The organism is Kitasatospora sp. GAS204B, from assembly GCF_029892155.1.
Taxonomy (GTDB): Bacteria; Actinomycetota; Actinomycetes; order Streptomycetales; family Streptomycetaceae; genus Kitasatospora.
This window is the reverse complement of sequence record NZ_JARZAG010000013.1, coordinates 56,739-112,802: the sequence shown is the minus strand read 5'-3', so window position 1 is coordinate 112,802 and position 56,064 is coordinate 56,739. Positions and strand designations below refer to the sequence as shown.

The window sequence follows — 56,064 nt, the reverse complement described above, 5'->3', positions numbered from 1 at the left end:
CGCGACTGCGCTGCGGACGGGCGGTGCGGGCGGCGCCTCGACGGTGCGGACGCCGGTCACGCCCACCCGGCGGCGCCGCGAGCCCTTGCCGCCCTCCGCCACGCCGAAGCCGACCAGCGGCCGCTCGTTCTCGGCGGTGCCCGGGTCGGGGACGTCCGTCCCCGGCTCCGGCGCGACGGCCACGGTGACCAGCGGCTGCCCCACCGCCCGCTCCTCGCCGACCTCGCCGTACCGCGCGGTGACCACCCCGCCGTACGGGCAGGGCACCTCCACCATCGCCTTGGCGGTCTCCACCTCGACCACCGGCTGGTCGACGGCGATCACGTCGCCGACCTCCACCAGCCAGCGCACCACCTCGGCCCCGGTCAGTCCCTCGCCGAGGTCGGGCAGGGTGAACTCGCGCACGATGGGCATCACGCTCAGTCCTCCCACTGCAGCTTGGCGACCGCGTCCAGGATCCGGTCCACCCCGGGCAGGTGGTGGTGCTCCAGCATCGGCGGCGGGAACGGGATGTCGAAGCCGGTCACCCGCAGCACGGGCGCGGCCAGGTGGTGGAAGCAGCGCTCGGTGACCCGGGCGGCGATCTCGGCGCCGACCCCGCCGAAGCCGGTCGACTCGTGCACCACCACCGCGCGGCCCACCGAGCGGACCACCTGGGCGACCGTGGCGTCGTCGAACGGCACCAGGCTGCGCAGGTCGAGCACCGCGAGGTCCCAGCCCTCGGCCTTCGCGGCCTCGGCGGCCTCCAGGCAGACGGGTAGCGAGGGACCGTAGGTGATCAGCACTGCCGAGCCGCCCTGGCGGCGCAGCACCGCCCGCCCGATCGGCTCGGTGGCGGCGGCGGTGTTCAGCTCGGCCTTGGACCAGTAGAGCCGCTTGGGCTCCAGGAAGATCACCGGGTCGTCGGAGGCGATCGAGGCGCGCAGCAGCCCGTAGGCGTCGTCCACGGTGGCCGGGGTGACCACGTGCAGGCCCGGGGTGCTCGCGTAGTACGACTCGGAGGAGTCGCTGTGGTGCTCGACCCCGCCGATCCCGCCGCCGTAGGGGATCCGGACGGTGATCGGCAGCGCCAGCTTGCCGGCCGTGCGGTTGCGCATCTTGGCGACGTGCGAGACGAGTTGCTCCATCGCCGGGTAGGCGAAGGCGTCGAACTGCATCTCCACCACCGGCCGCAGCCCGTACATCGCCATGCCGACCGCGGTGCCCAGGATGCCCGCCTCGGCGAGCGGGGTGTCCAGGCAGCGGTCCGCGCCGAACTCGGCCGCCAGGCCGTCGGTGATCCGGAAGACGCCGCCCAGCGTGCCGACGTCCTCGCCCAGCAGATGGACCGTCGGATCGGCCCGCATCTCGTCGCGCAGCGCGGCGTTGAGCGCCTGCGCCATGGTGCTGGTGCGCACCGACGGCTCGGTGGTCACTGTGCTCACGCTCCCGCCTCCGCAGCCAGCTCGGCGGCCAACTGGTCGGCCTGCTCGCGCAGTTGCGGCGTAGGCTCGGCGTAGACGTGCTGGAACAGACTGTGCGGGTCGAGCTGCGGCTCGGCGTGGAACTCGGCGCGCATGGTGGCCGCCAGCGCCTCGGCCTGCTCGGCCGCCCGCGCGACCAGCGCGTCGTCCAGCACCCCGGCCTCGCGCAGGTGACGCTCCATCAGGGTCACCGGGTCGTGCTCGCGCCAGGCCTCCACCTCCGCCGAGACCCGGTAGCGGGTCGCGTCGTCGGCGTTGGTGTGCGCGTCGAGCCGGTAGGTCAGCGCCTCCACCAGCGTCGGACCGCCGCCGTTCCTGGCCCGGTCGAACGCCTCGGAGAGCACCTCGTGCACCGCCACCACGTCGTTGCCGTCCACCAGCCGCCCCGGCAGGCCGTAGCCGACCGCCTTGTGCGCCAGGCTCGGCGCCGCGGACTGCTTGGTCAGCGGGACCGAGATGGCGTACCCGTTGTTCTGCACCAGGAAGACCACCGGGGCGTTCAGCACGGCCGCGAAGTTCAGCGCCTCGTGGAAGTCGCCCTCGCTGGTGCCGCCGTCGCCGAGCATCGCCAGCGCGATCACGTCCTCGCCGCGCAGCCGGGCGGCGTGCGCCAGGCCCACCGCGTGCGGGGCCTGGGTGGCGAGCGGGGTGCAGAGCGGGGCGGTGCGGGTGGCGACCGGGTCGTACCCGGTGTGCGCGCTGCCGCGCAGCAGGGTGAGCGCGGCCAGCGGGTCGACGCCGCGGCCGACCACGGCCAGCGTGTCCCGGTAGCTGGGGAAGAGCCAGTCCTGGGGCCGCAACACGGTGGCGGCGGCCACCTCGCAGGCCTCCTGGCCGGTGGAGGAGGGGTAGACGGCGAGCCGGCCCTGCTTGGTGAGCGTGGTCGCCTGCTGGTTGTAGCGGCGGCCGATCACCAGCCGGCGGTAGAGGTCGCGGAGCAGCTCGGGGTCGTGCTTGGCCAGCTCGGGGGTGCCGAGCACGCGGACCGGGGTGTGGTCCGGCAGGAGGGGCGCGGGGTCGGTCCGGGGGTCGGTCGCGCCGGGCAGCCACGGGGGCACGGGCGCGGTGGGCCGGTGGTCGAGGACGGTCATCAGGCACCTCCAAGGGGTGGGGAGGGCGGGGCCGCGCTGTCGGGGGCAGGGCAGCGGCAGGTGGGGTGTTGCCTCCCAACCGATTGTTCGGTTGTCTACTCATTGTGGCCACAGCCGAGCGAAGGTGCTGGACAATCGGCCGCTACGGCAGTCTGCTGAAAGCAGCACGTCCATCTTGGGAGGGCTCGGGGCCATGGGCGCTGAACAAATGGCCGGGTCGGGCGGGAGCAGACCTCAGCCCACTCCGGCCGGTGTGGTGAACGGCGGTCCCGACCGGGGGCTGGACCGGGTGGACCGCTCGATCCTGCGGCTGCTCCAGCAGGACGGCCGGGCCTCGATCCGCTCGGTCGCCGAGCGGGTGCACGTCTCGCGCGCCAACGCCTACGCCCGGATCGCCCGGATGATGGAGGACGGTGTGATCCGCGGTTTCACCGCCCGGGTCGACCACGAACGGGCCGGGCAGGGCGCCTGCGCGTACGTCACGCTGAAGATCGTGCAGAACTCCTGGCGGACCGTGCGCGAGCAGCTGCTCGACCTGCCGGGAGTGGCGCACATCGCGCTGGTGGGCGGCGAGTTCGACGTGCTGCTGCTGGTGCACACGGCCGACAACCGGGCGCTGCGGGAGCTGGTGCTGGGCAGCATCCAGAGCATCCCCGACGTGCTGTCGACGCAGACGCTGCTGGTCTTCGAGGAGACCGACCGGGTGCCGCCGGCCTGAGCTCCCGGCGCTCGCCCCGCAGCCGGATCAGGCGCGCAGGCCGTCGAAGGCCAGGTGGACCACGGCGTCCGGCACGCCGTCGGCGTTCGGGCCGCCGGCGCCGGTCGGGCGGTACCACTCCACGATTGAGTTGATCATGCCGAAGAGCAGCCGGGTGGCCAGCCGCGGCTCCACGTCGGCCCGCAGCTCGCCGGCCGTCACCGCCTCCCGGACCAGTTCCGCCACCCGGTGGTCGAAGTCCCGCCGCCGCTCCAGCGCCCACAGCTCGGTCCCGGTGTTGCCGCGCACCCGCAGCAGCAGCGTCACGTAGGGCAGCTCGGCCAGCAGCACCTCGGTGGTGCGTCGCACCACGTGCTCCAGGCGGTCCACCGGGCGCCCCGCCAGCGCGGCCGGCTCGTCCAGGATCCCGAACAGCCCGTCCAGCGCCCGCCCGACCGCCAGCCGCAGCAGTTCCTCCTTGCCGCGCACGTGGTGGTAGATCGAGGACTTGGAGATCCCGGCCGCCCGCGACAGGTCCTCCATCGAGGTGCCGTCGTAGCCGCGGGTGTTGAAGACCTCGACGGTGACGGCGAGCAGGGAGTCGACGGTGTAGGTGGTGCGCAGCGGGTTCTCGGCCATGCTCCGAGTATCCCGGTCGAGCCGATCCGGCCGAGCCCGGGGCGGCCGGCTCTGTTCCCCCGACCGATCGTTCGGTTACGCTGAGGAGCGTCAGCCCAGTCCTCTCCCCGCGAGGAGCGCCGTATGGCCGCCGTCGACGAACTGATCGAGCGTCACCAGGAGACCCTGAACCGGGCGCTCACCGCGCTCACCGAGCGGGACTACTGGTCCCCGTACCCCGAGATCGCCAAGGCCTACGGCGAGAGCGCCCCGGCCGAGGGCAAGGCCGCCTTCGAGGCACTGCTCGGCGCCACCTTCGCGCTACCGGGCCACCCGGCGGCCGGCGACCTGGTCGGCACCGAGGTCTCGCCCTACGGCATCGAGCTGGACATCGTCTACCCGCGCGCCGAGTTGGATGCGCTGCTCGCCGCCGCCAAGGAGGCCGGCACCGGCTGGGCCGCCGCCTCCCCGGCGGCTCGCGCCGCCGTCTGCCTGGAGATCCTGGCCCGGATCAACGCCCGCTCGCACGAGATGGCCCAGGCCGTCATGCACACCACCGGGCAGGCCTACGCGATGGCCTTCCAGGCCGGCGGCCCGCACGCCCAGGACCGGGGCCTGGAGGCCGTCGCCTACGCCTACGCCGAGCAGGCCAAGCTGCCCGCCGAGGCCGGCTGGACCAAGCCGCAGGGCAAGCGCGACCCGCTGGTGCTGCGCAAGGAGTTCATCACCGTCCCGCGCGGCACCGCGCTGGTGATCGGCTGCAACACCTTCCCGACCTGGAACGGCTACCCGGGACTCTTCGCCTCCCTGGCCACCGGCAACCCGGTGGTGGTCAAGCCGCACCCGCGCGCCGTGCTGCCGCTCGCGCTCACCGTGCGGATCGCCCGCGAGGTGCTCGTCGAGGCCGGGTTCGACGCCAACCTGGTCACCCTGGCCGCCGAGCGCGACCGCGAGGGCATCGCCAAGACGCTGGCGCTGCACCCGGACGTCCGGATCATCGACTACACCGGGTCGACCGAGTTCGGCGACTGGCTGGAGCAGAACGCCAAGCAGGCCCTGGTCTACACCGAGAAGGCCGGCGTCAACACCGTGGTGATCGACTCCACGGACGATTACAAGGGGATGCTGGGCAACCTCGCCTTCGCCCTCTCGCTCTACACCGGCCAGATGTGCACCACCCCGCAGAACCTGCTGATCCCCCGCACCGGCATCGGGACCGACCAGGGCCCGAAGTCCTACGACGAGGTGGTGGCCGACCTGGCCCGCTCGATCGAGGGCCTGCTCGGCGACGACGCCCGGGCCGCCGCGATCCTGGGTGCCGTGGTCAACCCCGCCGTGCTGCAGCGCAGTGCCGCCGCCGCGAGCGGCGAGTACGGCGACCTGGCGCTGGCTCCCCGGGTGGTGGAGTCGGCCGAGTTCCCGGGCGCCACGATCCGCACCCCCGCGCTGGTCAAGGTGGAGGCGCACAAGCCGGACGACCGTGCGGTCTTCCTCGACGAGTGCTTCGGCCCGGTCTTCTTCGCCGTCGCCGTCGACTCCACCGCCGACGCCGTGGAACTGCTGCGCCAGACCGTCACCGAGCAGGGCGCGATGACCGCCACCGGCTACACCACCGCCCCCGAGGTCGAGCAGCAGCTGGTCCGGGCCTGCCTGGACACCGGCGTCTGCCTCTCGCTCAACCTCACCGGCGGCGTCTACCCGAACCAGACCGCCGCCTTCTCCGACCTGCACGGCACCGGCGCCAACCCGGCCGCCAACGCCGCCTACACGGACGCGGCCTTCGTCGCCAACCGCTTCCGCACGGTGGAGATCCGCCGCCAGGCCTGAGCACCGGCCGGTCGGCCGCGGGTCGGCCGGCCGTAAGGTGGTGCGCCATGGAGCTGATCGTCTGTGATGTGACGCCTGACCAGGTGGAGTTGGAACGCGACGTCGCCCCGCTGATCCGGCTGCTGCGGCCGGGTCTCGGGCGGGCCGAGTTCGCCACCTTCGCCGCCGAGGCGCACGCCCAGGGCCTGGTCTTCACGGCCGCCTACGACCCGCGCGGGCGCTGCCGGGCGGTGGCGGCGCACCGGATGCTGGCCACCAGCCGGGGCCGGCTGCTCCTGGTGGACGACCTGGTCACCGACCCCGACGCGCGCTCCGGCGGGGTCGGCACCCGGCTGCTCGCCGAGCTGGAGGAGCGGGCCCGGCGGGCCGGCTGCGTGCGGGTCGAGCTGGACTCCGGGGTCGCCAACCACGGCGCGCACCGGTTCTACCACGCCCGCCGGATGGCGATCGTGGCCCTGCACTTCGCCCGCGAGCTCTGAACCCGCGAGCTCTGAACCGCCGCACTACCGCTTCACGAAGCCCCAGCTCTGCCCGATCACCTCGAAGCCGCGCCGGGCGTACCACTCGCGCGGCCAGTCCTCGGCGTCCGCGACCAGGAAGAGCGTTCCGCAGCCTGCCTCGCCGGCCCGGGCCAGCGCGGTGCTCAGCAGCGTGTTCCCGTGGCCGCGCCCGGTGTGGTCGTCGGCCGTGACCAGGTCCTCCAACTGGGCCAGCCCGGCGGGCTCGTCGAGGTAGAGGTCGGCCCAGGCGGCCACCTCCCCGTCCGCTGCCGGCACGGCGAGGAACCGTACGTCGTCCGCCCCGCGCAGCCGTACCGGTCGCCGGTCGGCCAGCTGGCGCACCAGCTCGGCCTGGCCGGGATCGGGCATCCAGCGCCGTAGCTGCCGGAGCAGCGCGTCCCGGAGGTCGGCCGGTCCGACTTCCCGTGCCGGTGCCTCGGGCAGTGCTTGAGCGGCGGTCGAGCGGGCCATCACCAGCTCCCGCCCCGCCTGGTAGCCGGCCGTCACCAGCGCGGGTGCCAGCGCGGCTCCGAGCCGCCCGTCCAGCACGCTGATCCGCTGCCGGCCGAGCCTGGTGAGCGCCTGAACGTCGGCCTCGGCACCCAGCACCAGCAGCTGGTTGTGCTCGTGGGAGGCGGGGAAATCCGGGTCGCGGACGGCGACGGCGCCGGGGTACTCCACCGTCTCGGCGGCCTGCCGGCGGGCGAAGTCGGCCCGGAACGTGGTCACTCGGGAGAGGAGATCCGGCATCGAGTCAGACTCCAGCGGAACTCTCGTCCGGGCAAGCGGATTTCCCGTAGGGTGCGGGCCATGTCGACCAATGGCCTGCGGGCCTTGAACGATGTCCTGGCCTTCTTCCTGGAGTTGGCCGCGCTCGGCTTCCTCGCCTGGTGGGGGTACCGGACCGGCCCGAACACCGCCGTCCACCTGCTGTTCGCGATCGGCCTGCCGCTGCTGGCCGCCGTCCTGTGGGGTCGGTACGCCGCCCCCAAGGCGTCGGTGAAGCTGCCGGTGTCGGGCGTGATCCTGGTCAAGGCGGTGGTCTTCGGCACCGCCGCGCTGGCGCTCGGCGGCGTCAAGGGTCCGGCCTGGGCCCTGGTCTTCGCGGTGGTCGTGGTGCTGAACACGGCCTACATCACGGTCGCCCGAGCCCGGGACTGATCCGCCGCCCCGCTAGTCCACCGGCAGCCGGGCCACCAGCAGCCGGCCCTCCATCGTCACGCCACCGTCCATCGCCACCGCCAGCTCGTCCGCGTAGATGTACGGGCCCGGTACGTACGGGCGCTCGCCGCTCTCGTTGTTCGCCTCACCGGTGAGGTACGGGATCGGGCTGTGCCCGTGCACCACCCGGTGCCCGCCGTAGGTGGCCAGCAGCTCGCCGGCCGCCATCGGGCCGCCCTCGCCGCGGAAGGCGAAGCGCTTGGTGAACCGGCGGAAGGCGTCCCACCAGTCGTCGGCGCCCTCGTCGGCCAGCAGGTTGTGGACCGCGTCGTTGACCTCGTCGATGGAGTCGCCGAACTCCAGGTAGGCGGTGGTGTCGGAGTGCAGCAGCAGGTGGCCGTCCTCCAGCGCGATCGCGGGCAGCCGCTTGAGCCAGCTGATGTGGTGGCCCTGCAGCCGCTCCAGGTCGTGCTGCTGGCCGCCGTTGAGCAGCCAGGCGGCGCGGAAGGAGGCGGTCCCGGCGGTGGACTGCACCGGCTCGTCGCCGTACCGGTGGGCGCCGAGGAAGAGCAGCTCGTGATTGCCCATCAGGGCCCGGCAGTAGCCGCCGGCCGCCGCCGCCTCGGCCGCCAGCTGCATCACCAGGTCGATCACGCCGATCCCGTCCGGACCGCGGTCGGTGAAGTCGCCCAGGAACCAGATCCGCGAGCGCCCGGCCGACCAGTGCCCCTCGCCGTCGACCAGGCCCTGCTCGTGCAGCGCGGCGAGCAACTCGTCCAGGTAGCCGTGCACGTCGCCGACCACGTAGAGCGGGCCCACCGGGCCCGGGTCGCCGCCCGGCTGCGGGTACGGCGTCGCGTACGGGTTGTCCTCGGTGATCGGCGGGCCCAGCTCGATGGTCGGCGGGTCGTCCTGCGCGGGTGCCTGCGGGGTGCGTTCGGTGGCGAGGAAGGTGGGGTAGGCCGCCGCCTGCGGAGTGGGGTGACCGGCCACCGGCCAGTGCTGCTCCAGGTAGCGTGCCCCGCCGTAGGCGCTGAACGTGGGCTCCTGCCCGCCGGCCTGCTCGCCGGGTGAATCCTGGTACTCGGTAGGGGGATTGGGCTCGAAGTACGAGCCGTACGGCAGCACGTCGAGGTCCTGCTGCGGGCGGGGGCCTGACTGGGGCAGCTCAGGCCCGGGGAAGCGGTCCTCGGGTGTCATCCGCCCATCATAGGAAGAGCCCTCTCCCGTCGTCCTCACCCGGTGGGTATCCAATCCGCGCGGTGCACCGATCCCGGGTCCCCGAGCGGTTCAGACCTCGCCCGGGGTGCGCGGCGCACTGACGGTGGTTCGGGGGCTGCGGCGCAGCGAGGAGGCCCGCACGATCAGCTCGGTGGGCATCAGCGTGCCCGGCGGCGGACCGGTGCCGGCGGTGCGGTAGCGGGGCGGGAAGAGCCGGGCGCCGGCGGTGGGGGCGTCGGCCGTCAGCCCGGTGCCGGAGTCGACCCCCTCGATCGCGTCGATCAGCAGGTTGACGACGGTGGTCCCGATCCGGCGCGGCTTGAGCGAGAGGGTGGTGATCGGCGGCTCGGTGCCCGCGTACACGTCGCTCTCGCTGCAGCAGACCAGCAGCAGGTCGTCCGGCACCCGCAGGCCGTAGCGGCGGGCGGCGGCCAGCAGGTCGGTCCCGTTCGGGTCGAAGAGCCCGTAGACCGCGTCCGGGCGGTCCGGGCGGGCCAGCAGCCGGTCAGCGGCGACCGCCCCGGCGGCAGGGTCGTGCGCGGGGTAGGCCTCGTAGACCGGCTCCTGGCCGACCCGCTCGCACCAGCCGAGGTAGGCGTCGGTGGAGAGCCGGGTGTAGGTGTCGGTGCTGGTGCCGGTGAGCAGGCCGATCCGGCGGGCGCCGGCCTCGCTCAGGTGGTCCAGGATGCCCAGCACGGCGGCCTCGTGGTCGTTGTCCACCCAGGCGGTGACCGGGCAGTTGCCCGGCTTGCCGTCGCTGACCACCGGCACGCCGGACCGGTACAGCTCGCTGACCAGCGGGTCCTGGTCGGCCGGGTCGATCACCACGGTGCCGTCCAGTGCCACGTTGCTCCACACGTCGTGCCGCGAGGAGGCGGGCAGCACCACCAGGGCGTAGCCGCGGCCGAGCGCCGCGCTGGTGGCGGCCCTGGCCATCTCGGCGAAGTAGGCGAACTCGGTGAAGGTGAAGGGTTCCTCGCCGTAGGTGGTGACGGTCAGTCCGATCAGCCCGGACCGGCCGGTGCGCAGCGTCCGGGCGGCCGCGGACGGCCGGTAGCCGAGGCGCTCGGCGACCTCGCGCACCCGGCTGCGGGTTTCGTCGGGCAGGCGGCCCTTCCCGTTCAGGGCGTCCGAGACGGTGGTGATCGACACTCCGGCGGCTGCTGCCACATCCCGGATGCCGGCCCGTTCCAGACGTCGTGAGGTGGGGGGTCGCCGACCGCTCTGATTGGCTGCTGCTGTCATGGCGGACCGATCGTATGGTGCGTCAGCGCATCGCTGAACCACGTGTGCGAGGCCCCGGGCGATCCGTCGCAGATACGTTTCTCCATGTCCACCACTCGTCTCAGTCCTTGGATCCGGGGTCTGATTTCGGCCGATTACCTCTGACATGTGCCATCGGAACGAGGCACAATGGCTGATCCGCATTGGTGTCCTGGCCGGACATCTCACCCGCACGGGTGAGCGCGCTGGGTATCGTTCTGGGCACCCGACCGGAGACAGGCGGCCGCGCATGCGACCGGCGCGCAACCGAGCGCCGGGGGCGCACGCCGGCATCGGGCCGCCCTACCGGGCCAGGCCCGGACAGTGACGAAGGAGAACAGCACCGTGAGCGGTACGGCAGCGCAGGGCCCGCGGCTTCGGCCGAGCCTGGACGGTATCCCCACCTACAAGCCCGGCAAGCCCGCCGGCGCCGACGCCTTCAAGCTCTCCTCCAACGAGAACCCCTACGAGCCGCTGCCCGGCGTGCTGGACGCCGTGGTGGCCACCGCCGGCTCGTTCAACCGCTACCCCGACATGGCGGTCACCGAGCTCACCGCCGAGCTGGCCCAGCACTTCGGCGTCCCCGCCGAGCACATCGCCACCGGCCCCGGCTCGGTGGGCGTGGCCCAGTCGCTGGTGCTCTCCACGGCCGGCCCGGGCGACGAGGTGATCTTCGCCTGGCGCTCGTTCGAGGCCTACCCGATCATCACCCAGATCGCCGGGGCCACCCCGGTGCCGGTGCCGCTGACCGCCGCCGAGGAACACGACCTCGACGCGATGCTCGCCGCGATCACCCCGCGCACCCGGCTGATCTTCGTCTGCAACCCGAACAACCCGACCGGCGTCGCGATCCACGGCCCCGAGCTGGAGCGCTTCCTGGACGCGGTGCCCGGCGACATCCTGGTCGTGGTCGACGAGGCCTACCGCGAGTTCATCCGCGACGAGCGGGTGCCGGACGGCGTCGAGCTGTACCGGGACCGGCCCAACGTCTGCGTGCTGCGCACCTTCTCCAAGGCGTACGGCCTGGCCGGCCTGCGGGTCGGCTTCGCCATCGCGCACGAGCCGGTGGCCACCGCGCTGCGCAAGACCGCGATCCCGTTCGGCGTCAGCCAGCTGGCCCAGGACGCGGCGGTCGCCTCGCTGCGCGCCGAGGACGCGCTGCTGGTCCGGGTCGAGGCGCTGGTCGCCGAGCGCACCCGGGTCGCTGCGGCGCTGGCCGCCCAGGGCTGGACCGTGGTCGACTCGCAGGCCAACTTCGTCTGGCTGCGGCTGGGCGAGCGGACCATGGACTTCGCGGCGGCCTGTGCGGCCGCCGGCGTGATCGTGCGCCCGTTCGCCGGCGAGGGCGCCCGGGTGACGATCGGCGAAGTGGCCGGCAACGACCTGTTCCTCGCGGCGGCGGAGGCGTTCCGCAAGGAACTCTGAGCAGCTCCGAGGTACTGAGTCGGTGAAGCGGACCTGCCATGGCCTCGGCGGGTCCGCTTTCGCATGTGCGCGGCCGCCTGCTCAGCCCCCGGTCGCCGCCCGCTCCGCCGCGCTGCGTTCCACGCAGAACTCGTTGCCCTCGGGGTCCAGCAGGGTGACCCAACCCGTGCCGTCGGGGCGCCGGTGGTCCTCGTGCAGCGTGGCGCCGAGCCCGATCAACCGCTCGACCTCCTCGTCCCGGCTCCGGTCCTGGGGCTGGAGGTCCAGGTGCCCCCGGTTCTTGACGGTCTTGCCCTCCGGCACCGCGATGAACAGCAGGCGGCTCGCCCCGCTGTCGGCAGGCGGCAGGACCACGGCCTCGGGATCGCCGGGGTGGTCGTCCTCCCCCATCGGCCAGCCGGTCACCTGGGACCAGAACTTCGCGAGGACGTAGGTGTCCTTGCAATCGAACGTGACGCTGTGGACGCGGGAGGTCACGGGGACTCCTGGGGGTGCGGAGAGTGTCTGACGCGACGTCATCATCGCACTGGGGGCGGGAAGTCGGAAGAGATCGGTGACTGACGGTCAGTAGATACCGAGTGTTGACTCCCACTAGATACTGAGTGTAGATACTCAGGTATGACAGTTCCTCTCGCCCTCCTCGGGTTACTCGAACGCGAGCCGAGCCACGGCTACGACCTCAAACGCGACTACGACACCTACTTCGGACGGGGCAAGCCGCTGCCGCCCGGGCAGGTCTACTCGACCCTCAGCCGGCTGGCCCGGGACGGAAAGGTGGTGGTCGGCGAGGTCGAGGCCGGGACCGGGCCGGACCGCAAGCGGTACGTGATCACCGACCTCGGCGCCACCGAGCTGGAGACCTGGCTCGGCGCACCGGCCGATGCCGAACCGCACCTGCAGACGGTGCTCTTCACGAAGGTCGTGCTGGCGCTGATGCTGGGCCGCGACGCCGCGGGCTACCTCGACATCCAGCGCGCGGCGCACCTGCAGCGGATGCGCGAGCTGACCGAGATCCGGCGCGGCGGTTCGCTGGTGGACCGGCTGCTCGCCGACCACGGGCTGTTCCACCTGGAAGCCGACCTGCGCTGGATCGAGCAGACCGCCGCCCGGCTCGGCGCGCTCGCCGATGAGGTGAACTCATGAGCGAGCGCGACGACTTCATCATCGAGGCCCGCGACGTGGCGCTCTCCTTCGGCGAGACGCCCGCGCTGCGCGGCGCGAACCTGGCGGTGGCGGCCGGCGAGATCGTCGCCATCATGGGCCCGAGCGGCTCGGGCAAGTCGACCCTGCTGCACTGCCTGGCCGGGATCCTCACCCCCGACTCCGGGGAGGTCCGGTTCGACGGGCGCCGGGTCGACACCATGCGCGAGACCGAACGCAGCACGCTGCGCCGGGACCGCTTCGGGTTCGTCTTCCAGTTCGGCCAGCTGGTGCCGGAGTTGACCGCCGCGGAGAACGTCGCGCTGCCGCTGCTGCTCGGCGGCGCCCGGCGGGCCGAGGCGCTGGTCCGGGCCGGGCAGTGGTTCGGGCGGCTCGGCCTGGACGGCCTTCAGGGGCGCAGGTCGGGAGAGTTGTCGGGCGGTCAGGCCCAACGGGTCGCGCTGGCAAGGGCGCTGGTCGCCGAGCCCGGCGTGCTCTTCGCCGACGAGCCGACCGGCTCGCTCGACTCGCTGACCGGTGAGCAGGTGATGGACCTGCTGGTCGCCTCGGCGCGCGAGCAGGGCACCACCGTGGTGATCGTCACCCACGAGCCCCGGGTGGCCGCCTGCGCGGACCGTGAGGTCGTGGTGCGTGACGGCAAGGTGACCTCGCTGACGACGGAGAGGCTGGCCTCGTGATCCGGCTCGGACTGCGGCTCACCCTGGCGGCCGGTCGGGAGGCGGTCGGCAGGTTGGCCGTCATCGCGGGCGCGGTCGGGGTGGGTGTCGCCCTGCTGCTGAGCGTGCTGGCGACGATCAACGCGACCACCACCCAGAACGACCGCAACGCCTGGCTGAACACCGGACTGGGCGCGCCGCCCGCCACGGCGAAGCAGGCGGCGGACCCGGCCTGGTGGATGATCAAGGGCGAGTACTTCCAGGGCAAGCAGATCGGGCGGGTCGACGTCGCGGTGACCGGGCCGGACTCGCCCGTCCCGCCGGGCATTTCGCACCTGCCGGGGCCCGGGGAGTACGACGTCTCGCCCGCGCTCGGCAAGCTGCTGGCCGGCACCCCGGCCGACGAACTCGGCGCCCGCTACCCCGGCCACCAGGTCGGCACCATCGGCAACGCGGCGCTGCCGGGCCCGGATTCGCTGATCATCATCATCGGCCACACCCCGGACCAGCTCGCCGACAATCCCGAGGCTCACCGGATCACCGCGATCTCGTCCCTGTCGCCGAGCGACTGCGGTGCCTGCCTGGTCGGCGCGAACCCCGACAGCATGAAGCTGATCCTCTCGGTGTCGGCGGTCGCGCTGATCTTCCCGGTGCTGATCTTCATCGGCACCGCGACCCGGCTGGCGGCGGCCCGCCGGGAGCAGCGCTTCGCCGCGATGCGCCTGGTCGGTGCCACGCCACGGCAGATCTCGGCGATCGCCACGGTCGAGTCCACGGTCGCCGCGGTGCTCGGCACCGCCGCCGGCTTCCTGCTCTTCTTCCTCATCCGGCCCGTCGTCGCGGGGATGAACTTCACCAAGACGCCGTTCTTCACCAGCGACCTCTCGCTGACCGCGGTGAACGTGCTGCTGGTGGTGCTCGGCGTACCGGTGGCGGCGGCGGTTGCGGCCAGGCTCGCGCTGCGCCGGGTGCAGATCTCCCCGCTCGGCGTCACCCGGCGGGTCACCCCGCGCCCGCCGCGGGTGTACCGGGTGATCCCGCTGGCCGCGGGTGTCGCCGAGCTCGGCTACTTCGTCGGCCGGCGACCGCCGACCACCAACGGACAGATCCAGGCCTTCGTGCCGGGCATCCTGCTGATCCTGGGCGGGCTGGTGGTCGCCGGACCATGGCTGACCATGGCCGGCGCCCGACTGATGGCCCGGCGGGCCCAGCGGCCCGCGGTGCTGGTCGCCGCGCGGCGACTCGCCGACGACCCGAGGGTCGCCTTCCGCGCGGTCAGCGGACTGGTGCTGGCGCTCTGCGTCACCACCGGAGCCGTCGGCATCATGACCGCGATGACCGCTGAGCGCGGCATCCCGAAGGGCAGCCCGACCATCCGGGCCACGGTGATCGACGGCTTCTTCCACGGGCAGGGCGAGTCCGGGCACTTCACCGATCCGGAAACCCCGCTGCCGGCCGCGGTGCTGGCGCAGCTGCGCGCGATACCGGGCGTCCAGGGCGTGACGGTGCTGCACACGAACCCGCTCGGTGTGGGCGATCCGCTCATCGACGGATCCCGGGCCCCGGGGCCGATGCCGCCCTCCGCGCTGGCCTCGTGCGCGCAGTTGGCCAGCACGCCGGCCTTCAGCACCTGCCCGGCCGGCGCCGAAGCGGCCTCGGTGACACCGTTCTTCAGCGAGTTGGGGCTGGACTTCATCAAGAGCTGGCCGGCCCGCTGGCCGGCCGCCGCGTTCCCTGCCGACCAGATCGACGGCCTGCCGGTGCTGAGCGTCGTGGTGACGACGGACGGATCGCGGGCGGCGGTCGAGCAGGCCAGGACGCTGCTCGCGCTCACCTACCCCAGCGAAGCCGTTCCCTACACCATCGCTGAGGACCGCGCCGAGATGACCAAGCAGTTGTCGGGCTTCCAGCAACTGGCCGACGTGGTGATCCTGGTCAGCCTGCCGATCGCAGGCTGCAGCCTCGCGGTGAGCATCGTCGGCGGGCTGACCGACCGCAAGCGCCCGTTCAGCCTGCTGCGGCTGACCGGCGTGCAACTCGGGGTGCTGCGCCGGGTGGTGCTGCTGGAGAGCGCGCTTCCGCTGCTGGTGGTCGCGGTGGTGGCGATCGGGATGGGGTTCCTGGCCGCGCAGCTCTTCCTGAAGGCCCAGTTGGGCTACTCGCTGCATGCGCCGGACCCGTCCTACTACCTGCTGGTGTTGCTGGGGCTGGCCGCCTCGCTCGGGGTGATCGGCTCCACCCTGCCGCTGCTGCGGCGGATCACCGGGCCGCAGACGGCACGGAACGATTGACCTCGATCTTGCATGACGGCTCGTCAGCTCGGCTGGCGGGCCGTTTCTGCCTGTCCGGGCTGGGCTTTGTGCGGAGAACAACCGCAGCCGCGTGCGCTTGGGCTCCCACGGGCGGGCGTCGCCGGTCAGGGCGAGCATGGGCATCCAGGCGAGCAGGTCGAGCGCGGCGCGGCCGCGGTCCTCAGCGCGGGCGCGCCGGCGGTGCCGCAGCTCCAACCACGCGATCGGGGTGCCCGTGGTGTTGGTGGCGAAGCAGGTCAGCCGCATGCCGTCGGCGTCGGTGAAGCTCAACTGCGCGCCAGGGTGCGGCCGTTCCTTACGGACGATCAGCCGCATCCCCTTCGGCCAGCCCGTGGGGACGTCGCCTGCGAGTTCGGCGACCCAGGCGCCGTCGCGGACCTCGCCTTGTGACTCCGCGGCCGGCGTCCAGGCCGAGTTCGGCCGCTGGGCCAGCGCCGTTCGGGCCGCCTCGATGTGGTCGGCGGCTGTGTTGCTGCCCGCGTTCCCCGGCCGGAGCAGGCCCGCCACCGGTTCCCCGGACCCCTCACGGCCGTGGTCGACGACGAACGCGAACAGCGGGTGATGGCCGAAGGCCTTCTTCCAGGTCTTGGCCGCGTCCTGCTTCTCCGAGTGCGCGAGGACCAGCACACCGTCGATGTCCACGGCCACCTCGCCGCCCGCGTCCGGGGCCGCCTCGCCGGCCAACCGCCAGACCCACTCGCGGACTTCGGCCCGCGCCCGCCGGATCGCCGCGAGTGCGACATCCAGAAGGATCTTGCCGGGGTCATGGACCGCACGCGCCTTGCGCCACGGCGCCAGAGCCGCCGATATCGACGCGTCCAGCCCTGTCTGGCGGGAGGTCTCTACCAGCAGCACGGCGCCGGACTGCGAGACCACCCCGCGACGCACCGCCCCATTACGGCTGGTAGATCGACTTGAACTTGACGTTGCTCCCGAGCTTCTGGCCGGCCTCCACCTTCGTCTTCACGCCCAAGCACTCTTCCTCCGTGAAGACGTAGAGGTAGCTCGCGGTGTGGTTGCTGGGTGCCCAGGCGAACTGCAGAGGCTTGTTCTCGACCTCGGGGATTTCGATGCACACCGCCTCCGGCATCGTGAGGTTGTCCGGGTACGTTCCGTTCTTCGCCTGCTTCGGAAAGAGCGGGTCGCCGTACTTGTAGGCGAGGTAGCCGTTATCCGCGTGGGCCGGCATAGGAAGAGCGGCCGTGAGGGCGAGAGCGCCGAGAGCAGCGCCGAGAGAGTGCCGAAGACGCACGAGGGAACTCCTTGATACTTGCGGGATGAAACCCTTCTAGCGTGACGCGCACAGACCCAGAAAGCCCCTTGAGCATGAGCCGAACCACCCGTACAGACGTATAGGAACGATATTCCTATACGGCCAAGTGGGTTATAGCGGGCGGCCCGACCGATGGGAGGTGAGCCGCCGTGGCCTTTCCACTCTTCTGACCACCCGTCGGAGGGCCCGCTTCATGAAAGGGCGGGGTTGAGGGAGCCGGTGCCGGACCGGCTGGGAGCGCCGGCGACCCGCGCCTCCCAGTCGATCCGGTAGTCGAACATCCAGGTCATCTTCTCCGGCTTCACCAGCCTGCTGAAGACCCGCAGCGCCCAGGCGTTGAGCACCCGGCCGACCGGCCCGGCCGCCTTGGCGCTGTTCTTGCGGGTGGTCTCCTTGATGATCTTCTCCACGCGCGGCCGGCGCTCCGCCTCGTAGGCGGCGAACCCCTCCTCACGGGGCAGGTCGCGCAGGCAGCGGGCCAGCTGGATCGCGCTCTCGATGGCGAGCGAGGCGCCCTGCCCGGAGCTGGAGGAGGGCGCGTGCGCCGAGTCCCCGACCAGGACCAGCCGGCCGCGGCTCCAGGTGGGTACCTGCGGCATGTTCTCCACCGGGCCGACGATCAGCAGCTGGTCCGGGGTGGTCGCCGCGATCAGCCGGGCGGCCGGGGTGCGGTCCTCGGCGAAGGCCTGGCGCAGCCGCGGCAGCCACTGCTCGGCCGGGGTCCGCTGGACCTCGGCCGCCGTCATCGGCTCGCGGTTCGGCAGGTTGACGAACCAGACGGCCGAGGCGTCGTCGAAGACCTGGTAGCCGAAGAAGGCCCGCTTGCCGAAGCTCATGTTCATCTTGCCGCCGGTGTCCGGCAGTTCGGCGCGGTCCACCCGGGCGCCGAAGCTGATCAGCCCGGCGTACTCGGGACCGGGTGCGGCCCGGTCGATCAGCGTGCGGACGGTGGAGCGGATGCCGTCCGCCCCGATCAGCACGTCGGCGGTGGCCCGCGTCCCGTCGGCGAAGTGCGCCGTCACGCCCAGCTCGCTCTCCTCGGCGCCGACCAGCCGCTTGCCGTGCTCGATCCGGATGCCCCGGCGCTCGGCCTCCTGGTACAGCGCCCGGTAGAGGTCGGCGCGCCAGAAGAACTGCATGGGGGGCACTCCGGGCGGATTGCCGAACTCGCCGAGCCGGCGGCCTGCCCAGTCCTGGAGGACGATGCCGGTCATCGGCCGGCCGAGCGGCCGCACCAGCTCGCCCAGGCCGATCGCGTCCAGCGCGTCGAGGCCGTTGGGGGCCAGGCTCAGGCCGGCGCCGGCGTTGTCGGCGGAGTGCGGGTAGGCCTCGTAGACGGCGGCCTCGATGCCGGCCTGCCGCAGGGCCATCGCGGTGACGGGGCCGGCGATGCCGCCGCCGATCACCAGGGCGGTGCGGGTCTGGGTACTCATTGGCTTCTCCGTGTCCGTGTCTGCATCTGTGTCTGCGTCTGTGTCCGTGGCTGGGGTCCGACGCCGCGCCGGGTCCCGATGAATCGATAGTTGCACTGAAACTAGTTTCAGGTCAACTAGTTCTTTCGAAGCTAGGATCGAGGCATGACCACCCACCGCAGCTCCCCCCTCGCGCTGACCGTGCTGGCCCTGCTCCACTACAAGCCGCTGCATCCCTACGGTCTGCAGCGGTTGGTCAAGGCCTGGGGCAAGGACCAGGTGGTCAACGTGGGCCAGCGCGCGAGCCTCTACCGCACGATCGACCGGCTGCAGGAGGCCGGCCTGGTCGCGGTCCGGGAGACCGAGCGGGACCAGGCGTATCCGGAGCGGACCGTCTACGAGGTCACCGACGCCGGGCGGGTGGTCGCCCGGGAGTGGCTGATCGAAATGCTCGCCGTGCCGAAGCAGGAGTTCCCGCAGTTCCCGGCCGCGCTCTCGAACCTGGTGATGCTGGACCCGCAGGAGATCCCCGAGGTGCTGGAGCGGCGGCTGCGCGCGACCGAGGAGCAGCTGGCCGGCCTGGCGGCGACGCTGGCCGGCGGCGGACAGGACGGGCTGCCCCGGGCGGTCCTGCTGGAGACCGAATACCTGCACGCCGTGACCCGGGCGGAGGTCGAGTGGCTGCGCGCGGTGATCGACGACCTGCGCTCGGGGCGGCTCACCTGGTCGGTCGAGCAGCTGATGGCGCTCGGAGCGGCGGATTAGCCGACCGGCCGTGAAGACGGCGCCCGAGATGCCTGGGAACTTCCTGTGATTTGCGTGATCGGCGTTTTGAAGGGCGCTGATCCGCTGGCTGTTTGTCCGTATTTGGGGCGATAGTCCGGAGCGCGAACCTCAGCGTTCGTCCAGATTGCGCCCAGAACTTCGCAAGAGCACCGGGCGACTCTTGTGCGCTATGAAGGTCCTCCCGCGACGGCGTGGCGTCGTCATCCTCAACTCAGTGCTCGGCGTGGCCCTCCTCGCGGGGGGCGCGCTGGCATACACCACTGTGAACAGCACCAGCAGCTCCGCCGCCAGCAAGACGCAGGCCCGCACCGCGACCGTGACCAAGGGAACGGTCCTGGCCACGGTGTCCGGATCCGGCTCGCTCAGCTCGCCCACCGATGCCGGGGACAACTTCCTCACCGGTGGCAAGCTGACGGCGGTCAAGGTCTCGGTCGGTGACACGGTGACCCAGGGCGAGGTGCTGGCCACCGTCGACACCACCGCCGCTCAGCAGGCGCTGGACGCCGCGAACGGCGCGCTGACCCTGGCGCAGGCCGCAGTGACCACGGCGCAGGCCGGAGTCACCACGGCGCAGGCCAACTTGACGAAGGCTCAGGCGGGGACGACCACGACCAGCAGCGTCCCGGTCGGCGGCAGCGGAGGCGTCGTCCAGTCCTCCTTCACCCACCCGAACCCGAGCGGCGCCCCGACCGGCACCGCTGTTCCGACGGCCGCCTCCTCGACGGCCAGCCCGTCGGCGGGCGGCGCCGGCGGTGGCGGCAACAGCGGTGGCGGCAACAGCGGTGGCGGCAACAGTGCCCCCGCCCCGCAGATGACCACCATCACCACCACCAAGGTCGACCCGGCCGCCGTCGCCCAGGCGCAGCAGCAGGTGAACCAGGCGCAGCAGCAGCTCACCCAGGCCCAGCAGCAGGTCACCACCGCGCAGACCAACGTCACCAACGCGCAGACGGCGCTGGCCGGCACCACGCTGACCGCCTCGATCGGCGGCACCGTCGCCTCGATCTCCAACAAGGTCGGCGACACCGTCTCCGGCACCGGCAGCGACCCGAGCTCGGGCGGCTCCGGCAGCGGCGCCGGCTCCAGCTCGAGCTCCAGCAGCAAGGCCGGCAGCTCCTCGACCTCCACCAGCCCCTCGGGCTTCATCGTCATCACCAACCCGACCGGGATGGAGGTCACCGCCGACTTCTCCGAGCTCGACTCGCTCAAGCTGAAGAAGGGCGAGGGCGCCACCGTCACGCTCAACGCGCAGTCCTCGACCACGCTCAACGCCTCGGTGCTGTCCGTCAGTTCGCTGCCGGTGTCGAGCGGTGGCAGCGGCAGCGCGGCGGGCAGCGCGGTGCAGTACGCGGCGACGCTGCAGATCAACGGCGACACCAGCCAGCTGCGCACCGGCCTGAGCGCGACCGTCTCGGTGGTCACCGGCGAGGCCGACAACGCCCTCTCGGTGCCGTCGGCGGCGCTCTCCGGCACCGGCACCACCCGCACCGCGACGCTGGTGAAGGCGGACGGCACCACCTCCCGGGTCTCGGTCACGGTCGGCGTGGTGGGTGACTCCACCGTGCAGGTGGTCTCGGGCCTGAACGAGGGCGACAAGGTCCAGCTGGCCTCGGCCACCAGCGGTGGCAGCAACGGCTTCCCGAGCGGTTCCTTCCCCGGCGGCTTCGGCGGCGGCGGTGGCACCCGTGGCGGTGGCGGCGGCTTGGGCGGCGGCGGTGGCGGGTTCGGTGGCGGCGGCGGTGGCGGCGCCAAGGGCGGTGCCTGATGGCCCGCCGCGCCCGCGCGAAGCGCTCCGCCGGCTCGGCGGTGGCCGAAGCCGCCGAGCCCGCCGTCCAGCAGGTGCCACCGCCCGTCATCCAGGTCCGCCGGCTCACCAAGTCGTACGGGCACGGCGACGCGACGGTGCACGCCCTGTGCGGTCCGTGGGACCCGCAGACCGATGAGCCGCTGGGCGTCAGCCTGGACATCGAGCCGGGCGACTTCGTTGCCGTGATGGGGAGTTCGGGCTCCGGCAAGTCCACCCTGATGAACATCCTGGGCTGCCTGGACGTCCCGACCGCGGGGCGCTACCTGCTGGACGGGATCGACGTGGGGCATCTGGACGAGAGCCAGCTCTCGCTGGTCCGCAACCGCAAGATCGGGTTCATCTTCCAGTCGTTCAACCTGGTCCCGCGCACCTCCGCGCTGGCCCAGGTCGAACTCCCGCTCGCCTACGCGGGAGTCCGGGCCGCCGAACGCCGAAAGCGCGCGCTCGCGGCGCTGGCCCTGGTGGGCCTGTCCGAGCGCGCCGACCACAAGCCCAACGAGCTGTCCGGCGGGCAGCAGCAGCGGGTGGCGGTGGCCCGTGCGCTGGTCACCGCGCCGGCGATGCTGCTGGCCGACGAGCCGACCGGCAACCTGGACAGCCGCTCCACCGAAGAGGTACTGGCGATCATCGACGGACTGAACGCGACCGGACGAACGGTCGTGCTGATCACCCACGAGGACGAGGTGGCCGCCCACGCCAAGCGGGTCATCCGCCTGGTGGACGGTCAGGTCACCTCCGACGTCCGGCAGGGCCCGGCCGGCGGTCCGCCGCCGGTGCTGGCCCGCCAGCTCGCGGCTGCGCAGGCCCAGCAGGCCCAGCAGACCGGCGCGTTGATCGGGGGTCGATCGTGATCCTCTGGCAGATGATCCGCTTCGCCTTCGCGGGCCTGGCCGCCAACAAGGTGCGCTCCGCGCTCACCATGCTCGGCGTGCTGATCGGTGTCGCCTCGGTGATCCTGCTGCTGGCGGTCGGCAACGGCTCGTCCACGGCGGTGAAGAACTCGATCACCGCGCTGGGCACCAACTCGCTGACCGTCACCTCGGGCAGCGGCGGCGGCGCGCGCACCAGCAGCACCGTCAAGAAGCTGACCGTGGACGACGCCCGCGCACTGGCCAACCCGGCCGCCGCGCCCGACATCAAGTCGGTCGCCCCGGTGGTCACCACCACCGCCACCGCGGACTACGGCAACATCTCGTACACCCCGGGCTCGGTGATCGGCACCTACCCGGCGTACTTCGAGACCGCCAACCAGAAGATCGCCTCCGGCGACTACTTCAGCGCCGACGACGTGCTCAACTCGGCCAAGGTCGCGGTGATCGGCTCGACCACCGCGCAGCAGCTCTTCGACACCGAGAACCCGGTGGGCAAGACGATCAGCCTCGGCGGCACCCCGCTGACCGTGGTCGGCGTGCTGCAGACCAAGGGCGCCACCGGGTTCACCGACCCGGACGACGTGGTGATCGCGCCGCTGCCGACCGTGCAGAACGCCTTCACCGGGTTCGGTTCGGTCAACCAGATCCTGGTGCAGGCCACTTCGGCCGACACCACCACCCAGGCGCAGAGCGAGATCACCCAGATCCTGATGGGGACGCACTCGCTGACCGACCCCACCAAGCTCGACTTCCGGGTGAGCAACCAGACCTCGCTGCTCAGCACCCGGGAGAGCACCAGCCAGACCTTCACCGTGCTGCTCGGCGCGGTGGCCGCGATCTCGCTGCTGGTCGGCGGGATCGGGATCACCAACATCATGCTGGTCACGGTGACCGAGCGGACCCGGGAGATCGGGATCCGCAAGGCCCTGGGCGCGCCGAAGGCCGTGATCCTGGGGCAGTTCCTGACCGAGTCGACCCTGCTCTCGGTGTTCGGCGCCGGCCTCGGCGTCGCGGCGGGCATCATCGGCTCGCACTTCAGCGTGGTCGGGATCAAGCCGGTGGTGATCCCCTCCTCGGTGTTCGGCGCCTTCGGGATCGCGGTGGCGATCGGCCTCTTCTTCGGCAGCTACCCGGCCAACCGGGCCGCCTCGCTGCGTCCCATCGACGCCCTGCGGCACGAGTGAGGCGCGCGATGGCCACCGGTACGACCACGGATCAGTCATGATCACCGAGCGAGCAGAGCGGGAGCAGTCAGAGCCCATGCCCACCAACAACAGCGACCTGGTCCGGGCCGACGACACCATGCGGTTGCCGGCCGTGCCCCCGTCCGTCGGCCACCCGTCCGTCGGCCACTCGCCCGGTGCGCCGTCCGCCGCGGCCGCCCCCAGCGCCGGGATGGCGCTGTCGGCGGAGTCGGCGGCGCACGCCGAACTGCTGGCCACCGCGCCGGACGCGCGGGACATCACCGCGGAGCTCGCGGCCCCGCCGCGCCGCAAGCTGCCCTGGGTCACCCTGCTGCTGGCCGGCGGGGTGATCGCGGCCTCGGCTTTCGCGGGCGGTGCCTGGTACCAGAAGAACCACGGTGACAACACCACCACCGCGAGCCGGGCGATCACGGCGGCGCTGCAGAAGGCGGGCCAGAGCGGCGGCACCCGCGGCGGCCGGGGTGCCGCCGGCGGTGGCGGCGGCGCGGGTGGCGGTGGTGGTGCGGCCGGCGCGGGTGGTGCGGGCTTCACCCGCGGCACGGTCAAGCTGGTGGACGGCAGCACCGTCTACCTCACCGACGCCAGCGGCAACATCGTCAAGGTCACCACCGGCAGCTCCACCAAGGTCTCGGTGGCCAAGGACGGCCAGGTCGGCGACCTTCAGCCGGGCCAGAGCGTGACCGTGGTCGGCACCCCGGACGGCTCCGGCGGCTACTCGGCCTCGCAGCTGACCGAGGGTGGTGCGACCGGCGCCGGCGGGTTCGGCGGTGGCGGCGGATTCGGTGGCGGTGGCGCCGGTGGTGCTGGCGCCGGTGGTGGCGGCAGCACGGCCGGCGGCTGAGCAGGCGCCGGGTAACGGACGGAAAAGTCAGGCGGCCTCGGGAGACTGCTCCCGGGGCCGCCTGCGCGTGCCCTCAAGCGCCGCGCCGCCGGCGGTCCGGCGGGCATGAGCGTACTGACGAGTATTGAACGCGTTGGATCCTCCGTACTCGAAGGAATCGATGAGTTTCATCCGCCTCTCATCTAGTGCGCGTAACCTCCCGACTCCATCACATCCGCTCGGCTGACAAGCCCAGAGCGCCCGGGAGGCGGACCCCGTGACGACAGGGACTATGACGACAGCGACGGTGTCCGGCAGCGCGGCCCAGGCCGGTTCGACCGGCCCCGCGCAACTCGCCGCCGGCGGCCCGGCCTCGCCCGCGCGCGCCTCGGGCGAGGCCTTCCTGCTGGTGGTGGACGACGAGCCGAACATCCGCGAGCTGCTCTCCGCCTCGCTGCGCTTCTCCGGGTTCCGGGTGGAGTCGGCGGCCACCGGCGAGGAGGCGCTGGCCGCGATCGCGACGGAGCGCCCCGACCTGGTGGTGCTCGACGTGATGCTGCCCGACCTGGACGGTTTCACCGTGGTCGAGCGGCTGCGCGAGCAGACCCGCCGCCAGCAGATCGCCAATCCGGCCGGCCTGGCCGCCCGCCCGGGCCGCCCGCGCCCGGCCGACCACCTGCCGGTGCTCTTCCTCACCGCGAAGGACGGCACCGAGGACAAGGTGCACGGCCTGGCCTCCGGCGCCGACGACTACGTGACCAAGCCGTTCAGCCTGGAGGAGCTGATCGCCCGGATCCGGGCGATCCTGCGCCGGGCCGGCGGTCCGGCCGAGGACGGCCGGCTCACCGTGGCCGACCTGACGCTCGACCCGCTGGCCCACGAGGTCACCCGGGACGGCCGGCCGATCTCGCTCTCGCCGACCGAGTTCAAGCTGCTGCACTACCTGATGGCCAACGTCGGCCGGGTGGTCTCCAAGGCGCAGATCCTGGACCACGTCTGGGCCTACGACTTCGGCGGCGACCTGAGCATCGTCGAGTCCTACATCTCGTACCTGCGCCGCAAGCTGGACTCCGGCCCCGACCACGGGCCGAAGCTGATCCACACCGTGCGCGGCATCGGCTACGCGCTGCGCCGCCCGCCGCAGCAGCCGCAGGACTGATCGGCTGTGTGGGGCCCGCGTCAACTGCGTCGTTGGAGTGGACGAATTGTGAGGGCCCTGCGTTCCTTCGTGCCGCGTCGTCTGCTGGGCCTGCGCCCGAGCGCCGTGCTGCGCCGCACCGGGCGGTTCTCGCTGCGGGCCCGGCTGCTGGCGCTGACCCTGGTACTGGTCACCACCGGTCTGGTGGTCAGCGACGTGATCGTGCTCGGCACCGTGCGCGAGCAGCTGACCGGCCGGATCGACCAGCAGCTGAAGCAGTTCGGCACCACCCTCGCGCACCGGGGCGGCCAGCACACGGCGGGCGCCGGCGGCACCGTGAAGCAGGGACCGCCGACCAGCCCGCCCACCGACGACGGCGCCCGGCGGTTGCAGAGCCCGGGCGGCCTGCCCAGCCAGTACGAGGTCCGGATGCTCGCCGCCGACGGCAGTGTGATCCGCTCGTACCGCCAGCCGATGGAGGTCAACGACCCCGAGCCGGACCTCTCCTCGATCACGGCTGCCACCGTGGCCGCCCACCTCGGCAAGGGTTTCGACCTGCCCGGCGACCGGGACACCACCTGGCGGGCGCTGATCCTGCCGATCACGCGCACCACCCCGCCGTCGCCCGGCTCCACCTTCTCGTCCTACGTGCTGGTCACGGTCTCGCTGGACGACGTGCACACCACCGTCGAGCGGCTGGGCCATGCCTTCCTCGCGATCGGCGGCGTGGTACTGCTGCTGATCACCGGGCTCGGCACCTTCGCGGTGCGGGCCGGGCTGAAGCCGCTGCGCCGGATCGAGAGCGGCACCGAGCTGATCGCGGCCGGTGAACTCTCCTACCGGATGCCGGAGTTGCCGCCGGGTACCGAGGTCGGCCGGCTCTCCCTGGCACTGAACGGGATGCTCGACCAGATCGAGTCCGCGTTCGCCGCCCAGGCCGCCTCGGAGGCGCGGATGCGGCGTTTCGTCGCGGACGCCTCGCACGAGCTGCGCACCCCGCTCGCGGGCATCCGCGGCTTCGCCGAGCTCTACCGGATGGGCGCGCTGGCCTCGGACGCCGACGTCAAGCGGACCATGGACCGGATAGAGAGCGAGGCGGTCCGGATGGGCGGCCTGGTGGAGGACCTGCTGACGCTGGCCCGGCTGGACGAGGAACGCCCGCTCGACCTGGCCCCGATGGACCTGCGCACGCTGGCCGCCGACGCGCTGCACGACCTCACCGCGCTCGACCCCACCCGTCCGGTCTCCCTCACCGGTCCCGGCGGCAGCGGCTCGCCGGGCGCCGCCGCCGTGCTCGGCGACGAGGCCCGGCTGCGCCAGGTGGTCACCAACCTGGTCGGCAACGCCGTCAAACACACCCCGCGCGGCACCGCCGTCCGGATCGGCGTGGGCGCCGGCACCGACGGCTGCGTCCTCGAAGTCGCCGACTCAGGACCGGGTCTGACGGTCAGTCAAGCCGAGCGGGTGTTCGAGCGCTTCTACCGCGTCGACGCCTCCCGCAGCCGCCACGAGGGCGGCGGCGCCGGCCTCGGCCTCGCCATCGCCACCGCCTTCGCGCGGGCTCACGGCGGCATGCTGACCCTGGACACCGCCCTCGGCGCGGGGGCGACGTTCCGGCTGACGCTGCCTCGTTCGAGTGGTGAGTAGGCGAAGCCTCTTGCGCGCGGCCATCGGTGTGTGATCGTACGGCTGCGGCTTGTGTCACGGTGGCCTCGCCGCTGACACTGGACGGGAGGAGAGGTGTCCTCATGACGGCGCTCGCGACCGAGGTGATCACCATGGACCTGGACCAGGCCCTGTGGCAGCTGTGGAAGTCCATGGATGTTCCCGAGGGCTTCCGCGCGGAGATCATCGAGGGAGCCATCGAGGTGTCACCGACCGGACGGCTTCGCCACGGCAAGGTCAATCAGCGGCTCGCCTTGGCGTTGCACGATTTCCTGCGGGGGAGCGGGTATGCACCGGCTCAGGACATCAACGTCATCCACAACCTCAAGGTCCTCATTCCCGACGTCTTCGTCGCACCGGAGGACGTCGAGGAGATCGAGCACCCCGAGGGACTGGGGGCCCTGGCCTCCGGTGTCGGACTCGTCGTGGAGACCGTCTCCCCCGGCGCGGAAGCCCGCCAGCGTGATCGTGTCCGCAAGCACCGCGCGTACGCCCAGGCCGACATCCCGGTCTACGTGATCATCGACGACCATGACGGCGCCGGCGCCGTCACCGTCCTCAGTGGCCCCGACCCCGAGCGCGGCGCCTACGCCCGGTCCGTCCGCACCCCCTACGGCGAGGAAGCCGTCATCCCCGAGGGTCCGGCCGAGGGCTTCGTGATCGGCCCGGACATCACCGGCACCCCGACCCCGGCCGACCAGTCGCAGGCCTGACCTTCACATATTCACGAGCGTTCCGCTTTCCCTTCACCCCACCCCCGCCTCCGGCGGCCGCACAGGTGTGCGGCATACTGTCTCCAACGGCGAGCTTGTGAAAGTGTTCACGTTCACAAGCTCGCAAGCTTGACCGGTATTGGTGCCGCTTGCGACAAACGGCGCTTTTGTCCGGTTGGTGAGGCAGGATCTGGATCAAACCAGACCAGATCGGGCGTCGGATCGAAGGGAAGAGGGCGAAGTGCAGCTAGCGATCGCTCACGACACCATCGCGCGATGGCAGTTCGGGGTCACCACCGTCTATCACTTCCTCTTCGTGCCGCTGACGATCAGTCTGGCGGCACTGGTCGCCGGGCTGGAGACGGCCTGGGTGCGGACGGGCAAGGAGAAGTACTTCCACGCCACCAAGTTCTGGGGAAAGCTCTTCCTGATCAACATCGCCATGGGCGTGGTGACCGGGATCGTGCAGGAGTTCCAGTTCGGGATGAACTGGTCGGACTACTCGCGCTTCGTCGGGGACGTCTTCGGGGCGCCGCTGGCGATGGAGGCGCTGATCGCCTTCTTCTTCGAGTCCACCTTCATCGGGTTGTGGATCTTCGGCTGGGACAAGCTGCCGAAGAAGATCCACTGCGCCTGCATCTGGCTGGTGGCGATCGGCACGATGCTCTCCGCGTACTTCATCCTGGCCGCCAACTCCTGGATGCAGCACCCGACCGGCTACACCATCGACCCGGTGACCAAGCGGGCGCAGCTCACCGACATCGGAAAGGTGCTGTTCCAGGACACCACGCTGGTGGTGGTCTTCCACACGCTGACCGCCGCCTTCCTGACCGGCGCCGCTTTTGTGGTGGGCATCGCCTCCTGGCACCTGTGGAAGGCCAAGCGGAAGCCCGCGAGTGCGGATCAGCGCCGCACCGCCTCGATGCGTACCTCGCTGCGGCTCGGCCTGGTGCTGGCCGTGGTCGCGGGCCTGGGCACCGCGCTCAGCGGGGACACGCTGGCCAAGGTGATGTTCGAGCAGCAGCCGATGAAGATGGCCTCCGCCGAAGCCCTCTGGGACACCCAGGCGCCCGCGCCGTTCTCGATCTTCGCGGTCGGCAACGTGCAGAAGGGCCACAACTCGGTGGAGTTGGAGATCCCCGGGATACTCTCCTTCCTCGCCAAGAGCGACTTCCACTCGCCGGTGCCCGGCATCAACGACACCGCCGCCGCCGAGGCCGCCAAGTACGGCGGCAAGCCGAGCGACTACATCCCCGACATCTTCGTGACCTACTGGGGCTTCCGGCTGATGATCGGCTTCGGGATGACCTCCTTCGTGGCCGGTGCGATCGGGCTCTGGACCACCCGCAAGAAGTGGTTCCTGGCACCGGAGTTCCGCACCGGTGAGGACGAGCCGCCGCGCCTGATGCTCACCCGCACCCGCGAACTGGGCCCGACGCTGACCAAGTGGAGCTGGCGGATCGGCATCCTGACCATGGGCTTTCCGCTGGTCGCCAACAGCTTCGGCTGGATCTTCACCGAGATGGGCCGTCAGCCCTGGTCCGTCTTCGGCCTGCTGACCACCGCCGACTCGGTCTCCCCGAACGTCGGTGTGGGCACCCAGGTCATCGCCTTCAGCACGTTCACGGCGCTCTACGCGGTGCTCGCGGTGATCGAGGTCCGGCTGCTCGCGAAGTACGCCAAGGCCGGTCCGGACGTCGACGAACGCCCGCCCGCCAAGGACCCCAGGCTGCGTGGCCCCGGCTCCGACGAGGACGCCGACCGCCCGCTGGCCTTCGCCTACTGAGCCCGGGGAGAGTAGAGATGCAGCTGCATGACGTCTGGTTCGTCCTGATCGCGGTCCTCTGGACCGGCTACTTCTTCCTGGAGGGCTTCGACTTCGGCATCGGTGTGCTCACCAGGCTGCTCGCCAGGGACCGGGCGGAGCGCCGGGTGCTGATCAACACCATCGGCCCGGTCTGGGACGGCAACGAGGTCTGGCTGCTGACCGCCGGCGGCGCCACCTTCGCCGCCTTCCCGGACTGGTACGCCACCCTGTTCAGCGGGTTCTACCTGCCGCTGCTGATCATCCTGGTCTGCCTGATCATCCGTGGCGTGGCCTTCGAGTACCGGCACAAGCGCACCGAGGAGCGCTGGCAGAACGGCTGGGAGCAGGCGATCTTCTGGACCTCGCTGCTGCCCGCCTTCCTCTGGGGGGTGGCCTTCGGCAACATCGTGCACGGCGTGGCGATCGACCAGCAGAAGAACTACATCGGCGGCTTCGGCGATCTGCTCAACCCGTACGCGCTGCTCGGCGGCCTGACCACGCTGCTCCTCTTCACCTTCCACGGCGCGGTCTTCGCCGCGCTCAAGACGGTCGGCGACATCCGGACCCGGGCCCGCGCGATGGCACTTCGGCTCGGCCTGGTGACGGCGGTGCTGGCGCTGGCCTTCCTGACCTGGACCCAGGTCCACCGGGGTGACGGCTGGAGCCTGGCGGCGCTGGTGGTGGCCGTGCTCGCCCTGCTCGGCGCGCTGGCGGCCAACCAACTGGCCCGCGAGGGATGGGCGTTCATCCTCTCCGGGCTGACCATCGTGGCCGCCGTCACGATGCTCTTCCTGTCGCTCTTCCCGGACGTGATGCCCTCCACGCTCAACCCGGCGTGGAGCCTGACGGTCTCCAACGCCTCCTCGGCGCCCTACACGCTGAAGGTGATGACCGTGGTGGCGGCCGTCTTCACCCCGCTCGTGCTGCTCTACCAGGGCTGGACGTACTGGGTGTTCCGCAAGCGGATCGGCGTCCAGCACATCCCGTCGGGCCGGCCGGCCGGTCCGGCCGGTCCCGCAGCTCCCGCCGCTCCTGCCGCCGAGAGCTGAGCCGCCGTCATGAGGCCCGTCGACCCCAGGCTGCTCGCCCAGGCCCGCACCACCCGGGCCTTCCTGGCCGGCTCGGTGCTGCTCGGCGCTCTCGGCGCGGTGCTGGTGCTCGCCCAGGCCACGCTGATCGCCGAGATCGTGGTCCGCTGCTTCCAGCGCGGCCAGGGCCTGGCAGCGCTCGGCACCCCGCTGGTGCTGCTCGCGGCCACTGCGGTGGGCCGGGCGCTGGTCGCCTGGCTCACCGAGCTGACGGCCCATCGGTCGGTGGCCCGGGTCAAGTCGCAGTTGCGCCGCCGGCTGCTGGAGCACGCCACCGCGCTGGGCCCCGGTTACCTGGCGGGCCGGCGCACCGGCGAGCTGACCACGCTGGCCACCCGGGGTGTCGACGCGCTGGACGACTACTTCGCCCGCTACCTGCCGCAGCTCGCGCTCGCGGTGGTGGTGCCCGCGGTGCTGCTGGCCCGGATCATCGGGGCCGACTGGGAGAGTGCGGCGATCATCGCGGGGACGCTGCCGCTGATCCCGCTCTTCATGGTGCTGATCGGCTGGGCCACCAAGGACCGGATGGACCGCCAGTGGCGCTCGCTGGCCCGGCTCTCGCACCACTTCCTGGACGTGGTCGCCGGGCTGCCCACGCTCAAGGTCTTCAACCGGGCCAAGGCCCAGGCCGAGGCGGTCAAGCGGATCACCGACGAGTACCGCAGGGCCACCCTGCGCACGTTGCGGATCGCCTTCGTCTCCTCGTTCGCCCTGGAGCTGCTGAGCACCATCTCGGTCGCCCTGGTCGCCGTCTCGATCGGATTCCGGCTGGTCGACGGCAGCCTCGGTCTTGAGACCGGGCTGCTGGTGCTGATCCTGGCACCCGAGGTCTACTTCCCGCTGCGCCAGGTCGGCGCGCTCTACCACGCCAGCGCCGAGGGGCTGGCGGCGGCCGAGGAGGTCTTCGCCGTCCTGGAGACCCCGCTGCCGGCCATCGGCACCGTCCCCGCCCCCGTGCTCGCGGGCGCCACCGTGACGGTCGGCCCGCTGACGGTCACCCACCCCGGGCGCACCGCACCCGCGCTCCGCGGTGCGGCCCTGGTGCTGCCGCCGGGCAGCACGACCGCGGTCACCGGACCCAGCGGCGCGGGCAAGAGCACGCTGCTCGCCGTCCTGCTCGGCTTCGTCCGCCCGGACGCCGGGAGCGTCACGGTCACCGCCGCCGACGGGCGCTCGTACGACCTGGCGGAGCTGGCACCCGAGTCCTGGCGCTCGCAGCTCGCCTGGGTGCCGCAGCACCCGCAGCTGTTCGCGGGCACGGTGACCTCGAACGTCCGGCTGGCCCGCCCGGAGGCCTCCGACGCCGAGGTGAGCGCCGCGCTCGCCGCCGCCCACGCGCTGGACTTCGTGCGGCGGCTGCCGCTGGGGCTGGAGACCGTGCTCGGCGAGGACGGGGCCGGGCTGTCGGCAGGCCAGCGCCAGCGGCTCGCGCTGGCCCGAGCGCTGCTGACGGACCGTCCGCTGGTGCTGCTCGACGAGCCGACCGCCAACCTGGACGCGCAGAGCGAGGCGGCGATCGTCGAGGCGGTGCGCGCCCTCGCGGCCGACCCGGCGCGCACCGTGCTGCTGGTGGCGCACCGGCCGGCGCTGCTGGCGGTGGCGGAGCGGCGGGTGGAGCTGACGGTGCCTCAGGTAGCGGATGTTTCACGTGAAACATTGCTGGTGCCGCAGGTGGCCGCTGAGCCGCAGCAGAGCGCCGCCTCTCCGGCCCCGGTCCCGGTCCCGGCCCTTACCTTGGCCGCCTCCGGCGCCCCGCTGCGCCGCGTCGCCGCGCTCTTCGCCGCCGCCGAAGCCGGCCGGGCCCGGCGCCGGTTCGCACTCGCCGTGCTGCTCGGCAGCCTGGCGCTCGGGTGCGCGGTGGCGCTGCTGGCCACCTCGGGGTGGCTGATCTCCAAGGCCTCCCAACAGCCGCCCGTGCTCTACCTGATGATGGCGGTCACCTCGGTGCGCGCCTTCGGGGTCGGCCGCAGCTTCTTCCGCTACTGCGAGCGCCTGGTCTCGCACGACGCCGTGCTGTGCACCCTGGGCAGCCTGCGGGTGACCGTCTACCGCCGCCTGGAGCGGCTGGCGCCCACCGCGCTGCCCGCCTTCCGGCGCGGTGACCTGCTGTCGCGGCTGGTCGCGGACGTCGACGTGGTGCAGGACTGGTACCTGCGCTGGCGGCTGCCGGCCGCCGTCGGCCTGGTCGTCTCGCTGGCCGCCTCGGCTGGCCTGGCCCTGCTGCTGCCGGGCGCCGGGATCGCGCTGGCGGTCGGCCTGCTGCTCGCGGGGGCCGTGGTCCCCGTGCTGGCCGCCCGTCTCTCCCGTCGGACGGAGCGTCAGCAGGCTCCCGCGCGTGGTGCACTCGCCACCGCCGTGGTCGACACCTGCACCGGTACCGCCGAGCTGACCGTGGCGGGCGCGCTGCCTGCCCGCCTCGGCGTCGTCCGGGCCGCCGACGCCCGCCTGACCTCCCTCGCCGCCCGCTCGGCCACCACCACGGCGCTCGGCGCGGGCCTGATGGCCCTGCTCACCGGGTGGACGGTGGTCGCCTGCGCCGTGGTGGGCGTGGCCGGCGTGCGGTCCGGCTCGCTGAACGGCCTCAGCCTGGCGCTGGTGATCCTCACTCCGCTGGCCGCGTTCGAGGCGGTGACCGGGCTGCCCGGCGCGGTGCAGATCCGCGAGCGCAGCCGGGCGGCGGCGGCGCGGCTGACCGAGATGGTGGACACCCCGGACCTGGTGGCCGAGCCGGCCGCCCCAGCTCAGGCGCCCGCCGACCCGTTCCCGCTGGCCGTGCGCGGGCTGCGCGCCTCGTGGCCGGGGCAGCAGGCGCTCGCCCTGGACGGCGTCGACCTGGACCTCGCCGCCGGCCGGCGTGTCGCGGTGGTCGGGCCGTCGGGCTCCGGCAAGACCACGCTGGCGCATGTGCTGCTCCGGCTGCTCGACCAGCGTTCCGGCTCTGTCGTCCTTGCCGCAGGTCATCCACAGGCTGTGGACAGCCGCGCACTGGACGGCGACGCGCTGCGCGGTCTGATCGGCCTCTGCGCCCAGGACGCGCACGTCTTCGACAGCTCGCTGCGCGAGAACCTGCGCCTGGCGCGCCCTGCCGCCTCGGACACCGAGCTGCGCACCGTCCTTGTCGCGGCCCGCCTGCTCGACTGGGTGGACACCTTGCCCGACGGCCTGGACACCATGGTCGGCGAACACGGCGCGCGCCTCTCGGGCGGCCAGCGCCAACGGCTCGCGCTGGCCCGGGCGTTGCTGGCCGACTTCCCACTGCTGATCCTGGACGAGCCTGCGGAGCACCTGGACCTGCCCACGGCTGATGCCCTCACCGCCGACCTGCTCGCGGCCACCGAGGGCCGGGCGACGCTGCTGATCACCCACCGCCTGGCGGGGTTGGCGACGGCGGGTGTGGACGAGGTCGTGGTGCTGGACGGGGGGCGGGTGGTGGAGCGCGGCAGCTGGGCTGAGTTGACGGCACGTCAGGACGGGCGGCTGCGAGCGCTGTGGGAGCGGGAGACGGCGGCGGACCGGCTGGTGGGGGTAGGGGTGTAGCGCGAGGGAGGGAATCGCGCTGGTTGCCAAGGCGGTTGATCCCCAGCCTCGGGTTTCTCAGCGAAATGATCTCGCGAGGTGACTCCGCCCAGGGAATCCCGCGAGCCGCGAAGGGTCCGGCGAGTCCGGCGGTCGTACGGTAGAACCCGTTACCGAGGAGGACTTCCGATGCGCAGCGTGACCTATTCGATGGGCGTCTCACTCGACGGCTACATCGTCGGGCCGGACGGCGAGTTCAGCTGGACGGAGACCGACGAGGAGGTCTTCCGCTTCGTCACCGACGAGGAACGCAAGGTCGGCGTCCACCTGTTGGGGCGACGGCTGTACGAGACGATGCTGTACTGGGAGACCGCCGACCAGGACCCATCGCTCGACGACTCGATGCTCGAGTGGGCCGCGCTCTGGAACTCGCTCCCGAAGGTGGTGTTCTCCACCACGCTGTCGGCGGTGCAGGGCAATGCCCGCCTGGCCTCCGGCGGCCTGGCGGAGGAGATCGAGCGGTTGCGAGCCGAGCCGGGGGAGGGCGAGATCGCGATCGGCGGCGCGGTTCTCGCCGCCGAGGCGGCCGCGTCGGGTCTGATCGACGAGTACCGGGTCAGGGTCTACCCGGTGCTGGTCGGCGGCGGCATTCCGTTCTTTCCCCAGCGCGAGCGCCGGGTGGATCTCGAACTCGTCGAGACCCGCACCTTCAGCTCGGGAGTCGTCTACCTCCGCTACCGCGTGGCGCGTTAGGCGGTTCGTCCGCCGAGCCCCAGGAAGAACGGGCCGGCCACTGACGTTTTCTCTGTTGCAATCTTGCGCATCCACAACCACCTCGCCCCAACCGGTAGTTGGTCAGCCCGGGTCCGCCGAGGACTCGCCCTCCGGGCCCGCCGTGCTCTTCGGCGGCCGGCCCCGGCGGGGCAGCCCACCGACGTTGGTGGGCAGCCGGCCGGCCTGGGAGAGGGACTGGCGCAGCAGGTACTCGATCTGGGCGGTGGTGCTGCGCAGTTCGTCGCCGGCCCAGCGGACCAGGGCGTCGTGGACGGCGGGGTCGAGGCGGAGCAGGATCTGCTTGCGGTCGCTCATGGGCAGCTCGGGCTCGTCCTGTTTGTCTTGATCTACTGGTAGAGCGTACCGGTGTTGACGACCGGTTGGGTCGCCTGTTCGCTGCAGAGCACCACCAGCAGGTTGCTGACCATCACGGCCTTGCGCTCCTCGTCGAGTTCGACGATGCCCTCCTGGCTCAGCGAGTCGAGGGCCTGGCGCACCATGCCGACCGCGCCCTGGACCAGGCGCTCGCGGGCGGCGACCACCGCGTCGGCCTGCTGGCGGCGCAGCATGGCTTGGGCGATCTCGGGTGCGTAGGAGAGGCGGGTGATCCGGGACTCGACGACGCCGATCCCGGCCAGCGCGACGCGGTCGCCGATCTCCGCCGACAGGCGCGTGGTGATCTCGTCGGCATGGACGCGCAGTGAGAGCACGTCTTCGGTGCGCGCGTCGTAGGGGTAGCTGGTGGCGATGTGCCGGACCGCGGTCTCGGCCTGGATGCCGACGAACTGCACGACGTTGTCGACCGCGTAGACGGCCTTCGCGCTGTCCTCGACCTGCCAGACCACCACGGCAGCGATCTCGACCGGGTTGCCGTCGGCGTCGTTGACCTTGAGCGTGGCCGTCTCGTGGTTGCGCACCCGGGTGGAGATCTTGCGCCGCAGCGTGAACGGGTTCACCCAGCGCAGGCCGGTGGTGTGCACCGTCCCGGTGTAGCGGCCGAAGAGGGAGGTCACGCGGGCCTCGCCGGGCGAGACCGGGGTGAGGCCGAGCAGCGCGAGTGCGCCGACCACCCACAGGACCACGCGCAGCCAGCTGTCCGCACCGTGCGATGCCACGCCCGAAGCGATCGCGGCCAGTCCGATCGCGAGGGGCGCCCACCCCGGGATGTCGCGCGCGGACCGTTCGCTGATCGGGGTGAGCGGGGGTGTGGCCGGAGCCGGGTCTGTCGTCATGGGAGCGCCGCCCTCGTCGAGGTCTGTGACCTATCTTTAAAGCTCTAGCTTAGTGATATCACTTTACGGAGGCTATCGCCATCCCATCGCCTCCGGGTGAACCGGCGGCTCAGCGCCTACTGCCGACGAAACTCCGACTCAGGTCAGTAGGGTCGAGGCATGGCGACCACCCCCGACGAGCCCGCCCCCCACCGGGTGCCCGAGATCTCCTCGCTGGGCCTCGACACGCTGGTGACCGAGGTGTCCGAGCGCCTGCAGTCCGCGGCGGCCGTCACCGACCGGATGCAGCGGCTGCTGGAGGCGGTGGTCTCGGTCGGGGCGGGGCTCGACCTGCACGCGACGCTGGAACGGATCGCCTCCGGGGCGGCCGAGCTGGTGGACGCCCGGTACGCGGCGCTCGGGGTGATCTCGCCGAACGGGCACGGGCTGAGCGACTTCATCCATGTCGGGATCGACGACGCGACCGCCGCCGAGATCGGTGACCTGCCCTCGGGGCGGGGGATCCTGGGGGTGCTGATCGACCATCCCGAGCCGCTGGTGCTGGACGAGCTCTCCCGGGACCCGCGCGCGTCCGGGTTCCCGGCCCACCACCCGCCGATGCGCTCCTTCCTCGGGGAGCCGATCCGGGTGCGCGAGGAGGTGTTCGGCAACCTCTACCTGACCGAGAAGCGCGGCGGCGGCGGGTTCACGCCCGAGGACGCCCAGGTGGTGCACGCGCTCGCGGCCGCCGCCGGGGTGGCGATCGAGAACGCCCGGCTGTACGAGGAGGGCCGGCGCCGCGAGCGGTGGATCGCCGGCGCCGCCGCGGTCACCACCGCGCTGCTCTCCACCGACAAGGCGCACGACGCGCTGGCGGTGGCGGCCGAGCGGGTGCGCGAACTGGCCGACGCCGAACTTGGGATGATCATGCTGCCCACCGGTGACGGCGGTCTGCGGGTCTCGCACGCATCGGGCCGGGACGCCGAGTACGTCATCGGCGAGCTGGTCCCGGGGGCCGGGTACGCGGCCAGGCTGCGGGACGGCGAGAGCGTCTTCATCGACGACATGTCGAAGGACCCGGCGCTGGTGATGCGCCTGGCCCGGCGCTACGGGCCGTCGATGGCGCTGCCGATGGTGGCCGGCGGGCAGGTGCTCGGCGGGCTGGTGGTCTGGCGGGCGTTGGGTGCCCGGCCGTTCAGCGACGTCACCAAGGAGCTCGCGGCCACCTTCGCCTCGCAGGCCGCGCTCGCCCTGCGGCTGGCCGAGGGGCAGCGCGACCAGCAGCGGCTGGCCGTCTTCCAGGACCGCGACCGGATCGCCCGGGACCTGCACGACCTGGTCATCCAGCGGCTCTTCGCCACCGGGATGATGCTGGAGAGCGCCGCCCGCCGGGCCGCCGTCCCCGAGGTGAGCGAGCGGATCGGCCACGCGGTGGACGAACTCGACGCCACCATCCAGGAGGTCCGCACCACCATCTACGCCCTCCAGCACGACGACCACGGCGAGCAGCCGGACACCCTGCGCACCCGAGTGCTGCGCGAGGGCAGCCAGGCCGCCGCCGCGCTCGGCTTCAAGCCCTCGATGACCTTCGCCGGGCCGGTGGAGCACCTGGTCGGTGATGCGACGGCCCGTCAACTCCTGGCTGCGCTCCGCGAGATGCTCTCCAACACGGCCCGCCACGCCCGTGCCTCGCGGGTCGTGGTCGAGGTCGACGCCACCGTCCACCTGGACGACGGCGGCCGCCCGGTCTCCGGCGACCCCGAGGCCCTGGACCGCCCGGGCCGCCCCGGCGTGCTGCTCACGGTCACCGACGACGGCGTCGGCATCCCCGAGGGCGGCCGCCGCAGCGGCCTGGCCAACCTGCGTCGCCGCGCCGAGGCGCTGGGCGGCGACGCCTGGCACGAGCCGGGGCCGGACCGCCGGGGGGCTCGGGTGCGCTGGTCGGCGCGGTTGTGAACTCGCGCCAGGGGACTACGCCGTCGCGGGCTCCCAGGCGAACTCGGCCAGGTTGGCGTCCGGTTGGGCGTCGGTGAGGCGGTTGGCGAAGGTGGAGAGGGTGTAGGTGCCGATGCCGAGCACCACGTCCAGGGCGTTGCGCGGGGTGAAGCCGTGGGCCAGGAAGCCGTCCAGGGCTTCGGGGGTGGCGGCGCCCGAGGTGGTGAGCAGGTGCAGGGTGAACGCGCGGACGGCGGCCAGCCGCGGGTCGGGCAGCGGGGTGCCGGCGCGCAGTGCCTCGATCACGGCGGGGTCGGCGCCGAGCTTGCTGAGCTTGGCGGTGTGCATGGCCACGCAGAGGTGGCAGATGTTGCGGGTGGCGATGGTCATCACGACCACCTCGCGGGCGAGCGGGTCCAGCGAGCTGCGCTCGAAGCGGGCGCTCAGGTCGAGGAAGCCGGTGAGCAGTTCGGGGGACTCGGCCATCAGGCCGACCGCGCCGGGCAGGTAGCCGAGGTGGCGGTGGGTGGACTCCATGGCGGCGCGGGCCGCGGCCGGGGCGGATTCGACGGTGTGGGTCGGGAAGTACTGTCGGGACATGACGGATCGGTCTCCTCGTTAAGCCGTGCAATGGACAACGTGGTTGACTAAAAACGTAAACCAGGTTGTCGATATAGGCAAGAGAGAGCAAGGGGTGTCCGCGATGAGCGAGGCCGCGCCGGAGCGGGAGAGTCACGGGTTCGAGCTGCCACTGCTGCTCTTCGCGGGCTTCCGCTCGATCATCGACCAGTTGCACGCCGAACTGGCCGAGCAGGGCCACCCGGACGCCCGCCCCGCCCACGGCTTCGCCCTGCAGGCCGTGGGCCCGCAGGGCGCGAGCGCGAGCGAGGTGGGGCGGCGGCTGGGCGTCTCCAAGCAGGCGGCCGGCAAGACGATCGACCGGCTGGAGGCGCTCGGTTACGTGCTGCGGGTCGACGATCCGCTCGACGCCCGGCGCAAGTTGGTCCGGCTCACCCCGCGCGGCGTGGACCTGCTGGCCCGCTCCGCAGCCGTCTTCGAGCGGCTGCGGGCCGACTGGGTGGCCCGGTTGGGCGAGCAGCGGGTGCGCGAGCTGGAGCGGGACCTGCGGACCATGGTGCCGGCGGGGTTCTTCCGGCTGGACGTGGCGGGGTGGTTCGGGCAGTAGGCAGTGGGCAAGCGGCGCAGGTCAGCGGGTCAGCAGCGGCAGGCCGACCGCGAGGCCGAGCAGCAGGGCGAAGAAGACCGCCGCGTACGGGCTGGCCAGGTTGAGCGTCCAGCCGATGCCGAACCGCTTGGGCACGAAGAACGAGGAGTCCGCCGGGTTGACGTAGACCAGGCCGCCCAGGCGCCAGTACCGGTCGTCGTCCTGGTGCTCCACCGGCGCGGCCGCTGCTGCTGGTGCCGCGGGGTCGTCCTGCTCGGCCGGGATCCGGCTGCCGTTCTGGCCGCTGCGGATCGCCACCACGAGCAGCACGGCCAGTCCGATCGCCGGCGGGAGCAGCACCGGCAACACCGACAGGGTGCGGGCGCCGTTCCAGATCTGCCAGGCCGCCAGGGTGATCGACAGGTCGGCGCAGGCCGTCAGCAGCATCAGGCAGCGCGCCATCCGGCCCAGGAACCGGCGGTGCTGACCGGCCGTCACCTTGGCGCGGGCCGGGTCCAGATCGGGCCGGGCGCGGAAGGTCAGCCAGGTGACCAGCACCAGCAGCAGGGTGATGCCGACCTCGGCGAAGACCGGCGCGAAGGCGCTGCCCACCGACTTGGCCGCCAAGTGGTCCGCGTGGCCGGGGCCGTTGTAGTGCGTCGGCAGCCGGTCGGGCATCGACGGGTAGCGGACGATGCCCGCCACCAGCGTCCCGACGGTCAGTAGCGCCGAGGGCAGCACCCAGAGCCACGGGAAGCGTGCGGGGTCGGTGCGCAGCGAGGTGTCCACGGCGACCCCCTGGCGCAGGCCGTGGAACCACTGCTCGCGCTGCTTGACCGCGGCGATCGCCTGGTGCGCGCGCAGGTAGCCGACGATGCCGACCGCCAGGATCGCGACCAGCGTCAGTGCCCAGGGAACCATGGTGCGCATGCTCAGCGCCCAGACCGTCCCCGCCACGAACGCCGTGCCCCCGACGAGCGTGACCCAGTAGCGGTAGGCCCGGCGCTGCTCGGCGATCACCGGCGCCTGGGTCCGCCCGGTCGGCACCCGCACGCCGAACGGCACGGTGGCCATGGTGAGCGAAGGCGTCAGCCAGAGCGCGAGCAGGAGCAGCAGCGGCACGAGGGCCTGGACCAGTACGGCGGTGGTGCTCACGTCAGTTCTCCCAACTCCGGTGCGGTGATGACGGTCGGCAGGCCGAAGCCGGTGAGCGTGGCGGCGCAGGCGGTCAGCACGGCGGGGCCGTCCAGGCCCTGCGCCACCGCCTCCGCGAGCAGCGTGCGCAGCCGCGCCTGCCACTGCTCGGCGAAGGCGGCCGGCGGCGGCCCGGAGGTCGGATCGCGCTGGACCACCGCACCGCTCTTGCGGTTGAGGATCAGCAGGCCCTCCTGCCGCAGCAGGTCGTAGGCCTTGTTCACGGTGTGGAAGTTGATCCCCAGGTCGGCCGCGAGCTGCCGGGTCGAGGGCAGCGGGCTGCCCTCGGCGACCTCGCCGAGGGCGATGGCCGCCACGACGCTGTCCCGGATCTGCTGGTAGATCGGGACCTCGCTGCCCAGGTCGAGGGTGAGGATCACGGTGGCTCCCTGTCCTGTCGGTCTGCTCTATTACTTATAGAACAGCTGCCCGGATGATGGCAAGGCGTCAACTGGCCTTCCGCGCGTCCCGGTAGCGCCCGGGGGTGGTGCCGAACGCCCGGTTGAAGGCGTGCGAGAGCGCGTACGGCGAGCCGTAGCCGACCCGGCGGGCGATGGTGTCGATCGGCGCCTGGGTGTCGCGCAGCATGGTGGCCGCGGTGGTCATCCGCCACCAAGCCAGGTAGGCCATCGGCGCCCGTCCCACCAGCGCGGTGAACCGCCGGGCCAGGGTGGCCCGGGAGACTCCGACCCGGGCGGCCAGCAGCTCGTTGCTCCAGGCGTGTTCGGGCGCCTCGTGCAGCGCGCGCAGCGCGTCGGCCACCACCGGGTCGGCCAGCGCCGCCGACCAGCCGGTGCCGTCCGACTCCGCCATCCAGGCCCGCACCAGGTAGACCAGGAGGAGGTCGAGCAGCCCGGGCAGCACCACCCCCGCCCCCGGCGCGCCTAGTGTCACCTCGCGGCCCAGCAGGTCGATCGCGGACCGCAGTTCGGGGTGACCGCCGACCCGGTTCGGCAGGTGGACCACGGCCGGCAGCTCGGCCATCAGCGGGTGCGGGTGGCTGCGGTCCAGCCGGTACTTCCCGCAGAGCAGCTCGGCCGCCCCGGGGGTCTCGGGTGGTGGCGGGGTGGCGCCGCGGGCCGCCCACTCCTCGAAGACGGTTGCCCGAGCGATGGCCTGACGCTCCATCGGACCGCTGGCCAGCACGTGGCCGGTGCCGTGCGGCAGCAGCACCACGTCACCGGTGTTCAGCGTGACCGGCGTGCCGCCGCCGTCCGGCAGGAGCCAGCAGCCGCCCCGCAGTACGACGTGGAAGCCGGCGCCCTCGTAGGCCGCCAACCGGGCGCACCAGGTCCCGGCCACCCGCAGCCGGGTGGAGGAGGGCCGGCCGACCCGGACGGCCGAGATCGCGTCGCTGAGTACATCCATGCGGCTCAGCGTAGCCACGGTGAGTCGCTCGCGTATCCGGTTGAGCCGATTGCGCATTGAGACGCTCATCGATGGCTCCCTAGGCTCGTGAACAACGGACGGGACGAGAGAAGGAGCGGGGAGCGATGGAACACCTCATGGTGGGCGAGGTCGAGGTCGGCAAGGTGGTGGAACGTCAGGGGTCGTTCCTCCCGGCGGCGACGATGTTTCCGCAACTCCCGCCGGAGGCCTGGCGGGACAACCGGGAGTGGCTGGCCCCGAACTTCTGGGAGCCGGAGAGCGGCCTGGTGCAGGGCGCCGTGCAGACCTGGGTCCTGCGCAGCGAGGGGCGGACGATCCTGGTCGACACCGGGGTCGGGAACGGTCGGCACCGCCCGCACACCCCGCAGTTCGCCGACTGGGACACCGACTTCCTGGACCAGCTGGCGGCCGCCGGGGTGCAGCCGGCGGACGTTGACGTGGTGGTCAACACCCACCTGCACGCCGACCACGTGGGCTGGAACACCGAATGGCGAGGCGGGAGTTGGCAGCCCACCTTCCCCAACGCCCGCTACCTGGTGCCGGCGCCCGACTTCGCCGCCGCCGGGAACGCCGACCCCGAGTCGGGCAAGGGGCACCTCTACGCCGACAGCATCGCCCCGGTGCACCGGGCCGGACAGGTGGAACTCTGGTCGGACGGCTACCGGATCGACGGCAACCTGGCCCTCGAGGCGGCGCCGGGGCACACACCCGGGTCCGCGGTGCTGCGGCTGGCCTCCGGGGGCGACCGCGCGGTCTTCGTCGGCGACCTGCTGCACAGCCCGCTGCAGATCCTGGAGCCGGCCCGCAACAGCTGCTTCTGCGAGGATCCGGCCCGGGCCGCCGCGAGCCGCCGCCGGGTGCTCGAACGGGCTGCGGACCAGGGTGAGTTGGTCGTACCGGCGCACTTCGGGGGCACCGGGATCGCCGAAATGCGCCGGGCGGGTGACACGTTCGCGATCACCGGGTGGGCGGGAGCGGCCGCCTGAGGGTGCGCAGCGGGAGGCGGCGCGGCCGCAGGATGGTGGTCAGCCGCACCGGCGCCGGGCGGGTGCCGGGGGCCGGGGCCAGCTCCCAGCGGGCCAGCACGGTGGCCAGTGCGATCACCGTCTCGGCCCGCGCGTAGCCTTCGCCGATGCACTGGCGGGGGCCGTTCGAGAACCCGCCGAAGGCCCACCGGGGCAGCGCGGCCGCCCGCTCGGGCTGCCAGCGGTCGGGGTCGAAGCGGGTGGGGTCGGCGAAGATCCGCGGGTTGTGGTGGGCGACGTACGGGCTGAGCACGACGTAGCTACCGGGCGGCAGGGTACGGTCGGCCAGCTCGGTGGTGCGGGTCGTGGTGCGCAGCAGGATCCAGCCGGGCGGGTAGCGGCGCAGCGACTCGGTCAGCACGTTGGCGGTGTAGGGGAGGTGCTCGACGTCCCGGTAGGTGGCGGCCCGCCCGCCGAGGACGCCGTCGATCTCCGCCTGGAGCCGCGCGGCCACCTCGGGATGCTCCAGCAGCAGCCGGCAGGTCCAGGCCAGCTGGGCGGCGCTCGTCTCGGTGCCGGCCAGCAGCAGCGTCAGCACCTGGTCGTGGACCTCGGCGTCGGTCAGCGCCGACCCGTCCTCGTCCCGGGCGGCGAGCAGCCCGGAGAGCAGGTCGCCGCGGTCCACGCCGCGCTCGCGGTAGTCGCGCACCAGCTCGCAGACCGTGGCCCCCAACGCGGCGACCGCGGCGTGGTAGCGGCGGCCTGCGGGCAGCGGGGGCAGCAACACCCGCCGCAGCGCGCCGGCGAACGCGTGCTCGAACGACTCCTGCAGCCGGTCGACCAGGGCGTCGGGGACCTCGGTGGCGAGCAGGCTGCGGGCGACCACCCGCAGGGTGTAGCGGTAGAAGGCGGGGAAGGCGTCGATCGTCGCGCCGTCGGTCCACCCCCGGGTCAGCTGCTCGGCCTCACGGGTCATCACCTCGGCGTATCCGGGCAGCCGATCGGCCCGGAACTCGGGCTGCAGCAAGCGCCGTTGGCGCCGATGATCACGGTGCGGGCAGGTGGCCAGGCCGTTGCCCAGGATGTCGCGGAAGCGCTGGTAGAACGGCCCGCCCTTGTCGAAGGTCCGGTCGTCCGCGTAGACCTGCCGGAGCAGCTCGGGGTGGCAGGGCACCTGGACGCGATGGGTGCCGAGCCGGAATTCCACCAGGTCGCCGAAGGCGGGGAGGCCGGCGAGGAAGCCGGCCGGATCCCTGGCCAGCCGGGGCAGGTGCCCGAGCAGGGGGAGGGCGCCGGGGACGGTGGCGCTGGTGAGGTTGCCGCTCATCGGACTCCGATCGAATCGAACCTGTGGCGTGACTCGAAAAAAATTCTGCCCACCTGATGTAACGCCAACTGCTCCCCACACCGTCATAGGGCGGATGGTCCAGATCGGGAGTGGTGATGACCAAGAGCAGCAGTAGCGCGCGCGAAGCGATGGAGGACGAGTTCCTCGCCTTCGCGGCCGGACGCTCGGGACAGCTGTACCGCTCCGCGTACTTCCTGACCGGGGGCGACGGGCATCTGGCCGAGGACCTGGTGCAGGAGACGCTCGGGCGGATGTACGCGCACTGGCACCGGACCACCAGGCCCGGGCGGTCGGGGCAGATAGCGGACCCGGCGGCCTACGCGCAGACCGTGCTGGTCCGCCAGTTCCTCTCGCACCAGCGGCGGCGCAGCAACCGGGAGCGGCCCGCGGCCGTGCTGCCGGACCGCACGGGGCACGAGGTGGACGCCAGCCTGCGGATCACGCTGACCGAGGCGCTGGCCCAGTTGCCGGCCAAGGACCGCGCGGTGCTGGTGCTGCGGTACTGGGAGGACCGCAGCGTCGAGGAGACCGCGACGGTGCTGCGCGCCAACGCCGGAGCCGTGCGCACCCGCAGCGTGCGGGCGCTGGCCAGGCTGCGGGTGCTGCTCGGCGACTCGCTGGCCGAACTCGCCGTCCGCTGACCGACCCATCCAGCCTCCAGCAGCTTCAGCTGCAGCCTCAGACCGAGAGACGGTGACCCCCTATGCCAGCCGATCCGCAGCCCGACCCGGAGTTCGAGGACGGGCTCGTCCGCGCCTTCGACCGGGCGGCCGAGGACGTCCGGAGCGTGGCCGAGCCCCTGGTGACCGGTGGCCTGGCCCGTGGCCGGGTCCGCCGTCGGCGCCGCCGGATCGCCGCGATCGCCGGCAGCGTCACGGCGCTGGCGGTGATCGGCGCCGGCGGCCTGTTCACCGCCGCGCTGGGCGTCGGCCACCCGGTGCCCACCTCGCACGCGTTGACCGCGGCGGCCACGAGCGCGCCGCCGCGGCTGGACACGGGCGTCAACATCCTGCTGATCGGGCTGGACAGCCGAAAGGCGATGGACGGCAGCGACCTGCCGGGCGCGTTCGTCCAGGACCAGTTGCACGCCGGTTCCAGCAGCGACATCGGCGGCTACAACACCGACACCCTGCTGGTGCTGCACGTCCCGGCGGGCGGTGACGGCAAGGTCCAGGCGGTCTCCATCCCCCGCGACGACTACGTGCAGTCGGCCGGTGCCGACGGGAAGATGCACAAGATCGAGGAGGTCTACGGCATCGCCAAGGCCACCGCCGAGGCGAAGCTCCAGGGCACCGGCCTGTCGCCCGCCCAACTGGAGCAGCAGACCCGCGAGGCCGGCCGCACCGCCACCATCGAGACCGTCCAGCAGTTCCTCGGCGTGCCGATCGACCACTTCGCCGAGTTCAACCTGCTCGGCTTCTACGACATCGCCCAGGCGGTCGGCCCCGTCCAGGTCTGCGTGAACCACGCGACCTCGGACCGGGACTCCGGAGCCGACCTGCGGGCCGGCCTCAACACCCTGGACCCGAGCCAGGCGCTGGCCTTCGTCCGGCAGCGGCACGGCGTCGCCGACGGCAGCGACCGCTACCGGACCACGCGCCAGCAGGCCTTCATCGCCTCGGCGCTGCACACCCTGCGGCAACAGGGCGTCCTCACCGACCTGAGCCGGGCGCAGCAACTGCTCGACGTGGTGCGCAAGGACCTGGTGATCGACGACCAGTGGAACCTGCTGGACTTCATGCAGCAGGTGCCGGACCTGATCGGCGGCAACGTCGAGTACAACACCCTGCCGATCAGCGGGTTCGCGACCGTCACCGGCGAAGGACGCAGCGAGGACGTCGACACGGTCGACCCGGCGCTGATCCGGCGGATCGTCCAGCAGCGGTTCGGGGACGCCTCGGGCGTCTCGGGCACCTCGACCGCTTCGGGCAGCGCAGCGCCTGACACCGCGCTGCCCGTGCCGGGGCCGGCAACGGTCCGGGGCGACGAAGGGATCCCGTGTGTCAACTGACTCCACACCGCGGACAGTTGCCCGCCACCGGCCCAGACCGCAGCAGCGGCCCCGCGCGGCAGCCGCCGCCGCGCCGTTCGCCGTCGGGCTGCCGTTGCTGGGCGCCGTGCTGGACGAGGCGACCAGCGGCGGGATCGGCCGGGCGTTCGCCGTCGGTGCCGTGCTCGGCACGCTGCTGGCGGCCTGGGTCTGCGGCCCGGCGGGCCGCTGGTGGGTGGTCACCGCGCCGCCGGTCCTGGTGCTCGGGCTCACGGCGGGCGCCGAACTGCTCTGCCACGGCGACAAGTACCGGGGCAAGGCGCTGACCACCGGCGCGGTGCGCTGGGCCGTCCACGCGTTCCCGGTGACCGCCTGGTCGATCGGGGCCGCGCTGCTGGTGATCGCGATCCGCTCGGCGGCCGAGCGCCGCAGGCGGCTTCAGCCGGGGGAGTAGTCGACCACCCCCACCGCGTAGCGCGCCGCCAGGGCGGTCACCGCCCTGGCGACCGCCGCCCGCAGGTCCGGCGGGCCCAGCACCTCGGCCTCCGGGCCCAGCCGGAGCAGGTCGCCCACCGCCACCGGCAGCGCTTCCACCGGCAGCGTCACCCGGACCCACCCGTCCTCGTCCGGCGGTCCGGCGCTCTCCAGGGCCCGGGCGCCCGCCGCGCCGAACTGGGCGGGCAGCAGCCGTAGCGCGCGCGGCGAGAGCCGCAGGTCGGCGTCCTGCTGGTAGAGCATCCCGTTCAGCCGCTCGCTGGATTCGGCCCAGTGCGCGGCGAGATCGAAGTCCGCCGGGCGCTCGAAGGTCTGCTCGGTCAGTGCCACGGACAGGAAGCGGGAGACCCGGTAGGTCCTGGGGAGGTCCGGTGCGGCTGCCACCAGGTACCAGATGCCGCCCTTGAGGACGAGCCCCAGCGCCCGCAGCTCGCGTCGTACCGGGCCGTTCCAGCGCCGGTACTCGCAGCGCAGCACCCGCTGCTCCCACACCGCCTGCGCGAGGTCGCCGAGCCACGGCACCGGGTCGGCCTCCCGGAACCAGGCGGGCGCGTCCAGGTGGAAGCGGTCCCGCACCCGCTGGGCCCGTTCCATCGAGCCGCTCGGCAGCGCGGCCTGCAGTTTGAGCTGGGCGGTGGCCAGAGCGGCGCCGAGCCCGAGATCGCGGGCCGGGCCGGGCGCACCGGCCAGGAAGAGCGAGCCGGCCTCGGCCTCGGTGAGCCCGGTGAGGCGGGTGCGGTAGCCCTCCACCAGCCGGTAGCCGCCGGCCGGGCCCCGCTCGGCCAGCACCGGGACGCCGGCCGCGCCGATGGCCTCGATGTCCCGGTAGACGGTGCGGACCGAGACCTCCAACTCGGTGGCGAGCACCGGCGCGGTCAGCGGGCCGCGGTTCTGCAGCAGCAACAACAGGGAGAGGAGCCGATCGGCGCGCATGGCCGACATTCTGCTCGGATACCTGACAGAAGGTGTCAGGTATGCCGAAGAAGCTGGTCCCGCACCCCAATTCCTGGAGAGGACCGCACGCATGACCAACGCCAGCACCACCAGCACTGCCACCACCACTGGCACCACCGGCCAGTTCACCTCCGCCAACTGGGTGGAGACCGTGATCGCTCCCGCCGAGCCGACGACCGTCCCGCGCCTGGCCCGCGCGGCCGTCACCAACGACTTCGCCGGCGGCATCACCGCCGCCGGCAGCTGCGAGTACACCCTGGTCTACGCCACCGAGAAGACCGGCGGCTTCAACGGCCTGGAACTGCTCACCGGCACCCTCGACGGCCGCCCCGGCAGCTTCGTGCTGGACCATCGCGGCAGCTTCACCGAGGACGGCACGATTCACTGCGAGTTCGAGGTGGTCCCCGGCTCGGGCACCGGAGCGCTGGCAGAGCTGCGCGGCAGTGGCAACTTCCGCGCGCGTCCTGGTGAGTCGGTCGTCCCGTACGTCTTCAGCTACGACCTCGGGCAGGAGATCGGCCGCGGCGGACCGGCCTGAACCTGACGGACCGTCAGCAGTGGGCCGCCCGGCCGCCGGTCGGGCGGCTTCGTGCCGTTCTGGTGTAGTCCACTCATTCGTCTTGCCTGGAAGGTCAGTTGTGCATTTAGTTGAACATTAACGAGAGAGAACTTCCCGGCCAATAGACGTGCCGAACGGTGATCGGCCCTATCTGGGTCCAGCTCTGCACACATACGGTTGGGCCGGTTGGGTGCCGAGCACGGGATCTCTACGCGACGCCCACGTGTCCCGGCAACCCTCGGGGTCGCGTGGCGCCGGGGACAGGGGCGGGTGGGGCCTGGTGGGCCGAGAAGGCGGGGGTCGGGTCGGCACGGACCCGGTCCGGGGCGGATTTCAGGTCGAGCGTACGGCGAACGGGCGTTACCAGTGGCAGCTGAAGGCACCGAACGGACGGATCGTCGCGGTCTCGTCCCCGGTGTACGACTCGCCGCAGGAGGCGGACCGGGTGTTCGCGGCCCTGCGCGCGGACGCGGCCGAGTTAACGGCGCGCATCACTCATGTGAGGGACGGGATCGGCTGGATCTGGGTGGTGCCCGGCTCGCGGGGGGTGCCGGATGCGCGCTCGAACCGGGCGTACGAGCGGTACGCCACCTGTCAGAACTCGTTCCGGCGCTTCGTGGCGCTGCTGGAACGGCAGGCGGGCGAGTCGCGGGAGCGCTCCCCCGAACCCGTGCTGACAGAAGAAGCGGCAGTACCGGCAGCACCCCCGGTACCCGCAGCACCCGCAGCACCTGAAGCGCCCGTGCCGCCGCTGAGATCCGGCGGCGATGCCTGAACGCCCCGCTGTGCGCGGCCCGCGCCTGCTCGCCGTGCAGGGTGCGGGCCGGTCGGTCGGCTGGTCGCTGGCGGCCGGCAACGGGCGCCAACTCGCGGTATCCGCAAGGCTCTACCGATCCGAGCCGGAACTCGTCGCCGCGCTGCGCGAGTTGCTCATCGAACGGGCCTCGCTGCGCTACGCCTTCACGCAGGACCAGGTGCGCGCCTGGTGCTGGTCGGCCTATCTGCCGCCGCGTAGCACCCGCCCGGATCCGGCCGGCGAGGAGCCCGTCGCCCGCAGCGCGCGCGGCTATCTGCGGCGCGACCAGTGCCGGCAGGGTGTCGAGGGCTTTCGCAGTGGACTCAACGCGCTGGAACGGGAGTTGCGCAGCACCGGCGGCGAGGGCCGGTGGCCGTGGTGAGGCCTGGAGGTTGCCGGTTGCGACCCGAATCGCCACCGCGAGAAGAACGTCAGGCAGTGGCAGGGCCCCGGAGGGCGATGCGACAGTCCACGAACCGATGCTCCAGGCCTGCGAGTAAACCTCCATGTCGACAAATCCCGAAAGTTCACCGGCACTCCCGCAGATGAGAAGGGAGCTTCCGGCGCCGCCGCCGACTGGACAGGATCGGTCCCGCCGGACGGGCCGGAGCAACACCGGCCCCAGGCAACCGGGTTCGACCCGGACCCGGAAACGTCATGCCTGCCTCTCCCACCGGAGGAAAGCACCATGCGTCACACCGCCGCCAAGCTGTTCGCGACCGTCGCGATCGCCGCCTCCCTGGCCACCGTCGCCGCCGGCCAGGCCACCGCCGACCCGACCGTCACCCCGGCCGCCCAGGACATCGTGGGCACCGGCTCGGACACCATCCAGGCCGTGCTGAACCAGTTCTCGACCGACTACAACGCCTCGCTGACCGCGGCGCACGACACCACCTCGCCGCGCCTCTACAGCTGGGACGCCACCCCGGCCGGCAACATCACGCCGAAGACCGGTGCGAGCACCATCGCCCGCCCGAACGGCTCCGGCGGCGGCATCTCCGCGCTGAACAACAACACCCACACCACGGTGGACTTCGCCCGCTCCTCGCGTGGCCCGCAGAGCACCGACCCGTCCACCGACGACTTCGTGGCCTTCGCGCAGGACGGTGTCGCCTGGGCGGGCAACAGCACAGGCAACGCGCCGGCCAACCTGACCACGGCCGACCTCAAGGGCATCTACAGCTGCACCATCACCAACTGGAACCAGATCACCGACGTCTCCGGCTACACCGGCCCGAACGCCACCATCAAGGCCTACATCCCGCAGCTGAACTCCGGCACCCGGGCCTTCTTCCTGACGGCGATCAACGGTGGCACCACCGCGCTCACCCCCGGCTCCTGCGTGCAGAGCTACACCCCGGAGGAGAACGAGGGCACGGACTCGGTCTTCACCGACGCCAACGTGATCTTCCCGTACTCCGCCGCGCACTACATCGGCCAGACCGTGGGCGGCCACACCACCACGAGCGACGCCCCCGGCTCGCTGACCCTGCGCAGCGTGGACGGCGTCAACCCGATCGCCAGCAACGCCCTGAACCCGACCTTCACCGGCAGCAACTACGGCCGCACGGTCTACAACGTGGTCCGTGACTCGGAGTTCAACGGCACCGGCACCCAGGCCACCGCGCTGCAGAACATCTTCGGCGCCAGCGGCTGGATCTGCAACGACTCGACCGCCGCCGCCGACATCGCCAGCTACGGCTTCGCCGCCCTGCCGGCCTTCGCCTGCGGCGCCGTCGTCCACTCCTGAGCCAACTCGCCTGACCGCACCACCCGGCAGTAACCGGTAACACGCAGCAGGACCAGCACCACACCCGACGGCCAGGGACTCTCCCTGGCCGTCGGGCCGCTCCCAGCCCAATGCCGTGCACGAAGGAGATCATCATGCGCCGGATCAGCCCCAGAATCGCCGCCACCGTCGCCATCGCCGCCGCCCTCGCGGTCACCGGCCTGAGCGACAGCGCGCTGGCCGACACCGCGACCACCACTGCCCCGTCCGGCAGCCTGGTGGTCCAGGAGGACAGCACCTTCCTGCAGAACTCGCTGCAGAGCGGCATCATCGCGATCGCGCTGCCGAACGCGACCCCGGGCTTCAACACCACCACCGGTCTCTCCGCCACCTTCCCGGTGACCGGCGGTGCGGTGCACCTGTCCGGCTTCTACGGCGCCGCGCAGCTCGGCGGCGGGCTGCTGCTGGTCAACGTGACCAACGGCAAGACCGTGATCTTCAACAACCTGGCCTTCGACGCCTCCAAGTGGGCGCTCACCGGCGTTCCGATGGGGCAGACCACCGCGGTCAAGCTGCTCGACCCGGCCCGCCCGGTGATCAGCACCAGCGGCACCACCCAGACCCTCAACTCCAGCGACCTGGAGATCGACGCGTCGGGTGCGGCGTTCGTGGACAACGCGCTGGGCACCACCTTCTTCGCGGGCCGCCAGCACGCCGGTACCGGCACGCTGACGTTCACCGCCGGCAGCTGACCTCTCCTGCTCCGGCATGGCTGGTCCGACGGGCTCACGCACCGCGCGTGGGCCCGTCGGCGCTTGCGGCGGGCAACAGAGCGGGCAACAGAGCGGGCAACGGGCGCGGGCAATGGCGCGGGCCACGGGGCGGGCCCGCTCCCCCCTGCCATCGGGGCCCGGTTGGGGTCTCGTACATCTGACCAGCCATCAAGTGTCATGTGGCCATGGGCGAATGGACTTACGGGAATCCGTGGGTCCATTCGCATGCCCGTATCCATCGCACGCCCGCACCGTGCACTGCCGGAGGTATCCCTGATGAAAGTCCGTGACCGGAGCCCGAGAGGGCTCGGATGGTGGGCTCGAGCATGGTTGTCCGCCACCGTGGCCTGGGTGGTCGTCGCCCTGCTCGCGGTGCTGCCGCTCGGTGCCGGCACCGTCCAGCAGGCGCACGCGGACTCGGGGTCGAGGACCGTGCAGGGGCCGCCGGTCTGGATTCCGAGCGGGACCACCGGGGCCGGGACCACCGGGCCGAACGGCAGCGTCACGGTCACGCCCACCACCGGTCTGACCGACCAGGTCGTGCACGTGTCCTGGACGGGCTTCACGCCGAGCGTGAACCAGAGCGGGGGCGGGCCGGCGACGTACGCGGTGCCGAAGAACACCAAGGTCGACTACGCGGTTCGCGTCTACGAGTGCCGGGGGACGGATCCGCGGATCACCGACTGCTACGGCTCCAGCCTCTACGGTGCCGACGGCTCCAAGGGCTTCCTGCAGAAGGAGCCGGCGCCCGGGACCACCACACCCGACCTCCCGTCCAACGCGGCGCTCGCGGTGACCGGGCCGGACGGTTCGGGCTCGGCGGACATCGAGACCTGGACGGCGGATCAGAGCCCGTCGCTGGGCTGTGACGCCACCCACGCGTGCTCGATCGTCGTGGAACCGAACTACGGTGGCGACAGCCTGGGGCTGACCGCCTTCCTGAAGCACCAGCCGCCCGGTACGACGCACTGCGAGGTGCACACCTACGACCGAGGGGTCCGCTTCACGGCGGAGGACCAGGTCACGGTCCAGCAGAGCTTCGGGTCGCCGTCGTACGCCTCGGGCGAGGCCTGCGCCTGGGCGAACAAGACCGTGGTGCCGCTGACCTTCGCGCCGACCGCCGCCAGCTGCGCGGCCGGGAACTCCGCCTTCAGCATGGCCGGTCTGCCGATGGCCGAGCGGGCGCTCCAGCAGTGGCGTGCGGGCGCCTGCCTGGCCACCAGCCCGCTCTACGCCGCCTACACCTCCCAGGGCGAGCCGCAGGCCCGCCAGTCCTTCCTGGGCGGCAGCGGCGCGGAAGTGGCCCTGACCTCCGTCCCCGACACGGGAGCGGCTGCTCGGCCCTACGTCTACGTGCCGCTGGTGAACTCCGCCATCTCGGTGGTCTTCGAGGTCGACGATCCGGTCACCGGCCGGCAGATCCGGCAGCTGCGGCTGAACGCGCGACTGCTGGCCAAGGAACTGACGCAGTCGTACTCGCAGGGTCCGGACGCGTTCGCGGCGGCCACGGTCAAGGGCAACCCGGAATGCCTGTTCCAGGACCCGGAGTTCCTGGCGCTCAATCCGGCCAGCCTGATCGCCCCGGCGCAGTGGCCCGCCTGCGACACCGTTCCGCAGAGCCTGCCCATCGTGGTCGGGAACTCCAGCGACATGGTGCGCCGGCTCACCTCCTGGATCATCGCCGACCCGCAGGCCGCCGCGTTCCTCCAGGGCGCGCCCGACAACTGGGGCATGCACGTCGACCCCGACTACCTGCGGCCCTCGTTCTCCGGCTACCCGACCGACATCCTGGTTCCGCAGGACTCCAGCGGCTTCGTCGCCATCGACGGCACGGACTACCACGAGAAGCAGTACGAGTGGGCGCCGGTGATCAGCGGGCTCACCGACACGGTGCGGCACGTCCTGGCCGCCACACCCACCTGCGAGCTGGTGGACCACACCGGTCTCTACCCCCGGTGCCCGGCGGAGAACGTGGGCCAGCGCCAGCTGATCGGCATCGTGGACAGCGCCGACGCCCAGGCGATGAGCCTGCCCGAGGCCCAACTGCTCAACCAGCAGGGCTCCTTCGTCGCGCCCACGCTGGCTTCGATGCAGGCCGCCGTCTCCGACATGCCGGTGGATCCGAAGACCTACACCCAGCAACTGCCGTACGGCGCCTCGGGCACGTCCTACGCGAACGACCCCAACGCCTACCCGCTGACCATGGTGCAGTACGCCATGGCGCCGACCGCCAACCTGGGCGATGCGAAGACGACCGCCGTCTCCCAGTTCCTCCAGCAGGTGACGGACTTCGGCGGCGGCCAGCTGTACGGGCGGGAGCCCGGCAAGCTCGGCCCCGGCTACGCGGATCTGACGCCGGCCCAGGCAGGGTTCGCGCAGGACGCGATCGCACACGTCGCCGCCCAGGACGGCACGCTGCCCGGTAACCAGGTCGCGCCGGCCACGCCGCCGCCGACCACCACGCCCGGCACGCCGCCGGCCACCCAGCCCGCGGCGCAGACCACCGCCCAGCCGGTGGCGCAGGACAACAGCGGTACCAACAGCAACTCGGGAGTGAGCGGGAAATCCGGCAGCGGGATCACGGGCGCGGGGGACAACTCCGGCGCCGGCAACCCGCCCGCGCCCGGTGCCGCGTCCGCAGGCTCGCCGGCTCCGTCCGCCTCGGCCTCCGCCGCCGCGCCCGGCTCGGGACTTGCTCCGGTGGCCGCCGGCACCCCGTCGCCCGACCGGGCCGGGGTGGCCCGGCTGCTGCTCCCGGTGGTGCTGATCGTCGGCGCGGTGCTGCTGGTCGGTGGCCCGGCCGCGCTGCTGGTCAGCGGTACGGCGGCCGGTGCACGGCTGCTCACCCGTCTGCGTCGGGGCGCAGGCGCAGGCGGCCGCACGGGCTGAGCCCGCGTCGATCGGCCGGCCGGCGCCCCCCCCGGGGCCCGGCCGGCCGTCCCGAGGACCGACCCGCCCCCTGCCCGCGCGGCCGGGGGTGCCCCATCCCTTCGGAGCCGGAGAGCTGATCCGCCATGACCTCTGCACCACCGTTCGCGCCCCCGCCGTCCGCGACGCCGCCGGAGCTGGACCGTCCACGGACGATCACGGCCCCCGCGACCCGGGGTGACCTGGTCTTCCGCGGCGTGCTGCGGCTGGCCGGCTACTCGGTCTTCGCGATCATGGGAATGATCGCCTTCTTCCTGCTGGTGCGCGGCACCGACGCCTTCCGGGCGACCGGCTGGTCCTTCCTGACCACCCAGGCCTGGCACCCCTCCGCCCACGTCTTCGGCATCGCGGCGGTGCTGCCCGACGGCATCCTGATCGCGCTGGTCGCGCTCGTCTTCGCCGTCCCGGTCTCGCTGGCGGCCGCGCTCTTCATCTCGGAGTACGCGCCGGTGCGGCTGCGCCGCGCGCTGGTCACCATGGTCGACCTGATGGCGGCGGTGCCCAGCATCATCTACGGCCTGTGGGGCTTCTTCTTCCTCCAGCAGCGGATCCTCGGCGTGGTCCGCTGGATGGCGCTGCACCTGGGCGGCATCCTGCCGTTCCTCAAGGTGCGCACCGGTGACATCGGCACCTCCTACACCTCGTCGACCTTCATCGCGGGCCTGGTGGTGGCGCTGATGATCACGCCGATCATCACCTCGCTCAGCCGCGAGGTCTTCTCGCAGGCACCGCAGGGCGAGCGCGAGGGCGCCTACGCGCTCGGCAGCACCCGCTGGGGCATGGTCCGCACGGTGGTGCTGCCGTTCGGCCGCGGCGGGGTGATCGGCGCGGTGATGCTGGGCTTCGGCCGGGCGATGGGCGAGACCATCGCGGTCGCGCTGATCATCTCGCCGTCGTTCAAGTTCACCGGTCACATCCTGGAGGCCGGCGCCAACTCGATCTCCGCCCTGATCGCGCTGCAGTTCAGCGAGTCCGACGGCCTCGCGCTCTCCGCGCTGATGGCGGCCGGCCTGGTGCTCTTCGCAGTCACCCTGGTGGTCAACGTGCTGGCGGGCATCGTGGTCAACCGCTCCCGGTCCGGTGCCGCGACGGCGGACTGACCGCGCCGACCCACTCCACTCGATGTCCCAACTCATCTGCTGAACAGCCCACTTGACGACCCAGTCCATCGGACCCGAAGGGGACACCACCGTGACCACCGTCCAGCTGACCGGGAGTTCGGCGCCGGCCGCTCCGGCCCCCGTGCCGCAGGCCGTCGAGCGCCGCCGCCGGCTCGGCGGGGTCACCCGAGCCGAGGCCGGCACGCTCCTCGCCGCCCTGGCGGGATCGCTCGCCCTCGACTGGCTGCTCTACGAGCGGCTGCTGCCGTTCAGCGGTGCCCAGGGCTTCCTGGGCCTCTGGTACCTGCTCTTCCTCGGCTTCAGCTACGCGCTCGGGATCGTGCAGTGGCCCCGGCTGATGGTCCGGGAGCGGATCGTCACGCTGGTCGCCTGGAGCTCCGGGCTGCTGCTGGCCTTCCTGATCGTCGAGCAACTCGTCTTCCTCACCATGCGCGGCCTGCACGCGGCCGAGCACGGCAACTTCTTCACCCAGACCATGGCCCGGACCTCCGCCGTCTCGCCGATCACCTCGGGCGGCGCGCTGCACGCGGTGATCGGCTCGCTCGAACAGATCGGCCTGGCCACGCTCTTCGCGGTGCCGCTGGGCATCGCCGCGGCGGTCTTCATGTCGGAGGTCGGCGGCCGCACGGCCCGTCCGGTGCGCACCCTGGTCGAGGCGATGACCGCGCTGCCGTCGATCGTCGCGGGCCTGTTCGTGCTGGGCGTGGTGATCCTCGGTTTCGGGTTCGAGGCGAGCGGCTTCGCGGCCTCGATCGCGCTCACCGTGATGATGATGCCGATCGTCACCCGGGCCGCCGAGGTGGTGATCCGGCTGGTCCCCGGCACCCTGCGGGAGGCCTCCTACGCGCTCGGCGGCAGCCAGTGGCGGACGGTGCTGAACGTGGTGCTGCCGACCGCCCGCCCCGGTCTGGCCACCGCCGTGATCCTCGGCATGGCGCGCGGCATCGGCGAGACCTCGCCCGTGCTGCTCACCGCCGGTGTCACGTCGGGGATGAACTCCAACCCCTTCGCCGGCCACCAGATGAGCCTGCCGCTCTACATCTGGACCTACGTCCGCCAGCCGTACCCCAGCATGATCGCGCGAGGCTTCGCCGCCGGGCTGACCCTGATGGCCATGGTGCTGGTGCTCTTCGTGGTCGCCCGGCTGATCGGCGGCCGGCGACCGGGCGACCTGAGTGCCCGTCAGCGCCGCAGGCTCGCCCGTCAGGCGGCCGCCCGATGAACCGGTTCCCCGTCAGGCC

At 72.2% G+C, this 56,064-nt stretch carries 52 protein-coding genes and 1 pseudogene (1 of these 53 cut by a window edge); 34 read left to right on the top strand and 19 right to left on the bottom strand.

What is annotated here, in order from left to right:
* The 3 genes in view from P3T41_RS19460 to pdhA are tightly spaced (at most 38 nt apart) and all read right to left on the bottom strand, a layout consistent with a single transcriptional unit that may run on beyond the window.
* Nucleotides 1–414 carry the start of a dihydrolipoamide acetyltransferase family protein gene (locus tag P3T41_RS19460; protein ID WP_280691225.1) on the bottom strand. 858 nt of this gene lie to the left of the window's left edge, so 414 of the gene's 1,272 nt are visible here — the first part of the coding sequence; the start codon lies at nt 412–414; its stop codon lies beyond the left edge, outside the window.
* Between the two features lie 5 nt (nt 415–419).
* Nucleotides 420–1,382: an alpha-ketoacid dehydrogenase subunit beta gene (locus tag P3T41_RS19455; protein ID WP_280691333.1), complete on the bottom strand. Its 963-nt coding sequence runs from the start codon at nt 1,380–1,382 to the stop codon at nt 420–422.
* 38 nt (nt 1,383–1,420) lie between these two features.
* On the bottom strand, nt 1,421–2,554 hold the full coding sequence (gene pdhA, locus P3T41_RS19450; RefSeq protein ID WP_280691224.1) for a pyruvate dehydrogenase (acetyl-transferring) E1 component subunit alpha: 1,134 nt from the start codon (nt 2,552–2,554) through the stop codon (nt 1,421–1,423).
* A 193-nt stretch (nt 2,555–2,747) separates the two neighbouring features.
* Here pdhA and P3T41_RS19445 point away from each other — a divergent pair, with 193 nt between their 5' ends.
* The gene (locus tag P3T41_RS19445; RefSeq protein WP_280691223.1) at nt 2,748–3,272 is read left to right on the top strand and encodes an Lrp/AsnC family transcriptional regulator; all 525 of its coding nucleotides are present in this window, start codon (nt 2,748–2,750) and stop codon (nt 3,270–3,272) included.
* 27 nt (nt 3,273–3,299) lie between these two features.
* Here the strand turns inward: P3T41_RS19445 and P3T41_RS19440 are convergent, their stop codons facing one another.
* Nucleotides 3,300–3,890 (bottom strand): TetR/AcrR family transcriptional regulator, encoded by a 591-nt coding sequence (locus P3T41_RS19440; RefSeq protein ID WP_280691222.1) that lies wholly within the window; start codon nt 3,888–3,890, stop codon nt 3,300–3,302.
* Between the two features lie 123 nt (nt 3,891–4,013).
* On the opposite strand from P3T41_RS19440, the gene paaN reads away from it, so the two are divergent.
* A complete protein-coding gene (paaN, locus tag P3T41_RS19435; RefSeq protein WP_280691221.1) occupies nt 4,014–5,696 on the top strand; it encodes a phenylacetic acid degradation protein PaaN in 1,683 nt (560 codons plus the stop codon).
* Between the two features lie 47 nt (nt 5,697–5,743).
* Nucleotides 5,744–6,175: a GNAT family N-acetyltransferase gene (locus tag P3T41_RS19430; protein ID WP_280691220.1), complete on the top strand. Its 432-nt coding sequence runs from the start codon at nt 5,744–5,746 to the stop codon at nt 6,173–6,175.
* A 24-nt stretch (nt 6,176–6,199) separates the two neighbouring features.
* Here P3T41_RS19430 and P3T41_RS19425 read toward each other — a convergent pair whose 3' ends face one another.
* The gene (locus P3T41_RS19425) at nt 6,200–6,946 is read right to left on the bottom strand and encodes a GNAT family N-acetyltransferase (protein WP_280691219.1); all 747 of its coding nucleotides are present in this window, start codon (nt 6,944–6,946) and stop codon (nt 6,200–6,202) included.
* Between the two features lie 60 nt (nt 6,947–7,006).
* Here P3T41_RS19425 and P3T41_RS19420 point away from each other — a divergent pair, with 60 nt between their 5' ends.
* Entirely contained in the window at nt 7,007–7,357 is a 351-nt protein-coding gene (locus P3T41_RS19420) for a YrdB family protein (RefSeq protein ID WP_280691218.1), read from the top strand.
* Nucleotides 7,358–7,369: 12 nt separating this feature from the next.
* Here the strand turns inward: P3T41_RS19420 and P3T41_RS19415 are convergent, their stop codons facing one another.
* Nucleotides 7,370–8,557: a metallophosphoesterase gene (locus P3T41_RS19415; RefSeq protein WP_280691217.1), complete on the bottom strand. Its 1,188-nt coding sequence runs from the start codon at nt 8,555–8,557 to the stop codon at nt 7,370–7,372.
* A gap of 90 nt (nt 8,558–8,647) precedes the next feature.
* Nucleotides 8,648–9,823 carry a LacI family DNA-binding transcriptional regulator gene (locus P3T41_RS19410; protein ID WP_280691216.1) on the bottom strand — a complete coding sequence of 392 codons (1,176 nt, stop codon included), beginning with the start codon at nt 9,821–9,823 and terminating at the stop codon, nt 8,648–8,650.
* 363 nt (nt 9,824–10,186) lie between these two features.
* Between P3T41_RS19410 and hisC the strand changes: the two genes are divergently transcribed.
* Nucleotides 10,187–11,266: a histidinol-phosphate transaminase gene (hisC, locus tag P3T41_RS19405; RefSeq protein WP_280691215.1), complete on the top strand. Its 1,080-nt coding sequence runs from the start codon at nt 10,187–10,189 to the stop codon at nt 11,264–11,266.
* Between the two features lie 81 nt (nt 11,267–11,347).
* Here hisC and P3T41_RS19400 read toward each other — a convergent pair whose 3' ends face one another.
* Nucleotides 11,348–11,743, bottom strand: coding sequence for a VOC family protein (locus P3T41_RS19400; RefSeq protein ID WP_280691214.1), 396 nt, complete (start codon nt 11,741–11,743; stop codon nt 11,348–11,350).
* Between the two features lie 141 nt (nt 11,744–11,884).
* Between P3T41_RS19400 and P3T41_RS19395 the strand changes: the two genes are divergently transcribed.
* Genes P3T41_RS19395 through P3T41_RS19385 form a run of 3 tightly spaced genes read left to right on the top strand, consistent with a single transcriptional unit; the run spans nt 11,885 to nt 15,374 of the window.
* On the top strand, nt 11,885–12,409 hold the full coding sequence (locus tag P3T41_RS19395; protein ID WP_280691213.1) for a PadR family transcriptional regulator: 525 nt from the start codon (nt 11,885–11,887) through the stop codon (nt 12,407–12,409).
* Complete coding sequence (locus tag P3T41_RS19390; RefSeq protein WP_280691212.1) at nt 12,406–13,104, top strand: ABC transporter ATP-binding protein; 699 nt, start codon at nt 12,406–12,408, stop codon at nt 13,102–13,104. The genes P3T41_RS19395 and P3T41_RS19390 overlap by 4 nt, the downstream gene beginning before the upstream one ends.
* On the top strand, nt 13,101–15,374 hold the full coding sequence (locus P3T41_RS19385) for an FtsX-like permease family protein (protein ID WP_280691211.1): 2,274 nt from the start codon (nt 13,101–13,103) through the stop codon (nt 15,372–15,374). The genes P3T41_RS19390 and P3T41_RS19385 overlap by 4 nt, the downstream gene beginning before the upstream one ends.
* Before the next feature lie 72 nt (nt 15,375–15,446).
* On the opposite strand, the pseudogene P3T41_RS19380 reads toward P3T41_RS19385, so the two are convergent.
* The 3 genes and pseudogenes from P3T41_RS19380 to P3T41_RS19370 all read right to left on the bottom strand — a co-directional run.
* Nucleotides 15,447–16,283, bottom strand: a pseudogene (locus tag P3T41_RS19380) (transposase); the annotation flags it as partial.
* 7 nt (nt 16,284–16,290) lie between these two features.
* Complete coding sequence (locus P3T41_RS19375; RefSeq protein WP_280691210.1) at nt 16,291–16,647, bottom strand: hypothetical protein; 357 nt, start codon at nt 16,645–16,647, stop codon at nt 16,291–16,293.
* A gap of 212 nt (nt 16,648–16,859) precedes the next feature.
* Entirely contained in the window at nt 16,860–18,101 is a 1,242-nt protein-coding gene (locus P3T41_RS19370) for an NAD(P)/FAD-dependent oxidoreductase (protein WP_280691209.1), read from the bottom strand.
* 144 nt (nt 18,102–18,245) lie between these two features.
* Here P3T41_RS19370 and P3T41_RS19365 point away from each other — a divergent pair, with 144 nt between their 5' ends.
* The 12 genes from P3T41_RS19365 (at nt 18,246) to P3T41_RS19310 (ending at nt 34,250) form a co-directional block, all read left to right on the top strand.
* The gene (locus P3T41_RS19365; protein WP_280691208.1) at nt 18,246–18,845 is read left to right on the top strand and encodes a PadR family transcriptional regulator; all 600 of its coding nucleotides are present in this window, start codon (nt 18,246–18,248) and stop codon (nt 18,843–18,845) included.
* Nucleotides 18,846–19,035: 190 nt separating this feature from the next.
* A complete protein-coding gene (locus P3T41_RS19360; RefSeq protein WP_280691207.1) occupies nt 19,036–20,631 on the top strand; it encodes a biotin/lipoyl-binding protein in 1,596 nt (531 codons plus the stop codon).
* Complete coding sequence (locus P3T41_RS19355) at nt 20,631–21,524, top strand: ABC transporter ATP-binding protein (protein ID WP_280691206.1); 894 nt, start codon at nt 20,631–20,633, stop codon at nt 21,522–21,524. The genes P3T41_RS19360 and P3T41_RS19355 overlap by 1 nt, the downstream gene beginning before the upstream one ends.
* Nucleotides 21,525–21,535: 11 nt before the next feature.
* On the top strand, nt 21,536–22,729 hold the full coding sequence (locus tag P3T41_RS19350; protein ID WP_280691205.1) for an ABC transporter permease: 1,194 nt from the start codon (nt 21,536–21,538) through the stop codon (nt 22,727–22,729).
* A 76-nt stretch (nt 22,730–22,805) separates the two neighbouring features.
* Nucleotides 22,806–23,591, top strand: coding sequence for a hypothetical protein (locus P3T41_RS19345; protein WP_280691204.1), 786 nt, complete (start codon nt 22,806–22,808; stop codon nt 23,589–23,591).
* A 271-nt stretch (nt 23,592–23,862) separates the two neighbouring features.
* A complete protein-coding gene (locus P3T41_RS19340) occupies nt 23,863–24,729 on the top strand; it encodes a response regulator transcription factor (RefSeq protein ID WP_280691203.1) in 867 nt (288 codons plus the stop codon).
* A gap of 48 nt (nt 24,730–24,777) precedes the next feature.
* On the top strand, nt 24,778–26,355 hold the full coding sequence (locus P3T41_RS19335) for a HAMP domain-containing sensor histidine kinase (protein WP_280691202.1): 1,578 nt from the start codon (nt 24,778–24,780) through the stop codon (nt 26,353–26,355).
* 101 nt (nt 26,356–26,456) lie between these two features.
* Nucleotides 26,457–27,086, top strand: a complete 630-nt coding sequence (locus P3T41_RS19330; protein WP_280691201.1) for a Uma2 family endonuclease — start codon at nt 26,457–26,459, stop codon at nt 27,084–27,086.
* Between the two features lie 241 nt (nt 27,087–27,327).
* Complete coding sequence (locus tag P3T41_RS19325) at nt 27,328–28,872, top strand: cytochrome ubiquinol oxidase subunit I (RefSeq protein WP_280691200.1); 1,545 nt, start codon at nt 27,328–27,330, stop codon at nt 28,870–28,872.
* 17 nt (nt 28,873–28,889) lie between these two features.
* Nucleotides 28,890–29,942, top strand: coding sequence for a cytochrome d ubiquinol oxidase subunit II (cydB, locus tag P3T41_RS19320; protein WP_280691199.1), 1,053 nt, complete (start codon nt 28,890–28,892; stop codon nt 29,940–29,942).
* 9 nt (nt 29,943–29,951) lie between these two features.
* Nucleotides 29,952–33,518, top strand: coding sequence for a thiol reductant ABC exporter subunit CydD (cydD, locus tag P3T41_RS19315; RefSeq protein ID WP_280691198.1), 3,567 nt, complete (start codon nt 29,952–29,954; stop codon nt 33,516–33,518).
* A gap of 168 nt (nt 33,519–33,686) precedes the next feature.
* Nucleotides 33,687–34,250, top strand: coding sequence for a dihydrofolate reductase family protein (locus tag P3T41_RS19310; protein WP_280691197.1), 564 nt, complete (start codon nt 33,687–33,689; stop codon nt 34,248–34,250).
* A gap of 102 nt (nt 34,251–34,352) precedes the next feature.
* Here P3T41_RS19310 and P3T41_RS19305 read toward each other — a convergent pair whose 3' ends face one another.
* Together P3T41_RS19305 and P3T41_RS19300 are read right to left on the bottom strand one after the other, a co-directional pair.
* On the bottom strand, nt 34,353–34,586 hold the full coding sequence (locus tag P3T41_RS19305; RefSeq protein WP_280691196.1) for a hypothetical protein: 234 nt from the start codon (nt 34,584–34,586) through the stop codon (nt 34,353–34,355).
* Between the two features lie 32 nt (nt 34,587–34,618).
* The gene (locus P3T41_RS19300) at nt 34,619–35,503 is read right to left on the bottom strand and encodes an SPFH domain-containing protein (protein WP_280691195.1); all 885 of its coding nucleotides are present in this window, start codon (nt 35,501–35,503) and stop codon (nt 34,619–34,621) included.
* 159 nt (nt 35,504–35,662) lie between these two features.
* On the opposite strand from P3T41_RS19300, the gene P3T41_RS19295 reads away from it, so the two are divergent.
* Nucleotides 35,663–37,438, top strand: coding sequence for a GAF domain-containing protein (locus P3T41_RS19295; protein ID WP_280691194.1), 1,776 nt, complete (start codon nt 35,663–35,665; stop codon nt 37,436–37,438).
* Between the two features lie 15 nt (nt 37,439–37,453).
* Here the strand turns inward: P3T41_RS19295 and P3T41_RS19290 are convergent, their stop codons facing one another.
* The gene (locus tag P3T41_RS19290; protein WP_280691193.1) at nt 37,454–38,017 is read right to left on the bottom strand and encodes a carboxymuconolactone decarboxylase family protein; all 564 of its coding nucleotides are present in this window, start codon (nt 38,015–38,017) and stop codon (nt 37,454–37,456) included.
* A 103-nt stretch (nt 38,018–38,120) separates the two neighbouring features.
* Between P3T41_RS19290 and P3T41_RS19285 the strand changes: the two genes are divergently transcribed.
* On the top strand, nt 38,121–38,603 hold the full coding sequence (locus P3T41_RS19285; protein WP_280691192.1) for a MarR family winged helix-turn-helix transcriptional regulator: 483 nt from the start codon (nt 38,121–38,123) through the stop codon (nt 38,601–38,603).
* Between the two features lie 21 nt (nt 38,604–38,624).
* Here the strand turns inward: P3T41_RS19285 and P3T41_RS19280 are convergent, their stop codons facing one another.
* From P3T41_RS19280 to P3T41_RS19270, 3 genes are all read right to left on the bottom strand, one after another.
* Nucleotides 38,625–39,737 (bottom strand): DUF5808 domain-containing protein, encoded by a 1,113-nt coding sequence (locus tag P3T41_RS19280; RefSeq protein ID WP_280691191.1) that lies wholly within the window; start codon nt 39,735–39,737, stop codon nt 38,625–38,627.
* On the bottom strand, nt 39,734–40,156 hold the full coding sequence (locus tag P3T41_RS19275) for a GntR family transcriptional regulator (RefSeq protein ID WP_280691190.1): 423 nt from the start codon (nt 40,154–40,156) through the stop codon (nt 39,734–39,736). Before P3T41_RS19275 ends, P3T41_RS19280 begins: the two co-directional genes overlap by 4 nt.
* 67 nt (nt 40,157–40,223) lie before the next feature.
* Nucleotides 40,224–41,144 carry an AraC family transcriptional regulator gene (locus P3T41_RS19270; RefSeq protein ID WP_280691189.1) on the bottom strand — a complete coding sequence of 307 codons (921 nt, stop codon included), beginning with the start codon at nt 41,142–41,144 and terminating at the stop codon, nt 40,224–40,226.
* Nucleotides 41,145–41,269: 125 nt separating this feature from the next.
* On the opposite strand from P3T41_RS19270, the gene P3T41_RS19265 reads away from it, so the two are divergent.
* Nucleotides 41,270–42,151, top strand: coding sequence for an MBL fold metallo-hydrolase (locus P3T41_RS19265; RefSeq protein WP_280691188.1), 882 nt, complete (start codon nt 41,270–41,272; stop codon nt 42,149–42,151).
* Here the strand turns inward: P3T41_RS19265 and P3T41_RS19260 are convergent.
* Nucleotides 42,123–43,457 (bottom strand): cytochrome P450, encoded by a 1,335-nt coding sequence (locus tag P3T41_RS19260; protein WP_280691187.1) that lies wholly within the window; start codon nt 43,455–43,457, stop codon nt 42,123–42,125. The genes P3T41_RS19265 and P3T41_RS19260 overlap by 29 nt on opposite strands.
* 116 nt (nt 43,458–43,573) lie before the next feature.
* Between P3T41_RS19260 and P3T41_RS19255 the strand changes: the two genes are divergently transcribed.
* From P3T41_RS19255 to P3T41_RS19245, 3 genes are all read left to right on the top strand, one after another.
* Entirely contained in the window at nt 43,574–44,119 is a 546-nt protein-coding gene (locus P3T41_RS19255; RefSeq protein ID WP_280691186.1) for a SigE family RNA polymerase sigma factor, read from the top strand.
* Between the two features lie 62 nt (nt 44,120–44,181).
* Nucleotides 44,182–45,489, top strand: coding sequence for an LCP family protein (locus P3T41_RS19250; RefSeq protein ID WP_280691185.1), 1,308 nt, complete (start codon nt 44,182–44,184; stop codon nt 45,487–45,489).
* Entirely contained in the window at nt 45,479–45,922 is a 444-nt protein-coding gene (locus tag P3T41_RS19245) for a DUF6542 domain-containing protein (RefSeq protein WP_280691184.1), read from the top strand. Before P3T41_RS19250 ends, P3T41_RS19245 begins: the two co-directional genes overlap by 11 nt.
* Here the strand turns inward: P3T41_RS19245 and P3T41_RS19240 are convergent.
* A complete protein-coding gene (locus P3T41_RS19240) occupies nt 45,907–46,896 on the bottom strand; it encodes a WYL domain-containing protein (RefSeq protein ID WP_280691183.1) in 990 nt (329 codons plus the stop codon). The two genes, P3T41_RS19245 and P3T41_RS19240, sit on opposite strands and share 16 nt — an antisense overlap.
* Before the next feature lie 91 nt (nt 46,897–46,987).
* Here P3T41_RS19240 and P3T41_RS19235 point away from each other — a divergent pair, with 91 nt between their 5' ends.
* The 8 genes from P3T41_RS19235 to pstA all read left to right on the top strand — a co-directional run bounded on the left by P3T41_RS19235 (nt 46,988) and on the right by pstA (nt 56,045).
* Complete coding sequence (locus P3T41_RS19235) at nt 46,988–47,455, top strand: DUF3224 domain-containing protein (RefSeq protein WP_280691182.1); 468 nt, start codon at nt 46,988–46,990, stop codon at nt 47,453–47,455.
* Nucleotides 47,456–47,603: 148 nt separating this feature from the next.
* Nucleotides 47,604–48,251 (top strand): DUF1508 domain-containing protein, encoded by a 648-nt coding sequence (locus tag P3T41_RS19230; protein ID WP_348533672.1) that lies wholly within the window; start codon nt 47,604–47,606, stop codon nt 48,249–48,251.
* Nucleotides 48,244–48,654, top strand: coding sequence for a hypothetical protein (locus tag P3T41_RS19225; protein WP_280691180.1), 411 nt, complete (start codon nt 48,244–48,246; stop codon nt 48,652–48,654). The genes P3T41_RS19230 and P3T41_RS19225 overlap by 8 nt, the downstream gene beginning before the upstream one ends.
* 306 nt (nt 48,655–48,960) lie before the next feature.
* The gene (locus tag P3T41_RS19220; RefSeq protein ID WP_280691179.1) at nt 48,961–50,022 is read left to right on the top strand and encodes a substrate-binding domain-containing protein; all 1,062 of its coding nucleotides are present in this window, start codon (nt 48,961–48,963) and stop codon (nt 50,020–50,022) included.
* 134 nt (nt 50,023–50,156) lie between these two features.
* Nucleotides 50,157–50,753, top strand: a complete 597-nt coding sequence (locus tag P3T41_RS19215) for a hypothetical protein (RefSeq protein WP_280691178.1) — start codon at nt 50,157–50,159, stop codon at nt 50,751–50,753.
* Between the two features lie 351 nt (nt 50,754–51,104).
* Entirely contained in the window at nt 51,105–53,663 is a 2,559-nt protein-coding gene (locus P3T41_RS19210; protein ID WP_280691177.1) for a hypothetical protein, read from the top strand.
* Nucleotides 53,664–53,788: 125 nt separating this feature from the next.
* Nucleotides 53,789–54,802, top strand: coding sequence for a phosphate ABC transporter permease subunit PstC (gene pstC, locus P3T41_RS19205; protein WP_280691176.1), 1,014 nt, complete (start codon nt 53,789–53,791; stop codon nt 54,800–54,802).
* A gap of 91 nt (nt 54,803–54,893) precedes the next feature.
* Nucleotides 54,894–56,045, top strand: coding sequence for a phosphate ABC transporter permease PstA (gene pstA, locus P3T41_RS19200; RefSeq protein WP_280691175.1), 1,152 nt, complete (start codon nt 54,894–54,896; stop codon nt 56,043–56,045).
* Nucleotides 56,046–56,064: the final 19 nt, after the last annotated feature.

Bases quoted from the DNA above. Each gene is read 5' to 3' on its own strand.
- P3T41_RS19455 (WP_280691333.1), bottom strand. From the start codon at position 1,382: ATGGCGCAGGCGCTCAACGCCGCGCTGCGCGACGAGATGCGGGCCGAT.
- pdhA (WP_280691224.1), bottom strand. From the start codon at position 2,554: ATGACCGTCCTCGACCACCGGCCCACCGCGCCCGTGCCCCCGTGGCTG.
- P3T41_RS19445 (WP_280691223.1), top strand. From the start codon at position 2,748: ATGGGCGCTGAACAAATGGCCGGGTCGGGCGGGAGCAGACCTCAGCCC.
- P3T41_RS19440 (WP_280691222.1), bottom strand. From the start codon at position 3,890: ATGGCCGAGAACCCGCTGCGCACCACCTACACCGTCGACTCCCTGCTC.
- paaN (WP_280691221.1), top strand. From the start codon at position 4,014: ATGGCCGCCGTCGACGAACTGATCGAGCGTCACCAGGAGACCCTGAAC.
- P3T41_RS19430 (WP_280691220.1), top strand. From the start codon at position 5,744: ATGGAGCTGATCGTCTGTGATGTGACGCCTGACCAGGTGGAGTTGGAA.
- P3T41_RS19425 (WP_280691219.1), bottom strand. From the start codon at position 6,946: ATGCCGGATCTCCTCTCCCGAGTGACCACGTTCCGGGCCGACTTCGCC.
- P3T41_RS19420 (WP_280691218.1), top strand. From the start codon at position 7,007: ATGTCGACCAATGGCCTGCGGGCCTTGAACGATGTCCTGGCCTTCTTC.
- P3T41_RS19415 (WP_280691217.1), bottom strand. From the start codon at position 8,557: ATGACACCCGAGGACCGCTTCCCCGGGCCTGAGCTGCCCCAGTCAGGC.
- P3T41_RS19410 (WP_280691216.1), bottom strand. From the start codon at position 9,823: ATGACAGCAGCAGCCAATCAGAGCGGTCGGCGACCCCCCACCTCACGA.
- P3T41_RS19395 (WP_280691213.1), top strand. From the start codon at position 11,885: ATGACAGTTCCTCTCGCCCTCCTCGGGTTACTCGAACGCGAGCCGAGC.
- P3T41_RS19390 (WP_280691212.1), top strand. From the start codon at position 12,406: ATGAGCGAGCGCGACGACTTCATCATCGAGGCCCGCGACGTGGCGCTC.
- P3T41_RS19370 (WP_280691209.1), bottom strand. From the start codon at position 18,101: ATGAGTACCCAGACCCGCACCGCCCTGGTGATCGGCGGCGGCATCGCC.
- P3T41_RS19365 (WP_280691208.1), top strand. From the start codon at position 18,246: ATGACCACCCACCGCAGCTCCCCCCTCGCGCTGACCGTGCTGGCCCTG.
- P3T41_RS19360 (WP_280691207.1), top strand. From the start codon at position 19,036: ATGAAGGTCCTCCCGCGACGGCGTGGCGTCGTCATCCTCAACTCAGTG.
- P3T41_RS19355 (WP_280691206.1), top strand. From the start codon at position 20,631: ATGGCCCGCCGCGCCCGCGCGAAGCGCTCCGCCGGCTCGGCGGTGGCC.
- P3T41_RS19350 (WP_280691205.1), top strand. From the start codon at position 21,536: ATGATCCGCTTCGCCTTCGCGGGCCTGGCCGCCAACAAGGTGCGCTCC.
- P3T41_RS19345 (WP_280691204.1), top strand. From the start codon at position 22,806: ATGCCCACCAACAACAGCGACCTGGTCCGGGCCGACGACACCATGCGG.
- P3T41_RS19340 (WP_280691203.1), top strand. From the start codon at position 23,863: ATGACGACAGCGACGGTGTCCGGCAGCGCGGCCCAGGCCGGTTCGACC.
- P3T41_RS19330 (WP_280691201.1), top strand. From the start codon at position 26,457: ATGACGGCGCTCGCGACCGAGGTGATCACCATGGACCTGGACCAGGCC.
- cydB (WP_280691199.1), top strand. From the start codon at position 28,890: ATGCAGCTGCATGACGTCTGGTTCGTCCTGATCGCGGTCCTCTGGACC.
- cydD (WP_280691198.1), top strand. From the start codon at position 29,952: ATGAGGCCCGTCGACCCCAGGCTGCTCGCCCAGGCCCGCACCACCCGG.
- P3T41_RS19310 (WP_280691197.1), top strand. From the start codon at position 33,687: ATGCGCAGCGTGACCTATTCGATGGGCGTCTCACTCGACGGCTACATC.
- P3T41_RS19305 (WP_280691196.1), bottom strand. From the start codon at position 34,586: ATGAGCGACCGCAAGCAGATCCTGCTCCGCCTCGACCCCGCCGTCCAC.
- P3T41_RS19300 (WP_280691195.1), bottom strand. From the start codon at position 35,503: ATGACGACAGACCCGGCTCCGGCCACACCCCCGCTCACCCCGATCAGC.
- P3T41_RS19295 (WP_280691194.1), top strand. From the start codon at position 35,663: ATGGCGACCACCCCCGACGAGCCCGCCCCCCACCGGGTGCCCGAGATC.
- P3T41_RS19290 (WP_280691193.1), bottom strand. From the start codon at position 38,017: ATGTCCCGACAGTACTTCCCGACCCACACCGTCGAATCCGCCCCGGCC.
- P3T41_RS19285 (WP_280691192.1), top strand. From the start codon at position 38,121: ATGAGCGAGGCCGCGCCGGAGCGGGAGAGTCACGGGTTCGAGCTGCCA.
- P3T41_RS19270 (WP_280691189.1), bottom strand. From the start codon at position 41,144: ATGGATGTACTCAGCGACGCGATCTCGGCCGTCCGGGTCGGCCGGCCC.
- P3T41_RS19265 (WP_280691188.1), top strand. From the start codon at position 41,270: ATGGAACACCTCATGGTGGGCGAGGTCGAGGTCGGCAAGGTGGTGGAA.
- P3T41_RS19260 (WP_280691187.1), bottom strand. From the start codon at position 43,457: ATGAGCGGCAACCTCACCAGCGCCACCGTCCCCGGCGCCCTCCCCCTG.
- P3T41_RS19255 (WP_280691186.1), top strand. From the start codon at position 43,574: ATGACCAAGAGCAGCAGTAGCGCGCGCGAAGCGATGGAGGACGAGTTC.
- P3T41_RS19250 (WP_280691185.1), top strand. From the start codon at position 44,182: ATGCCAGCCGATCCGCAGCCCGACCCGGAGTTCGAGGACGGGCTCGTC.
- P3T41_RS19240 (WP_280691183.1), bottom strand. From the start codon at position 46,896: ATGCGCGCCGATCGGCTCCTCTCCCTGTTGTTGCTGCTGCAGAACCGC.
- P3T41_RS19235 (WP_280691182.1), top strand. From the start codon at position 46,988: ATGACCAACGCCAGCACCACCAGCACTGCCACCACCACTGGCACCACC.
- P3T41_RS19225 (WP_280691180.1), top strand. From the start codon at position 48,244: ATGCCTGAACGCCCCGCTGTGCGCGGCCCGCGCCTGCTCGCCGTGCAG.
- P3T41_RS19220 (WP_280691179.1), top strand. From the start codon at position 48,961: ATGCGTCACACCGCCGCCAAGCTGTTCGCGACCGTCGCGATCGCCGCC.
- P3T41_RS19215 (WP_280691178.1), top strand. From the start codon at position 50,157: ATGCGCCGGATCAGCCCCAGAATCGCCGCCACCGTCGCCATCGCCGCC.
- pstC (WP_280691176.1), top strand. From the start codon at position 53,789: ATGACCTCTGCACCACCGTTCGCGCCCCCGCCGTCCGCGACGCCGCCG.